The 54,239-nt window shown below is 72.0% G+C and carries 61 protein-coding genes (2 of these 61 only partly in view); 35 read left to right on the top strand and 26 right to left on the bottom strand.

The genetic code is table 11. The annotated features are described in order from the left end of the window. The 3 genes from FFG40_RS15385 to FFG40_RS15375 all read right to left on the bottom strand — a co-directional run. A protein-coding gene (locus FFG40_RS15385) for an acetamidase/formamidase family protein (protein WP_138803929.1) crosses the window boundary here: on the bottom strand, window positions 1-461 show its 5' portion. Its footprint begins 469 nt before the window's first position; only the first 461 of its 930 coding nucleotides appear in the window; it begins with the start codon at window positions 459-461; its stop codon lies off the left edge, out of view. After that, window positions 458-1,864, bottom strand: coding sequence for an APC family permease (locus FFG40_RS15380; protein ID WP_138803928.1), 1,407 nt, complete (start codon window positions 1,862-1,864; stop codon window positions 458-460). The genes FFG40_RS15385 and FFG40_RS15380 overlap by 4 nt, the downstream gene beginning before the upstream one ends. Before the next feature lie 164 nt (window positions 1,865-2,028). Continuing rightward, on the bottom strand, window positions 2,029-2,934 hold the full coding sequence (locus FFG40_RS15375; protein ID WP_260678888.1) for a proline iminopeptidase-family hydrolase: 906 nt from the start codon (window positions 2,932-2,934) through the stop codon (window positions 2,029-2,031). 86 nt (window positions 2,935-3,020) lie between these two features. Between FFG40_RS15375 and FFG40_RS15370 the strand changes: the two genes are divergently transcribed. After that, the gene (locus FFG40_RS15370) at window positions 3,021-3,752 is read left to right on the top strand and encodes a FadR/GntR family transcriptional regulator (protein ID WP_138803926.1); all 732 of its coding nucleotides are present in this window, start codon (window positions 3,021-3,023) and stop codon (window positions 3,750-3,752) included. Window positions 3,753-3,830: 78 nt separating this feature from the next. Here the strand turns inward: FFG40_RS15370 and FFG40_RS15365 are convergent, their stop codons facing one another. Beyond that, window positions 3,831-4,394 carry a VOC family protein gene (locus FFG40_RS15365; RefSeq protein WP_138803925.1) on the bottom strand — a complete coding sequence of 188 codons (564 nt, stop codon included), beginning with the start codon at window positions 4,392-4,394 and terminating at the stop codon, window positions 3,831-3,833. Window positions 4,395-4,634: 240 nt separating this feature from the next. Here FFG40_RS15365 and FFG40_RS15360 point away from each other — a divergent pair, with 240 nt between their 5' ends. The 6 genes from FFG40_RS15360 to FFG40_RS15335 all read left to right on the top strand — a co-directional run bounded on the left by FFG40_RS15360 (window position 4,635) and on the right by FFG40_RS15335 (window position 11,881). After that, window positions 4,635-6,200: an NCS1 family nucleobase:cation symporter-1 gene (locus FFG40_RS15360; protein ID WP_035808813.1), complete on the top strand. Its 1,566-nt coding sequence runs from the start codon at window positions 4,635-4,637 to the stop codon at window positions 6,198-6,200. Between the two features lie 160 nt (window positions 6,201-6,360). Next, window positions 6,361-7,125: an aspartate/glutamate racemase family protein gene (locus tag FFG40_RS15355; RefSeq protein ID WP_138803924.1), complete on the top strand. Its 765-nt coding sequence runs from the start codon at window positions 6,361-6,363 to the stop codon at window positions 7,123-7,125. Beyond that, window positions 7,122-8,498, top strand: coding sequence for an allantoinase AllB (allB, locus tag FFG40_RS15350; RefSeq protein WP_138803923.1), 1,377 nt, complete (start codon window positions 7,122-7,124; stop codon window positions 8,496-8,498). The genes FFG40_RS15355 and allB overlap by 4 nt, the downstream gene beginning before the upstream one ends. 43 nt (window positions 8,499-8,541) lie before the next feature. Beyond that, complete coding sequence (locus FFG40_RS15345; RefSeq protein ID WP_138803922.1) at window positions 8,542-9,795, top strand: alanine--glyoxylate aminotransferase family protein; 1,254 nt, start codon at window positions 8,542-8,544, stop codon at window positions 9,793-9,795. After that, window positions 9,792-11,051 carry an allantoate amidohydrolase gene (locus tag FFG40_RS15340; RefSeq protein ID WP_138803921.1) on the top strand — a complete coding sequence of 420 codons (1,260 nt, stop codon included), beginning with the start codon at window positions 9,792-9,794 and terminating at the stop codon, window positions 11,049-11,051. Before FFG40_RS15345 ends, FFG40_RS15340 begins: the two co-directional genes overlap by 4 nt. Beyond that, window positions 11,048-11,881, top strand: coding sequence for a MurR/RpiR family transcriptional regulator (locus tag FFG40_RS15335; protein ID WP_138803920.1), 834 nt, complete (start codon window positions 11,048-11,050; stop codon window positions 11,879-11,881). Before FFG40_RS15340 ends, FFG40_RS15335 begins: the two co-directional genes overlap by 4 nt. On the opposite strand, the gene FFG40_RS15330 is transcribed toward FFG40_RS15335, so the two are convergent. Together FFG40_RS15330 and FFG40_RS15325 are read right to left on the bottom strand one after the other, a co-directional pair. Continuing rightward, complete coding sequence (locus FFG40_RS15330) at window positions 11,848-12,357, bottom strand: SRPBCC family protein (RefSeq protein ID WP_138803919.1); 510 nt, start codon at window positions 12,355-12,357, stop codon at window positions 11,848-11,850. The two genes, FFG40_RS15335 and FFG40_RS15330, sit on opposite strands and share 34 nt — an antisense overlap. After that, entirely contained in the window at window positions 12,354-12,929 is a 576-nt protein-coding gene (locus FFG40_RS15325; RefSeq protein WP_138803918.1) for a GNAT family N-acetyltransferase, read from the bottom strand. The genes FFG40_RS15330 and FFG40_RS15325 overlap by 4 nt, the downstream gene beginning before the upstream one ends. Window positions 12,930-12,972: 43 nt before the next feature. Between FFG40_RS15325 and FFG40_RS15320 the strand changes: the two genes are divergently transcribed. The 3 genes from FFG40_RS15320 (at window position 12,973) to epsC (ending at window position 15,712) form a co-directional block, all read left to right on the top strand. Further along, window positions 12,973-14,010 (top strand): dipeptidase, encoded by a 1,038-nt coding sequence (locus FFG40_RS15320; RefSeq protein WP_027466261.1) that lies wholly within the window; start codon window positions 12,973-12,975, stop codon window positions 14,008-14,010. Between the two features lie 182 nt (window positions 14,011-14,192). Beyond that, window positions 14,193-15,131 (top strand): cysteine synthase A, encoded by a 939-nt coding sequence (cysK, locus tag FFG40_RS15315; protein WP_027466262.1) that lies wholly within the window; start codon window positions 14,193-14,195, stop codon window positions 15,129-15,131. Between the two features lie 20 nt (window positions 15,132-15,151). Continuing rightward, the gene (epsC, locus tag FFG40_RS15310; protein WP_138803917.1) at window positions 15,152-15,712 is read left to right on the top strand and encodes a serine O-acetyltransferase EpsC; all 561 of its coding nucleotides are present in this window, start codon (window positions 15,152-15,154) and stop codon (window positions 15,710-15,712) included. Between the two features lie 176 nt (window positions 15,713-15,888). Here epsC and FFG40_RS15305 read toward each other — a convergent pair whose 3' ends face one another. Next, window positions 15,889-16,188 (bottom strand): excalibur calcium-binding domain-containing protein, encoded by a 300-nt coding sequence (locus FFG40_RS15305; protein ID WP_214561282.1) that lies wholly within the window; start codon window positions 16,186-16,188, stop codon window positions 15,889-15,891. Window positions 16,189-16,329: 141 nt separating this feature from the next. Here FFG40_RS15305 and FFG40_RS15300 point away from each other — a divergent pair, with 141 nt between their 5' ends. Further along, a complete protein-coding gene (locus tag FFG40_RS15300; RefSeq protein WP_138803915.1) occupies window positions 16,330-16,713 on the top strand; it encodes an MmcQ/YjbR family DNA-binding protein in 384 nt (127 codons plus the stop codon). Window positions 16,714-16,747: 34 nt separating this feature from the next. Here the strand turns inward: FFG40_RS15300 and FFG40_RS15295 are convergent, their stop codons facing one another. After that, complete coding sequence (locus FFG40_RS15295) at window positions 16,748-17,377, bottom strand: MOSC domain-containing protein (protein WP_138803914.1); 630 nt, start codon at window positions 17,375-17,377, stop codon at window positions 16,748-16,750. A gap of 180 nt (window positions 17,378-17,557) precedes the next feature. On the opposite strand from FFG40_RS15295, the gene FFG40_RS15290 reads away from it, so the two are divergent. The 5 genes from FFG40_RS15290 to FFG40_RS15275 all read left to right on the top strand — a co-directional run bounded on the left by FFG40_RS15290 (window position 17,558) and on the right by FFG40_RS15275 (window position 20,184). Further along, complete coding sequence (locus FFG40_RS15290) at window positions 17,558-18,394, top strand: alpha/beta fold hydrolase (RefSeq protein ID WP_138803913.1); 837 nt, start codon at window positions 17,558-17,560, stop codon at window positions 18,392-18,394. Window positions 18,395-18,518: 124 nt separating this feature from the next. After that, on the top strand, window positions 18,519-18,668 hold the full coding sequence (locus FFG40_RS17210; RefSeq protein ID WP_155896873.1) for a hypothetical protein: 150 nt from the start codon (window positions 18,519-18,521) through the stop codon (window positions 18,666-18,668). Between the two features lie 9 nt (window positions 18,669-18,677). Next, the gene (locus FFG40_RS15285) at window positions 18,678-19,232 is read left to right on the top strand and encodes an RNA polymerase sigma factor (RefSeq protein ID WP_027466268.1); all 555 of its coding nucleotides are present in this window, start codon (window positions 18,678-18,680) and stop codon (window positions 19,230-19,232) included. Next, window positions 19,229-19,879 (top strand): hypothetical protein, encoded by a 651-nt coding sequence (locus tag FFG40_RS15280; RefSeq protein ID WP_138803912.1) that lies wholly within the window; start codon window positions 19,229-19,231, stop codon window positions 19,877-19,879. Before FFG40_RS15285 ends, FFG40_RS15280 begins: the two co-directional genes overlap by 4 nt. Next, window positions 19,876-20,184, top strand: a complete 309-nt coding sequence (locus FFG40_RS15275) for a hypothetical protein (RefSeq protein WP_138803911.1) — start codon at window positions 19,876-19,878, stop codon at window positions 20,182-20,184. Before FFG40_RS15280 ends, FFG40_RS15275 begins: the two co-directional genes overlap by 4 nt. Before the next feature lie 89 nt (window positions 20,185-20,273). Here the strand turns inward: FFG40_RS15275 and FFG40_RS15270 are convergent, their stop codons facing one another. The 7 genes from FFG40_RS15270 to FFG40_RS15240 all read right to left on the bottom strand — a co-directional run bounded on the left by FFG40_RS15270 (window position 20,274) and on the right by FFG40_RS15240 (window position 25,860). Then, a complete protein-coding gene (locus FFG40_RS15270) occupies window positions 20,274-21,146 on the bottom strand; it encodes a phospholipase (protein WP_138803910.1) in 873 nt (290 codons plus the stop codon). A gap of 298 nt (window positions 21,147-21,444) precedes the next feature. After that, window positions 21,445-21,900, bottom strand: coding sequence for a MarR family winged helix-turn-helix transcriptional regulator (locus tag FFG40_RS15265; protein WP_138803909.1), 456 nt, complete (start codon window positions 21,898-21,900; stop codon window positions 21,445-21,447). Between the two features lie 176 nt (window positions 21,901-22,076). Next, on the bottom strand, window positions 22,077-22,727 hold the full coding sequence (locus FFG40_RS15260) for a GntR family transcriptional regulator (protein WP_138803908.1): 651 nt from the start codon (window positions 22,725-22,727) through the stop codon (window positions 22,077-22,079). 167 nt (window positions 22,728-22,894) lie between these two features. Then, the gene (locus FFG40_RS15255; protein WP_138803907.1) at window positions 22,895-23,362 is read right to left on the bottom strand and encodes a DUF1810 domain-containing protein; all 468 of its coding nucleotides are present in this window, start codon (window positions 23,360-23,362) and stop codon (window positions 22,895-22,897) included. Next, window positions 23,359-24,150 (bottom strand): YqjF family protein, encoded by a 792-nt coding sequence (locus tag FFG40_RS15250; protein ID WP_185974210.1) that lies wholly within the window; start codon window positions 24,148-24,150, stop codon window positions 23,359-23,361. Before FFG40_RS15250 ends, FFG40_RS15255 begins: the two co-directional genes overlap by 4 nt. Then, the gene (locus tag FFG40_RS15245) at window positions 24,147-24,545 is read right to left on the bottom strand and encodes a hypothetical protein (protein ID WP_176709143.1); all 399 of its coding nucleotides are present in this window, start codon (window positions 24,543-24,545) and stop codon (window positions 24,147-24,149) included. Before FFG40_RS15245 ends, FFG40_RS15250 begins: the two co-directional genes overlap by 4 nt. A gap of 49 nt (window positions 24,546-24,594) precedes the next feature. Further along, window positions 24,595-25,860 (bottom strand): phosphopantothenate--cysteine ligase family flavoprotein, encoded by a 1,266-nt coding sequence (locus FFG40_RS15240; RefSeq protein WP_138804038.1) that lies wholly within the window; start codon window positions 25,858-25,860, stop codon window positions 24,595-24,597. A gap of 64 nt (window positions 25,861-25,924) precedes the next feature. Between FFG40_RS15240 and FFG40_RS15235 the strand changes: the two genes are divergently transcribed. Next, complete coding sequence (locus FFG40_RS15235; protein WP_185974209.1) at window positions 25,925-26,716, top strand: NRDE family protein; 792 nt, start codon at window positions 25,925-25,927, stop codon at window positions 26,714-26,716. A 109-nt stretch (window positions 26,717-26,825) separates the two neighbouring features. On the opposite strand, the gene FFG40_RS15230 is transcribed toward FFG40_RS15235, so the two are convergent. Beyond that, window positions 26,826-27,764 (bottom strand): SDR family oxidoreductase, encoded by a 939-nt coding sequence (locus tag FFG40_RS15230; RefSeq protein ID WP_138803904.1) that lies wholly within the window; start codon window positions 27,762-27,764, stop codon window positions 26,826-26,828. A gap of 145 nt (window positions 27,765-27,909) precedes the next feature. On the opposite strand from FFG40_RS15230, the gene FFG40_RS15225 reads away from it, so the two are divergent. From FFG40_RS15225 to FFG40_RS15215, 3 genes are all read left to right on the top strand, one after another. After that, the gene (locus FFG40_RS15225) at window positions 27,910-29,019 is read left to right on the top strand and encodes an LLM class flavin-dependent oxidoreductase (RefSeq protein ID WP_111233255.1); all 1,110 of its coding nucleotides are present in this window, start codon (window positions 27,910-27,912) and stop codon (window positions 29,017-29,019) included. Window positions 29,020-29,226: 207 nt separating this feature from the next. Next, window positions 29,227-29,889, top strand: a complete 663-nt coding sequence (locus FFG40_RS15220; RefSeq protein ID WP_138803903.1) for a hypothetical protein — start codon at window positions 29,227-29,229, stop codon at window positions 29,887-29,889. Window positions 29,890-30,173: 284 nt separating this feature from the next. Continuing rightward, entirely contained in the window at window positions 30,174-30,665 is a 492-nt protein-coding gene (locus tag FFG40_RS15215) for a pyridoxamine 5'-phosphate oxidase family protein (RefSeq protein ID WP_071247568.1), read from the top strand. A gap of 122 nt (window positions 30,666-30,787) precedes the next feature. Here the strand turns inward: FFG40_RS15215 and FFG40_RS15210 are convergent, their stop codons facing one another. Further along, window positions 30,788-32,035 carry a hypothetical protein gene (locus FFG40_RS15210; RefSeq protein WP_138803902.1) on the bottom strand — a complete coding sequence of 416 codons (1,248 nt, stop codon included), beginning with the start codon at window positions 32,033-32,035 and terminating at the stop codon, window positions 30,788-30,790. A 205-nt stretch (window positions 32,036-32,240) separates the two neighbouring features. Between FFG40_RS15210 and FFG40_RS15205 the strand changes: the two genes are divergently transcribed. Then, a complete protein-coding gene (locus FFG40_RS15205; protein WP_138803901.1) occupies window positions 32,241-33,650 on the top strand; it encodes an MFS transporter in 1,410 nt (469 codons plus the stop codon). A 133-nt stretch (window positions 33,651-33,783) separates the two neighbouring features. Beyond that, window positions 33,784-34,560 carry an endonuclease/exonuclease/phosphatase family protein gene (locus FFG40_RS15200; RefSeq protein WP_051596881.1) on the top strand — a complete coding sequence of 259 codons (777 nt, stop codon included), beginning with the start codon at window positions 33,784-33,786 and terminating at the stop codon, window positions 34,558-34,560. Between the two features lie 261 nt (window positions 34,561-34,821). On the opposite strand, the gene FFG40_RS15195 is transcribed toward FFG40_RS15200, so the two are convergent. From FFG40_RS15195 to FFG40_RS15185, 3 genes are read right to left on the bottom strand one after another with little or no spacing between them, the layout of a single operon-like run. Further along, the gene (locus tag FFG40_RS15195; protein ID WP_214529670.1) at window positions 34,822-35,496 is read right to left on the bottom strand and encodes a methionine ABC transporter permease; all 675 of its coding nucleotides are present in this window, start codon (window positions 35,494-35,496) and stop codon (window positions 34,822-34,824) included. After that, a complete protein-coding gene (locus FFG40_RS15190; RefSeq protein ID WP_138803900.1) occupies window positions 35,493-36,584 on the bottom strand; it encodes a methionine ABC transporter ATP-binding protein in 1,092 nt (363 codons plus the stop codon). Before FFG40_RS15190 ends, FFG40_RS15195 begins: the two co-directional genes overlap by 4 nt. Beyond that, window positions 36,584-37,534, bottom strand: a complete 951-nt coding sequence (locus tag FFG40_RS15185) for a MetQ/NlpA family ABC transporter substrate-binding protein (RefSeq protein ID WP_138803899.1) — start codon at window positions 37,532-37,534, stop codon at window positions 36,584-36,586. Before FFG40_RS15185 ends, FFG40_RS15190 begins: the two co-directional genes overlap by 1 nt. A gap of 181 nt (window positions 37,535-37,715) precedes the next feature. Between FFG40_RS15185 and FFG40_RS17205 the strand changes: the two genes are divergently transcribed. Continuing rightward, window positions 37,716-38,225: a 2'-5' RNA ligase family protein gene (locus FFG40_RS17205; protein WP_185974208.1), complete on the top strand. Its 510-nt coding sequence runs from the start codon at window positions 37,716-37,718 to the stop codon at window positions 38,223-38,225. A 116-nt stretch (window positions 38,226-38,341) separates the two neighbouring features. On the opposite strand, the gene FFG40_RS15175 is transcribed toward FFG40_RS17205, so the two are convergent. The 3 genes from FFG40_RS15175 to FFG40_RS15165 all read right to left on the bottom strand — a co-directional run bounded on the left by FFG40_RS15175 (window position 38,342) and on the right by FFG40_RS15165 (window position 41,626). After that, window positions 38,342-39,589 carry a D-arabinono-1,4-lactone oxidase gene (locus FFG40_RS15175; protein ID WP_138803897.1) on the bottom strand — a complete coding sequence of 416 codons (1,248 nt, stop codon included), beginning with the start codon at window positions 39,587-39,589 and terminating at the stop codon, window positions 38,342-38,344. A 106-nt stretch (window positions 39,590-39,695) separates the two neighbouring features. Further along, window positions 39,696-41,177 carry an MDR family MFS transporter gene (locus FFG40_RS15170; protein ID WP_138803896.1) on the bottom strand — a complete coding sequence of 494 codons (1,482 nt, stop codon included), beginning with the start codon at window positions 41,175-41,177 and terminating at the stop codon, window positions 39,696-39,698. A gap of 167 nt (window positions 41,178-41,344) precedes the next feature. Then, window positions 41,345-41,626, bottom strand: a complete 282-nt coding sequence (locus tag FFG40_RS15165) for an acylphosphatase (RefSeq protein WP_035808828.1) — start codon at window positions 41,624-41,626, stop codon at window positions 41,345-41,347. A 144-nt stretch (window positions 41,627-41,770) separates the two neighbouring features. Between FFG40_RS15165 and FFG40_RS15160 the strand changes: the two genes are divergently transcribed. The 7 genes from FFG40_RS15160 (at window position 41,771) to FFG40_RS15130 (ending at window position 48,435) form a co-directional block, all read left to right on the top strand. Continuing rightward, window positions 41,771-42,478, top strand: a complete 708-nt coding sequence (locus tag FFG40_RS15160) for an NrtR DNA-binding winged helix domain-containing protein (RefSeq protein WP_035808830.1) — start codon at window positions 41,771-41,773, stop codon at window positions 42,476-42,478. A gap of 8 nt (window positions 42,479-42,486) precedes the next feature. Beyond that, window positions 42,487-43,758 (top strand): quinolinate synthase NadA, encoded by a 1,272-nt coding sequence (nadA, locus tag FFG40_RS15155; protein ID WP_138803895.1) that lies wholly within the window; start codon window positions 42,487-42,489, stop codon window positions 43,756-43,758. Between the two features lie 32 nt (window positions 43,759-43,790). Then, window positions 43,791-45,539, top strand: a complete 1,749-nt coding sequence (locus FFG40_RS15150; protein WP_138803894.1) for an L-aspartate oxidase — start codon at window positions 43,791-43,793, stop codon at window positions 45,537-45,539. Further along, complete coding sequence (nadC, locus tag FFG40_RS15145; RefSeq protein ID WP_138803893.1) at window positions 45,536-46,438, top strand: carboxylating nicotinate-nucleotide diphosphorylase; 903 nt, start codon at window positions 45,536-45,538, stop codon at window positions 46,436-46,438. Before FFG40_RS15150 ends, nadC begins: the two co-directional genes overlap by 4 nt. Before the next feature lie 2 nt (window positions 46,439-46,440). Next, a complete protein-coding gene (locus FFG40_RS15140; protein WP_138803892.1) occupies window positions 46,441-47,580 on the top strand; it encodes a cysteine desulfurase family protein in 1,140 nt (379 codons plus the stop codon). A gap of 79 nt (window positions 47,581-47,659) precedes the next feature. After that, on the top strand, window positions 47,660-47,926 hold the full coding sequence (locus tag FFG40_RS15135) for a hypothetical protein (RefSeq protein ID WP_138803891.1): 267 nt from the start codon (window positions 47,660-47,662) through the stop codon (window positions 47,924-47,926). A gap of 218 nt (window positions 47,927-48,144) precedes the next feature. Further along, on the top strand, window positions 48,145-48,435 hold the full coding sequence (locus tag FFG40_RS15130; protein WP_138803890.1) for a hypothetical protein: 291 nt from the start codon (window positions 48,145-48,147) through the stop codon (window positions 48,433-48,435). Between the two features lie 41 nt (window positions 48,436-48,476). Here the strand turns inward: FFG40_RS15130 and FFG40_RS15125 are convergent, their stop codons facing one another. Then, a complete protein-coding gene (locus FFG40_RS15125; protein ID WP_071247521.1) occupies window positions 48,477-48,944 on the bottom strand; it encodes an MSMEG_6728 family protein in 468 nt (155 codons plus the stop codon). Window positions 48,945-49,032: 88 nt separating this feature from the next. Between FFG40_RS15125 and FFG40_RS15120 the strand changes: the two genes are divergently transcribed. Beyond that, on the top strand, window positions 49,033-49,629 hold the full coding sequence (locus tag FFG40_RS15120; RefSeq protein WP_027466300.1) for an NAD(P)H-dependent oxidoreductase: 597 nt from the start codon (window positions 49,033-49,035) through the stop codon (window positions 49,627-49,629). A gap of 187 nt (window positions 49,630-49,816) precedes the next feature. Here FFG40_RS15120 and aroQ read toward each other — a convergent pair whose 3' ends face one another. Next, a complete protein-coding gene (aroQ, locus tag FFG40_RS15115; protein WP_138803889.1) occupies window positions 49,817-50,260 on the bottom strand; it encodes a type II 3-dehydroquinate dehydratase in 444 nt (147 codons plus the stop codon). 142 nt (window positions 50,261-50,402) lie between these two features. Between aroQ and FFG40_RS15110 the strand changes: the two genes are divergently transcribed. Further along, complete coding sequence (locus FFG40_RS15110) at window positions 50,403-52,073, top strand: sodium:solute symporter family protein (RefSeq protein WP_071247518.1); 1,671 nt, start codon at window positions 50,403-50,405, stop codon at window positions 52,071-52,073. A gap of 22 nt (window positions 52,074-52,095) precedes the next feature. Next, entirely contained in the window at window positions 52,096-52,431 is a 336-nt protein-coding gene (locus tag FFG40_RS15105; protein ID WP_071247515.1) for a hypothetical protein, read from the top strand. Window positions 52,432-52,651: 220 nt separating this feature from the next. Here FFG40_RS15105 and FFG40_RS17410 read toward each other — a convergent pair whose 3' ends face one another. Beyond that, window positions 52,652-53,182 (bottom strand): DUF3800 domain-containing protein, encoded by a 531-nt coding sequence (locus FFG40_RS17410; RefSeq protein ID WP_185974207.1) that lies wholly within the window; start codon window positions 53,180-53,182, stop codon window positions 52,652-52,654. A 94-nt stretch (window positions 53,183-53,276) separates the two neighbouring features. Here FFG40_RS17410 and FFG40_RS15095 point away from each other — a divergent pair, with 94 nt between their 5' ends. Both FFG40_RS15095 and FFG40_RS15090 read left to right on the top strand, forming a co-directional pair. Then, a complete protein-coding gene (locus tag FFG40_RS15095) occupies window positions 53,277-53,693 on the top strand; it encodes a VOC family protein (RefSeq protein WP_138803887.1) in 417 nt (138 codons plus the stop codon). A gap of 37 nt (window positions 53,694-53,730) precedes the next feature. Continuing rightward, on the top strand, window positions 53,731-54,239 hold the 5' portion of the coding sequence (locus FFG40_RS15090) for a DNA-3-methyladenine glycosylase I (RefSeq protein ID WP_138803886.1). Its footprint extends 112 nt past the window's final position; 509 of the gene's 621 nt are visible here — the first part of the coding sequence; the start codon lies at window positions 53,731-53,733; its stop codon lies off the right edge, out of view.

Raw genomic sequence — 54,239 nt, 5'->3', positions numbered from 1 at the left:
TAGGCCGGCATGATCGTCGAGTTCTCGCCCTCGGCCGGGGCCGTCCCGATGCACCCGATCATCGGCCGGACGGGGAACCGGTGCCGGTCGGACACCTGCACCGAGCCGTCCGAGATCGGGCAGCGGCGGGCGAAGACCCGGTCGCCCATCACGTGCTGCAGGGCCCCGGAGCCGGGCAGCGACACCGACCAGCCGTGCGTGGTCAGCTCGATGGCGTGGATGGTCACCACGAGGGTGTCGCCGGGTTCCGCCCCCTCGACGAACACCGGGCCGGTCACCGGGTTGATCGGTGCCTGCAGCTGCGCCATGTCGTGGTGCTGGTCGAGTTCGGCGTAGACGGCGTCGGTGGTCTCGAAGCCGATGGTCTCGCCGGTGCCGGGGCGGACCCGCAGCACGGGCTCCCGGTCTGCGGAGAACCCGGGGCGGCCGAGGGTGTTCGGCAGGAAGTGGTCCGCGGTCATCGTGCGTCCTCCGTCGTCGGTTCTGCTTCGGAGCCGACCTCGGTGGAACGGCCGGTGCGTCGGTAGTACAGGAACACGGCCGCGCCGACGATCAGCCAGATGATCCCGCCGACCTTCGCCTCGACCGCGGCGTTGAGCAGGACGTACCCGATGATCAGGAACCCGATCAGCGGCACGACCAGGTGCAGCAGCCAGTTGCGCGACTTCCCCCTGATGACGTGGTGCACGAAGACGGACACGTGCAGGAGCATGAAGCCGAACAGCGCGCCGAAGTTCACGAGTGACGAGATCGTGTCGATCTGCCCGACGAAGAACAGCACCAGGATCGCGGAGAGCACCGAGACGACGATGATCGCGTTCTGCGGCACCTGGCGCCCGTTGAGCTTGTGCAGGAACGCGGGCAGCTGACGGTCGCGGCTCATCGAGAAGAGCAGGCGGCTCGTCGCGGCCTGTGCGGCCATGGCGTTCGCGATGCCGACGGCGAGCACGTTGACGGCGAAGAACGCGGTCGCCCAGCCGCTCGAGGAGGCCTGCTCGACGATGGTGAAGAAGGCGTTGCCGGCCTCGCTGTCCGAGAACGAGTCCCGCCCCGCGGCCAGGGCGGACGCGAGCCAGGTCTGCAGGATGAACAGGAACGCCACGATGACGAGCGCCAGGATCATCGCCGTGCCCGCTCCGCCACGACGGCCGGTGGACTCCTCCGACAGCGTCGAGATGCCGTCGAAGCCCAGGAAGCTCAGCACCGCGATCGACAGGGCCGAGGCGATGAGCGGCGCCGACACCTTGGCGGGGTCCCAGATCTGCTCGGTGCCGAACGACGCGTCGGGGATCGTGCCACCGGTCAGCGCGACGATCGCGATGACGACGAAGATCGCGACGAAGACGAGCTCGATGAGCAGGAAGATGCGGTTCGCGAGCTTGAGCGAGGACACCCCGGCCAGGTTGATGACGGTGTTGATCGCGACGAACACGAGCGCCCACAGCCAGCGGGGCGTGCCCGGGAAGATGCCGACCATGCTCTCGGCGGCGAACACGTAGAGCAGCGTCGGGACGAGCAGGTAGTCGAGCAGGATCGCCCAACCGGCGACGAACCCGGCGGTGGGGTGGATGCCGCGGCCGACGTACGAGAACACGCTGCCGGCGAGGGGGATCGACTTCGCCATCTGCGCATAGGCCAGGGCGGTGAAGATCATCGCGACGAGGCCGACGAGGTACACCAGCGGCACCATGCCGCTGGAGGCGTTGTAGACGGTCCCGAAGATCGCCCACGGGGCGATCGGGACCATGAAGACCAGGCCGTAGATGAGCAGGTCGGTGGTGGAGACGGAGCGCTTGAGCTCCTGCTTGTAGCCGTAGGCCTCGAGCTGCTGCTGTGCGGAGAGCTCACTGTGCTGCTGCGACATGTCGGGTTCCGTTTCGGGTGGAGGGACGGGTGCAGGGGGCGGTGCTGGGGGAAGGGGAGCGGGTGGTGTCGTCGGGAAAGCGGGTGCGGCCGTGGGGGTGGGGACTTCCGATCTGGAGGCGCGGGGCGGGCCTGTCCCGCGCCTCCAGACCGAAGGTGGCCGGGTCAGGCGTCGTCGTGCGCGGCCAGGAAGATCGCGACGACCCGGCGGAACTCCGCCGGCTGCTCCAGGTGCGAGCAGTGGCTCGCACCGGGGAAGACGTGCTGCCGGACGTCGGCGATCCGCTCGACGAACGGGGCCCACGTGGCGGGGGTGGCCTCGTCGTGCTCGCCGGCGACGACGAGCGTCGGCACGGCGATGCGGTCGAGCCGGTCGACGATGGTCCAGTCGCGCATCGTGCCGATGACGTGGAACTCGTTCGGGCCGTTCATCGTGTGGTAGACCGTCGGCTCGCGCTCCATCTGCTCCTCGGAGTCGACGAAGTCCGGATGGCTCGGGACCACGCGGCAGACGTGCCGCTCGTAGAAGACCTGCGTCGCCGCCAGGTACTCGGGGTCGTCGACGGTGCCGGCCGTCTCGTGCCGGGTCAGGGCGTCCTGCACGTCGGCGGGCAGCTGCGCGCGGAGCTCGGCGGCGCCGTCGACCCAGAGCTGCATCGACGCGGGCGAGTTGCAGATCGCCAGCGAGCGGAGGCCAGCGGGCTGCTGCACCGCGATCTCGGCGCCGAGCATGCCGCCCCACGACTGCCCGAGGACGTGGTGGTCGCCGAGCCCGAGGCGCTCGACCAGGGCGGCGTACTCGTCGACGAACAGCTGCGGCTGCCAGGTGTCGACCGGGGCGTCCGGGCGGTGGCTGCTCCGGCCGCAGCCGAACTGGTCGTGGTGGACGACGGTCCGGCCGGTCTCGTCGGCCAGGGCCGCGAGGTTCCGGAGGTAGTCGTGGGCCATGCCGGGCCCGCCGTGCAGGACGACGAGGGGCAGCGCGCCGGCGACCGGGGTGTCGGGCGTGGTGACCCGGTACCAGGTCTCGCCGTCGCGGAACGGCATCGTGGATTCGGTGATGCTGGACATGGGGGTCAGCATGGAGCGGAAAAAGGTCCCACGCAATACCTTTTCTGCTGCCTTAACGTGGTCGTAACACCGCGAAGGGGGTCCGTGTGTCCGATCGTGCGACCGAGACGCGCGTCGACGAGGTCGAGGACCGCCTCGTGACCGCCGTCGCCGTGGGCGAGTACCTGCCCGGCGCGAACCTGCCGCCGGAACGCGAACTCGCCGGCCTGCTCGGCGTCGCCCGGGTCACCGTGCGGGGCGCGATCGCCCGGCTCGTCGAACGGGGGCTGCTCGAGACCCGTCGAGGCCGGGGCGGTGGCACGTTCGTCCGCACCGAGTGGCCGGACAGCTCATCGGACGCCGTCGGGCGGGTGCTGCTCGCCCGGTGGGAGGCGATCCAGGACACCGCCGACGCCATCGCGCTGCTGCACGGGGCGCTCGCGACGGCCGCCGCGGAACGGGTGACCCCGGACGACGCCGCCCTGATCCGTGCACGGCTCGAGGGGTTCCGAGACGCCACCTCGGGTCTCGAGAAGCAGCAGGCCGACGCCGTGCTGCACCGGACGATCATCGACGCCGCGCGGAACGACGCCCTGCGGACGGCGCTCGCCGGGTTGGAGGCACAGATCTCCATCGCCGCTCCGGCGCACCTGTGGGGCACGGCCGAGGGCATGGCGGAGATGGAGACCCGCGCGCTCCACGAGCACGAGTCGCTGGTGGACGCGGTGTGTTCGGGGCGGGCGCCCGAGGCAGGCGTGATCGCCCGGCAGCACGTCGGGATCGACGTCGAACTGCTCGAACGGGCCGTGCGGCGGACGGGGCAGGTGCCCCGGCACTGAGGCGCGGTCCGTCGGTCGGTGCGGTGGTCGGTCGGTTGGCTGGTCGGTCGGTCGGTCGGTCGGTGCGGCGGTCGGTCGTCAGTGCACGGCGGGTGCCGGCACCGGGTAGACGTCGTCCGGCATCGGCCACGGCGCCCACTTCGGCCGCGGCGCGTACACCAGGTACGGCTGCGGCGTCGGGTAGCTGACGAGCTCGAGCGTCGACCCCCACGGCGTGCGGGTGTACACGAAGCGGTTGCCGGCCCCCGCCTCGTCACCACGCAGCTCGCGCGGGTCGGAGTTCCGGGTACCGCCGGCCGCCTCGACCCGGGCGAGCGTCTCGTCCAGGTCGTCGGCGTACATCGCCAGGTGCTGCCACCCCAGGTCGGACGGGTGTGCGGCGTTCCGCTGCTCGGGCCCCAGGTACTCGAACAGCTCGAGCCCCGGCCCCTCCGGCAGCGCGAGCATCCGCATGGCCCCCTGCGCCATGGTGCTCGGGATGCCGAGGTAGCCGTGCGCCTCGGAACTGCTGTTCGGCGTCTCGTCACGTCGCCGCATGTCGTACAGGACGACGGCGTCGAACGCCGCCTCGAAGAACTGCGTGGCTGCGTCGATGTCCGGCACCGTGACGCCCACGTGGTCGATCCTGATTCCCCTGCTCATGGTCGATTCGTACCACCGGCGGTCACCGTCCCTCGGCTCCGTGCGGCGTCCGTGCGGGGTCGGTGCCCATCGATGCGGCAAGCCGCAGCGCGGGCCTCCTGCCCGGTTCCGGAACGGTCGTTCCAGGACGGGGTGCGGGACACACGACCGTTACACGAGGGAAACGGCGGGGGCGAAGTCGCTCCGTAGCTTCGTGCTCAAGCACGCACCGCCCCGCTTCCCACTCCCTCGGAGGACGCCATGGCTACCGACATCGCGACACCAGTCGCCGCGCCCCACGCCCCCACCACGACCGCCGCTCCCGCCCCAGCGGGTGCCGGTGTCGTCAAGCCCGGGTACGACCCGGCGCTCACGAACGAGGACCTCGCCCCGCTGCGCGAGCAGCGCTGGACGAGCTACAACTTCTTCGCGTTCTGGATGTCCGACGTGCACTCCGTCGGCGGCTACGTCACCGCCGGGTCACTCTTCGCCCTCGGCATCGCGAGCTGGCAGGTGCTCATCGCCCTGGTGGTCGGCATCCTCATCGTGCAGGTCTTCGCCAACCTGGTCGCCAAGCCGTCGCAGCGCACCGGTGTGCCGTACCCGGTGATCAACCGCGCGGTGTTCGGGGTGCTCGGCGCGAACGTCCCCGCCATCATCCGCGGCCTCATCGCGATGGCCTGGTACGGCGTGCAGACCTTCCTCGCCGCCCAGTCGCTGAACATCATCTTCCTCAAGTTCATCCCGGCGTCGGCGGGGCTGCTCGACCACTCGTTCCTCGGGCTGTCGGCACTGGGGTGGATCTCGTACGCGATCCTGTGGGTGGCGCAGGGCGCGCTGTTCTGGATGGGCATGGAGGCCATCAAGCGGTTCATCGACTGGGCCGGACCGGCGGTCTACGTGGTGATGATCGCGCTCGCGGTCTACCTGGTCAGCCAGGCGGGCATCGGCAACATCTCGTTCACGCTGTCGGTCGGCGAGCCGCTGTCCTTCGGGGCATCGATCCCGGTGATGCTGTCGGCGGTCGCCCTGGTGGTCAGCTACTTCTCGGGCCCGATGCTGAACTTCGGGGACTTCTCGCGCTACGGCCGGTCGTTCCGCGCGGTCAAGCGCGGCAACTTCTGGGGGCTGCCGATCAACTTCCTGTTCTTCTCGGTCCTGACGGTGCTCTGCGCCAGTGCGACGGTGCCGGTGTTCGGCAAGCTCATCACCGACCCGATCGAGACCGTGCAGGCCATCGGTGCGCCGTTCGCGATCCTGCTCGGCGGCCTGACGTTCGTCACCGCGACCGTCGGCATCAACATCGTGGCGAACTTCATCAGCCCCGCGTTCGACTTCTCGAACGTGGCACCCCGGAAGATCTCGTGGCGGGCCGGTGGCATGATCGCCGCGGTCGGCTCGGTGCTCCTCACCCCGTGGAACTGGTACGGCAACGACCAGGCGATCCTGTACACGCTCGGGGTGCTCGGTGCGCTGATCGGCCCGCTGTTCGGCATCCTCATCGCGGGCTACTACATCGTCGGCAAGCAGCGCATCGCGATCGACGACATGTACTCCACGAGCCGCACCGCCCGGTACTGGTACCGCGGCGGGTTCAACCCGAACGCCATCTGGACCCTCGTGGTCACCGGCGCGGTCTCGGTCGCGAGCGCGGTCCTGCCCCCGGCACTGGGCGTGCTGCCGTGGCTGGCGAGCTACAGCTGGTTCATCGGGTGCGGCCTGGGTCTCGTCGTCTTCTGGGCGCTCGAGCGTGCCCGGCCGAGCATGCCCGTGCTCGACGCGGACGACCCGACGGTCGACGACGGCGCGGCCGTCGGTCGCGCCTGACCGCCGGCGTCGCAGCCCGTCCTCCACAGGGCGGGTCGCGGCGCTCGGTCGTCCACAGATCCGAGACACGGCCGGGAGGCCCGCCCCGCCCCCCGCCACGATGGTCACCACCCGGCGTCACCCGTTCCACGGCTCCACTCGCTCCACCGGAAGGACCCCGATGCGCATCCGCGTCGTCAACCCCAACACCACCGCGTCGATGACGCGGGCGATCGGCGTCGCCGCCCGTGCCGTCGCCGCTCCCGGCACGCTGATCGAACCGGTCGAGCCCACGATGGGGCCGGCCTCGATCGAGAGCCACTACGAAGAGGCCCTGGCCGTGCCCGGGTTGCTCGAGCAGATCGCCCGCGGCGAGCAGGACGGGGTGGACGCCTTCGTCGTGGCCTGCTTCGGGGACCCGGGGCTCGACGCCGCGCGGGAGCTCGCGACGGTGCCGGTGATCGGGATCGCCGAGGCCGGGTTCCACGCCGCCGCGATGCTCGGCCGCCGGTTCGGTGTCGTCACCACCCTGGCGCGCACGACCGGCCGCGCCCACGAGCTCGCCGAGCGTTACGGCTTCGCCCCGCTCGTCACGGAGATCCGGGCGTGCGAGGTCCCGGTGCTCGAGCTCGACGACCCCGAGTCCGGTGCCCGTGCGCTCGTGATCGATGAGTGCCGAGCGGTCATCGACGGGGGAGCCGACGCCGTCGTGCTCGGGTGCGCGGGCATGGCCGACTTCTGCGCCGAGGTCTCGCTGGCGATCGGGGCACCGGTCGTCGACGGTGTCGCGGCGGCCACGGTCCTGGCGGAGTCGCTCGTCCGGCTCGGGTTGTCCACGGGCAAGCGCGGCGAGTACGCCCTGCCGCCGGTGAAGGCGATGTCGGGGCTGCTGGCGGGCTTCGAACGCCACCCGGCACAGGTCGCGACGGCCGGGGCGGGCGCATGACGGGCCTTGCGGCGGGCGACACGGCGGACCTGGTCGTCCGCGCGCAGCGAGCCTGGGCCGACGGCGCCTTCCGCCCGGCCGCGGTCGTCGTCCACGACGGCCGCATCACCGGCGTCCTGCCCGTCGACGCGGTCGTCGACGCCGTGCAGGACCACACCGTGCCGGACGGGCAAGTGCTGCTCCCCGGACTCGTCGACACCCACGTGCACGTCAACGAGCCCGGCCGCACCGAGTGGGAGGGCTTCGCGTCCGCGACCCGGGCAGCTGCGATGGGCGGGGTCACCACGATCGTGGACATGCCGCTCAACTCGATCCCCGCGACGACCACGGTCGAGGCGCTCGCCGTCAAGCGTGCGAGTGCCGAGGGCCGGGTGGCGGTCGACGTCGGGTTCTGGGGTGGCGCGGTCCCCGCGAGTCTCGGGTCGCTCGACACCCTGCACGATGCCGGCGTCTTCGGGTTCAAGTGCTTCACGGCGCCGAGCGGTGTCGACGAGTTCCCGCACCTCGACCCCGAGCAGCTCCGAGCCGCGATCGCCGAGGTCGCCCGGATCGACGCCCTGCTGATCGTGCACGCCGAAGACCCGGAGCACCTCGTGCCGCACCGGGCGCTCGGTGGCCGGTACGCCGACTTCCTGGCCACCCGGCCCGTCGCAGCCGAACGGTCCGCGATCGCGCAGGTCATCGACGGCGCGCGGGCGACCGGTGCGCGGGTGCACGTGCTGCACCTGTCCGACGCGGGTGCGCTGCCGATGCTCCGTGCCGCGAAGGACGACGGCGTCCGGATCACGGTCGAGACCTGCCCGCACTACCTGTCGTTCGAGGCGGGCACGATCCCGGACGGTGCGACCGCCTACAAGTGCTGCCCACCGATCCGCGACGACGCCAACCGCGACGCGCTGTGGGCGGGCGTGCTCGACGGCACGATCGACCTCGTCGTGTCGGACCACTCGCCCTCCACCGCCGACCTGAAGACCGACGACTGGGGTCTGGCCTGGGGCGGGGTCGCCGGCCTGCAGGTCGGGTTCCGGGCGGTGTGGACCGAGGCCGAGCGCCGAGGGATCCCGCTCGAGGCGCTGCTGCCGCTGTTCACGACCGGTCCGGCCGCCCTGGTCGGGCTGCGCGACCGCGGGGTGATCGCTCCCGGTGCCCTGGCGCACTTCGCCGTGTTCGACCCGTCCGCCGAGTCCGTCGTCGACGTCGCCGGGCTCGAGCACCGCAACCCGGTGTCCGCGTTCGACGGGCTCCGCGTGCGCGGCAGCGTCACCGAGACCTGGCTCCGCGGCCGTCGCATCGCCACGGCGGACGGCGGTGTGGTCGGCGTCGAGGGGCAGCTGGCCGGACGGCCCGTGCTCGCGGCGGAAACACCCCTGTAACGATCGTTCCGGTATCGTCGGATCAGGAACGGAAGGAACCAGCATGCTCCCAGTGAACCCACCCGCCCGTCTCCTCATGGGGCCCGGTCCGATCGACGCCGACCCGCGCGTGCTCCGTGCGCTGTCGACGCCGCTCGTCGGCCAGTACGACCCGTGGATGACCGCCACGATGAACGAGACGCAGGCGCTCTACCGCCGCGTGTTCCGCACCCGCAACGACGCGACGCTCCTCGTGGACGGCACCTCGCGCGCGGGGATCGAAGCGGTGCTGGTGTCACTGCTCGCCCCGGGTGACCGCGTGCTCGTACCGGTGTTCGGCCGGTTCGGGCACCTGCTCGCCGAGATCGCCGGCCGTGCGGGTGCCGAGGTCCACACGATCGAGACCGACTGGGGCCAGGTCTTCACACCGTCCGCCATCGAGTCGGCGATCGCCCGCGTCCGTCCGAAAGTGCTGGCGGTCGTGCAGGGTGACACCTCGACCACGATGAACCAGCCGCTCGACGAGCTCGGGGCGATCTGCGAGCGGTACGGCGTCCTGCTCTACACCGACGCCACGGCGACGGTCGGCGGCAACCCGCTCGAGGTCGACGCCTGGGGGATCGACGCCGTCAGCGCCGGGCTGCAGAAGTGCCTCGGCGGCCCGTCCGGCAGCGCACCCGTCACGCTGTCGCCGGGGGCCGTGGCCGTGCTCGACGAGCGGCGGAGTGTCGAGGCCGGCATCCGCGAACCCGGTGACGACGTCGCCGACGAACCGATCCGGTCGAACTACCTCGACCTCGCGATGATCCTCGACTACTGGGGCCCCCGCCGCCTGAACCACCACACCGAGGCCGCTTCGATGCTCTACGCGGCCCACGAGTGCGCCCGCATCCTGCTCGAGGAAGGCCGCGACGCCGTCGTCGCCCGCCACGAGACCGCCGGTCGGGCGATGCTCGCCGGGGTGCAGGCACTCGGACTCCGGGTCTTCGGTGACGTCGCCCACAAGATGCACAACGTCGTCGCCGTCGAGATCCCGTCCGACGTCGTCGGCGACCAGGTCCGCGGCGCGATGCTCGACGACCACGGGATCGAGATCGGCACCTCGTTCGGGCCGCTGCACGGACGGGTCTGGCGCATCGGCACGATGGGCTACAACGCCCGGAAGGACACCGTCGTCACGACCCTGGCCGCGCTCGAGCACACCCTGCGTCGGGCCGGGCACGCGGTCCCGCACGGCGGCGGTGTCGATGCCGCACTCGACGTCTACCGCGACGACACCGCCGCGGTCGCTCCCGCCCGGGCCGAGGTGCTCGCGTGAGCGCCGTGCCCGTCCTGAACGCCACCGCCGTGGGCACCGCGGACGCCGAACTCGTCGCCCGCTGGTGCGACGAGCTCGCCGCCCTCAGCGCAGAACCCGGCCGCATCACCCGTGTCTACCTGTCACCCGAGCACGCCCGGGCGAACGCCCTCGTCGCGGGTTGGATGCAGGACGCCGGACTCTCCACCTGGCAGGACGCCGCCGGCAACCTGCACGGCCGGGCCGCGGGCGCGACGCCCGACGCGCCCGTGCTGCTGCTCGGCTCGCACCTGGACACCGTGGTGGACGCCGGCCGGTACGACGGCGTCGTCGGGGTGCTCATGGCCATCCGCACCGCCGCCCGGCTCACCGCCGACGGTCCGCTGCCCGTCGCGCTCGAGGTCATCGCGTTCTCCGACGAAGAGGGCACGCGCTTCGGCAAGGCCCTGCTCGGTTCGTCCGCCGTGGCCGGCGTCTGGGACGACGCCTGGTGGGACCTGGCCGACGGCGACGGCGTCACGCTCCGGCAGGCCTTCACCGACTTCGGCCTCGATCCGGACCGCGTCGGTGACGCCGCGGTCGACCCGGCCTCGGTGGTCGGCTACCTCGAAGCGCACATCGAGCAGGGGCCGCACCTCGAACAGGCCGGGCAGGCCCTCGGGGTCGTCACGAGCATCGCGAGTGCCCGCCGGTTCTCGGTCGAGGCCGTGGGAGAGGCCCGGCACGCCGGGGGCACCCCCTACGAGCGCCGGCACGACGCCCTGCTCGCCGCCGCCGAGGCTGCGCTCGCGGTGGAACGCATCTGCCGGGCCTCGCACCAGGTCGGCACCGTCGGCACGATGACCGTCGAACCCGGAGCCGTCAACGTCGTCCCCGGGCTCGCACGGTTCTCCGTCGACCTGCGCGGCGAGTTCGACGACGAGCGCGACGAGGTCTGGGACGAACTCACCAAGGCCTTCACGCTCATCGGTGAACGGCGCGGGGTGAGCGTCACCCCGACCGAGGTGCACCGTGCGCCCGCGGTGTTCTGCGCGCCCCGGCTGATGGACGCCGTCCGCGCCGGGATCGCGTCGACGGGCGAGACCGCGCCCATGGAGCTGTTCTCACGAGCCGGCCACGACGCGATGTCGCTCGGGCTCGTGACCGACGTGGCGATGCTGTTCCTCCGCAACCCCGACGGCATCAGCCACCACCCGGACGAGTTCGTGTCGACGCCGGACATCGCCCTCGGCCTCGACGCCCTGGCCGTCGCCGTCGACCGGGTGGCCCGCGCATGAGCACCGCCGGCCCCGACGTCCGCGCCCGGATCGACTCCGTCTGGGAACAGCTCTCGCCCGCCGAACGACGCGTCGCCGCCATGGTCCGCCACGACCCGGAACTCCTGCTCGTCGGCACCTCCGCCGAACTCGCGGCCGAGTCGGGCACCTCGAAGGCCACCGTCTCGCGACTCGTGCGGTCGCTGGGGTTCCAGGACGCCGCCGAGGTCCGGCAGAACCTGATGTCCGCACGGGGCTCGGGCCTGCCGTGGGTCGCCGAGGACGCTGCCCACGTCGACCAGCGCGCGGTCGAGGCGCGCAACATCGACGCGGCCTTCGCGTCCCTGGGTCGAGCGGACCGCCCGCGGCTGGCCCGTCGGATCGTCCGTGCCCGCCGTGTGCTCGTCCTCGGTGAGCGCGGCGCCTACCCGATCGCGCTGCAACTGCGGTCCCAGCTGGCGCAGGTGCGGTCCGACGTCCGGGTCGGTCCGTCGCCCGGGCAGCGGCTCGGGGAAGAGGTCGCCGACCTCGACCGGCACGACCTCGTGGTCCTGGTGACCGTGCGTCGGCACACCGCCGGGGTGGAGCGGATCGTCCGGCACTGCGTCGACTCCGGGGCCGACGTCATCGTCCTCGGCGACCCGACGGCCGCGGTCATCGCCGCCCCTGCGGCCACCGCGATCCTCTGCCCGGTCGACTCGCCGTCGGCGTTCGACTCGATGGCCGCGCTGTTCGCCGTCGTCGCCGCGATCACGAACGACGTCTACGACGCCTCGGGCCCGGGTGGCCGGGTGCGGGTCGACGCCGTCGCCGCCGCCTACGACGCGCTGGGGGAGCTCGCTGCGCCCTGATCGCCGTGGGATCCGGCGCGCTGCTCGGCACGCAGTTCGGCGGCGAGCGAGGCATTACGGTCGGCGATGAGCCGCGGCATGTACCGGGCCAGCGCGAGCACCTCGGCCAGGCGGCCCAGCGGGCCGAGCGGCGCGCGGAACGTGATGGTGTCGACCATGCGCGTGCCGCCGGCCGACGGCTCGAAGCGGTGCTCGTGGTGGAACCGGGCGAACGGCCCACGCACCTGTTCGTCGACGAACCGGTGAGGGGCCTCCAGGTCGGTGATCTCGCTCGTCATCCGCCAGACGATCCCGAAGTGCCGCGCGCGCCAGGTGACGGTCTCGCCCAGGCCGATCGTGCCGGCCGTCGTGCCGGCGACGGCGCGTTCGTCGGTCGCGGCCATCGATCGCTCGTGCGCGCCGATGTCGAGCGACAGCGCGAAGGCGCGCTCCGGCGGAACCGGCAGGTCCGTCACGACCCGGAACGAGACGGTCACGACGCCGGCCAGACCGTCGCGGCGGACCGATCGTCATCGTGCAGCGCGGCGGCGAGCAACTGGTCGTGCCGGCTGCCGCGGTGCAGCACACTCGACCGGGTACGTCCTTCGAACCGCAGACCGAGCCGTTGGGCGACCGCGGCCGACGCGGTGTTCGTGGCGATCGCGCGCCACTGGACCCGGAGGAGACCGAGTCCCTCGGGCTCTCCGGCGAAGGCCCAGTGCAGCACGCGCTCGGCGGCCTCGGTCATGATGCCGGAGCCGCGACCGTCCGGGTGCATGGCGTACCCGATCTCGGCGGCCCCGTCGGCGAAGGCGAACAGGCCGACCGTGCCGAGCAGCCGGAGGTCGTCCGCGCGCCGGATCCCGAACTCGTACCGGCTGTCCGCCGCCCAGCCGGCCGCGACGACGTCCGTGATCCAGTACCGTGCCTCAGCATGCCCGTACGGCACCGGCACCGGGGTGTACGCGATCACGTCCGGGTCGTTGGCGTAGGCCACCACGTCGTCGGCGTCGCCGAGCTCGGGGGCCGAGAGCACCAGTCGATCGGTGCGGAGTGTGACGGGCTGCACGGTTCGAGCCTAGCCACGATGGCTCGGGCGGTAGCGTCGGGGGATGACGTTCGACGCGCTCCCGTTCCCGGTCATCGACGGCCACAACGACCTGCCGTGGGAGCGCCGTGACAGCCACGACTCCGGCGTCGAGGGCATCGACACCGAGACCGACTCGCTGCACACCGACATCCCGAAGCTCCGCGCCGGCGGCGTCGTCGGACAGTTCTGGTCGGTGTTCGTGCCCGCGGACGACCCGGACCCCGTGACGACGACACTGCAGCAGGTCGACCTCGCACACCGGATCATCGAGCGCTACCCCGACGACCTCGCGCTCGCCCGCACCGCCGCCGAGGTCCGTGCCGCCGTCGACTCCGGCCGGATCGCGTCGCTGCTCGGCGCCGAGGGCGGGCACTCGATCGGCGACGACCTCGCGGTCCTCCGGACCCTCGCGCGGCTCGGCGTCCGCTACATGACGCTCACCCACAACGACGACACCCCCTGGGCCGACTCCGCGACCGGTGAGCGGGCGCACGGCGGCCTGACCGACCGCGGGCGGCAGATCGTCGCCGAGATGGAGCGGATCGGCATGCTCGTCGACCTGTCCCACACCGCCCCGGCCACCATGCGGGACACCCTCGACGTGGCGACCCGACCCGTCGTGTTCAGCCACTCGTCGACCGTCGCGATCGACGACCACCCGCGGAACGTGCCCGACGACGTGCTCGCACGGCTGGCCGACAACGGCGGCGTCGTGATGATCACCTTCGTGCCGAAGTTCGTGTCGCGAGCATGGGCGGACTGGGAGGAGTCGGGCATGTCCGGCGAGCCACCCCTGGTCACGGTGTCGGACGTCGCCGACCACGTCGAGCACGCCCGCGACGTCGCCGGTGTGGCGCACCTGGGCCTCGGCGGTGACTACGACGGCACCCCGGTGCTGCCGCCGGACCTGCGGGACGTGTCGCGGTACCCGGTGCTCGCGGCGGAACTCGTCCGGCGCGGCTGGGGCGAGTCGGACCTGCGTGCGCTGGCTGGCGGCAACGTGCTGCGGGTGCTGGAGGCGACCGACGAGCGGTTCGCCCGGACGGCGTTCGTGCGCTGACGCGGTGGGGCGCGGAGGCATGGCCCGAGGAAGCGGCAATTGGTCCACAGCGTGTGGACCGATTGCTGGGCGCGCACGCGCCGTCACGGACAGGACCGCCTGGGGTCCGGTCGCTAGGATCGGGCGCACACCGCGCCTCCAGGAAGAGCGATGCGCGACCCGAGCTGCGAAGGACGGACCGGATGAGCGGCACCATCTACGAGAACATCTCCCAGGCGTTCGGCAACACCCCCCTCGTCAAGCTGAACCGGCTGCCGAAGGCGGGCGGGGCCGAGGTGCTCGCGAAGCTCGAGTTCTACAACCCGGGCGCCAGCGTCAAGGACCGCCTCGGCGTCGCGATCATCGACGCGGCCGAGGCCTCGGGTGCGCTGCAGGCCGGCGGCACCATCGTCGAGGGCTCGTCCGGCAACACCGGCATCGCCCTCGCGCTCGTCGGTGCCGCTCGCGGGTACCGGGTCGTCATCACGATGCCCGAGACCATGAGCGTCGAGCGCCGAGCGGTGATCCGTGCGTACGGCGCCGAGATCGTCCTGACCCCCGGGCCCGAGGGCATGAAGGGTGCGGTCGCCAAGGCCGAGTCGATCGTCGCGGAGACCCCCGGCGCGATCCTCGCCCACCAGTTCGAGACGGCTGCGAACGCCGAGATCCACCGGAAGACCACGGCGGAGGAGATCCTCCGCGACACCGAGGAGCACGTCGACGTGTTCGTCGCGGGTGTCGGCACCGGCGGCACGATCACCGGTGTCGGGCAGGTGCTCAAGGAGCGCGTGCCCGGCGTGCAGATCGTCGCCGTCGAGCCGAAGGACTCGCCCCTGCTCACCGAGGGCAAGGCCGGTCCGCACAAGATCCAGGGCATCGGCGCGAACTTCGTGCCCGAGGTCCTCGACCAGAGCGTGATCGACGAGGTGTTCGACGTCGAGCTCGACGACGCGCTCCGGGTCGCCCGTGCCCTGGCGACGCAGGAGGGCATCCTGTCGGGCATCTCGTCCGGCGCGATCATCCACGCGGCGCTCGAGATCGCCGCACGCCCCGAGAACGCCGGCAAGCGGATCGTCGCCATCGTGTGCGACACCGGAGAGCGCTACCTGTCGACGGTGCTCTTCGAGGGGCTCACTGCGTGAGTCGTCCTCTTCGACGAGGCGTGCTGCGGACCATCCGGGAGGACCTGGCCGCAGCACGCCGCGGTGACCCCGCAGCCCGGGGCGACCTGGAGAACGCGATCGTCTACTCCGGCTTGCACGCCATCTGGACGTACCGGGTGACCCACCGTCTCTGGAACGCACAGGGGCTGCCCGGGTCCCGGTTCGCGGCCCGGCTGCTCGGGCAGGTCGCACGGTCGGTCACCGGCATCGAGATCCACCCCGGCGCGCGCATCGGCCGCCGGTTCTTCATCGACCACGGCATGGGTGTCGTCATCGGCGAGACCGCGGTCATCGGCGACGACGTGCTCGTGTTCCACGGTGTCACCCTGGGCGGACGCGGGGGCGACCACGGCCCGGGGGCCCGACGGCACCCGGTGGTGGGGGACCGCGTGGTGCTCGGCGCCGGGTCGTCGCTGATCGGGGCGATCACGATCGGTCCGGACTCCGTCGTCGGCGCCAACACCGTGGTGACGAAGGACGTCCCGGCGGGGTCGGTCGTCACCGGGGTCGCCGGGACTCCGCGCCCCCGGTCCGGGCACGAGGGCGTCCCGACGCTCTGAGCACGCCGGGCGCACGCCAGCCGCGGGCGCACGCCAGCCGCGGGCGCACGCCGGGCGCGGGCCGGGCGCGGGCCCGGGCACGCAAGACACCGGTGTTCGCGCATCGCACCGCGGTGTGCGGGTGTTCTGCACGCGAACACCGGTGTCTTGCCGGTGTCACCGAGCGCGAGCGAGCGTCAGCTCTTCTCGCAGGCGATGCCGTCCTTGTCGCGGTCGAGCTTGGCGTTCGCCTTGTACAGGGCGTCGTCCTTCTTCACCGTGCCCTTGAGCGCACGGGTCGTGGTCTTGCCGCCGGAGACGACCTTGTTCTTCGTGACGGACTTCTTGGCGATGCCGCCGGAGTACACCTTGTGCACCGCGGTGCAGTTGGCGTACGACTTCGGTGCCGCCTGCGCGGTCGAGGTCCCGCCGACGACGACGGTGGTCGCGAGGACGGCGGTGGCGGCGGCGATGCCGAGGGTACGGATGATGCGCACGGGTTCCCCCTGGAACTGGTGGTGATCGCGCGAGCGACCGCCGCGTCGGGTACGCGGCGTGGTGATCCTACGACGTGATCGACGCTCATGACCCGCCCCCGAACGGGGTGCGCTGTCGGCGGCCTGCGGCATCCTGGTCACATGGACGGCGAGCAGCTGCACGAGATCGCGAGCCGCACGGCCCTGGGGCTGCCGGCGGCACTCGAGACGCAGCCGTTCGGCGAGGGCTCGGTGGTCTACAAGGTCGTCGGCAAGATGTTCGTGATGGTGACCGAGGTGCGTGGGACCCCGATCGTGAACCTCAAGTGCGCGCCACCGCACGGGGCGGCGCTGGTGCGCGACCACGACGAGATCACGCCGGGGTGGCACATGAACAAGCGGCACTGGATCACGCTGACACCGGGCGACGGCATCGACGAGACCCTGGTCGAAGACCTCGTGGCGAACGCGTACGACCTGGTGGTCGCCGGGCTGCCCGTGGCGAAGCGTCCGATCGACCCCTCGCGCGGCGCGCTGCCGGGCTGAGTCCGGCTCGACGGGCTCGACGGGCTCGTCGGGATCAGACTCGCGCGGCGACCTTCGACAGGTCCTGGACGACCTTCGGTGCCAGGCGCTCGCCCGACTCGAGCACGGCCCGCGCACGATCGGGCGCCAGGTCGCCGAAGATCTCGCCGATGGTCACACCGTGTTCCGGCCGGTACGTCACTTCGATCGGGTCACCCGCGGCGACCGAACCGGACTTGACCACGCGGAAGTACGCCCCCGGTCGCCCTTCGTCGGCGAACCGCTTCACCCACCCGTCGATGCCCATGCGCCGGGCGAAGGTGCCGCAGGGCGTGCGGGGGACCGTCACCTCGAGCACGAGGGTGTCGCCGATCCGCCAGCGTTCCCCGGTCACGGCCCCGGTCACGTCGATGCCGCTGGTGCGGAGGTTCTCGCCGAACAGGCCGGGCGGGACCTCGCGCTCGAGCAGGTCGGCGAAGTACGCGGCGTCCTCGTCGGCGTAGGCGTACACGGCCTGGTCCACACCGCCGTGGTACTTGCGGTTCGCCTGCACGTCGGCGCGCAGGCCGAGCGGCCGGACCCGGACGCTCCCGGTGACCGGGCGCTTGTCGATGGCGGTGACGCCGATGATGCCGGAGTCCGGCAGCAGGCGGTCGACGCGGCAGACGGCGGTGACGAGCGACATGGAGCCAACTCTGGCGCACGCATGCCCGTGCACCAAGCCGCGCCCGAGCGAGAGCGACACATTGGTGCTGGCGGATGAGTCTCCCTCGGAACTACGGTGAACGAGTTCCGGCCTCCCGCCGACGTGGAGGCAGCGGCCAGCCCGCGTCACGAGTGGAACAGACAACCAGGGAGGCACGAGATGGCGTTCGTCACCACGAGCGATGGGGCAGAGATCTTCTACAAGGACTGGGGGCCGCGCGACGCGCAGCCGATCGTCTTCCACCACGGATGGCCCCTGTCGTCCGACGACTGGGACGCCCAGATGCTGTTCTTCCTGGGCAAGGGGTACCGGGTGATCGCGCACGACCGCCGTGGTCACGGGCGTTCGTCGCAGATCGGCACCGGTCACGACATGGACCACTACGCGAGCGACACGGATGCGCTCGTGCAGCACCTCGACCTGCGGGACGCGGTCCACATCGGGCACTCCACCGGTGGTGGACAGGTCGCACGGTACGTCGCGCAGTACGGCGAGCCGCAGGGACGGGTCGCCAAGGCCGTCCTGGTGTCGTCGGTGCCCCCGATCATGCTGCAGAGCGACACCAATCCCGAGGGCACGCCGATCTCGGTGCTCGACGGGTTCCGGAGCGCCCTCGCCGCGAACCGCGCCGAGTTCTTCCAGGCCGTCGCCGAGGGGCCGTTCTACGGGTTCAACCGCCCCGGCGTTGAGGTCTCGGCCCCGGTCGTCGCGAACTGGTGGCGGCAGGGGATGACGGGCAGCGCCCTGGCCCACTACGAGGGCATCAAGGCGTTCTCCGAGACGGACCAGACCGAGGACCTCAAGGCGATCTCCGTCCCGGTCCTGGTCACGCAGGGCGACGACGACCAGGTCGTGCCGTACAAGGCGGCCTCGCTCAAGCAGGCCGAGCTGCTCAGCAACGCCACGCTCAAGATCTACGAGGGGTACCCGCACGGGATGCTGACGACGCACGCCGACGTCATCAACCCCGACCTGCTCGCCTTCATCCAGCAGTAGGACGAGCCGACAAGCACGACGTCAGAGGCGCACACCGGAACCGTCCGGGTGCGCCCCTGACGTCGTGTGTGACGAAACGGGTGCGACGCACGTCCCATCGGTGACCACACCACGAGGAGCCGACGTGACCCGCACCGCTGCAGTCCCCAGGAACGCCCCCGCACACGTGCTCGCCCTGGCGCGTGTCCGCGCGCTCGCCGCCCGGCCGGCCGGACCCTTCAGGGTCGTGCCGGCACACCGGCGCACCCAGCCGTTCACCATCCACCACCAGTAGAAGGAACGCGTGCACCACCAGTCCCTCGCCGAGCTCGACGACGCGGTCCTCGCCGGCCGGTCGTCCGATGGCGACGTCCGGGCCTTCGAGGTCCTGATCCGTCGCCACACTCCGCTGCTCCGCGCCTACGCCCGTCGGACCCTCGGTTCCACCGACGAACTCGACGACGTCGTGCAGGAGACCTTCATCACCGCGTGGGACCGCCTCGACTCCCTCGAGGACCTCGCGCGCGTGAAGTCGTGGTTGATGCGCATTCTCAGCCGGAAGTGCCTCGACCGGATCCGCGCGCGGCGCGTCCACGACGACGTCACCGAGCTCGAGGTCGCCGCGCCGGCCGACGACGCACCCGACCGGGTCGCCGAAGCGCGCTCCCGCGAGGACGCGGTGGAACGCGCGCTGGCCGAACTGCCCGAAGCCCAACGACGGTGCTGGATCATGAAGGAGGTGCTCGAGTACCGGTACGACGAGATCGCCGCCGAACTCGACCTGCCACCCTCGACGGTCCGGGGACTGCTGTCCCGAGCGAGGAAGAACATGATCCGACTCATGGAGGGATGGCGATGACCGACCACGACGGCATCCGGCCGGACCTGCCCGACAGCCCCGAAGCACTCGACGCCCTCGAACCCGGTGACCTGGACGGCCACTCGATCGATGAACTCGCCGACTACCTCGACGCCGGCATGCAGCCGGCGGACCCGAGCATCGACGACTCGCCCGCCTGCCAGAACGCCCTGGCCGCGATCATCCGGGTCCGCCACGCGTCGCTCCGCTCGCTCGAGGCGGCCGCACGCGACGAGGCTCCGGCCGACGAGTCCTGGATCAGCGGCGTCCTGGCGAACATCTCGATCGAGTCCCGCTCCGGTCGTGACGTCCCGCTCCGCCCCCTGTCCGAGACCGAGCGCCCCGTGATGACCGAGGGGGCCATCCGTTCCCTCATCCGCCGCACCGGTGACGAGGTCCCCGGTGTCCTGGTGGCCCGCTGCCACCTCGACGGCGACGTCACCGAACTCGCGTCCCCGATCCGGGTGGTCGTCGAGATCGCGATCGCGTCCGGTCCCTCGATCCCCGCGACCGCTGAGCTGGTCCGCACCGCCGTGGCCGGCGCCCTGGCCGAGCAGACCGACCTGCTCGTCGAGGCGGTCGACGTCGTCGTCCGCGACCTGCTGCCGGACCCCGAGCCCGGCACCGACCCCGAGGAGGCCCGATGAGCACCACCGACGAGACCCTCGCCGCGATCGAGGCCGCCGTCCTCGAGGTCCCGGGCGTCACCGACCTGTACCGCTCCCGCCCGACGGTCGCGAGCGCCGTGCAGGCGGTCCGCAGCATCGCCACGAGCACCGGACCGCTCCGGGTCGTCGTCGACGACGGCGCCCTGCGTGTCGTCATCGGCACCGACGGCTTCCGCCCGGCTCCCGAGGTCGCACGCGCCGTCCACGACGTCGCCCTGGCGACCGCGGCGGCGCACGGCCTGGCGCTCAGTCGCGTCGACGTGCGCGTCGCGCGGGTGGGCTGACCGCGACCAGAAAACGCAACGGGAGGCCCGTGGCGGATCCGCCACGGGCCTCCCGTCCGTCTGCTGGTCGCCTTCGCGACCCGCGCCGATCAGTAGAAGTTGTTCGCCTGCGAGTGCCCCCACGCCGCGCACGGGGTGCCGTACGCCGAGCTGATGTACTGCAGGCCCCACGTGATCTGGGTGGTCGCGTTGGTGCGCCAGTCCGCGGCGATCGTGGCCATCTTCGAGCCGGGGAGCGCCTGCGGGATGCCGGTCGCGCCGCCGTTCGCGTTGACGGCCTGGTAGTTCCAGCCGGACTCCTTGGTCCACAGGTTGTCCAGGCACTGGAACTGGTCGGCGCCCCAGCCGTACTTCGACGACGCGAGCGAGGTCGCCGTGGCCTTGGCGCCGGCGACGGTGTTGCCGGCGGCGAGCTTCCGGGCGGCCTCCGCTGCCTCGGCGGCAGCCTTCCGATCGGCTGCGGCCTTCGCTGCGGCCGCGGCCTTCGCGTCGACGTCCCGCTTGTCCTGCGTGGCGCTCGCCTGCGCGACGTCGGTGGCTGACGCGACCGTCGTCGAGATCCGGTTCGTCAGCGCAGCGCCGGACAGGTCCGGGTAGTCGCTCAGGGCGTCGACACGCTGTTCGAGCGCCGAGGTGTCGACCTTGTCGTTCGCGGTCTGCATGACGGTCTTCGCCGTGGTGATCGTGGCGGCGGCCTGGGCGCGGTCGAGCGCGGTGCCGCGCAGGGCGGGCTCCGCGGTCGCCGAGGCGCTCGCGGTGCCGGTCGGCATGCCGAGGGCCTCGCCGATGGCGGGCTGCGTGCCGACGGTCAGGGCGCCACCGGCGACGGCGAGGACCGCCGCGCCGCCGGCGATCAGCGTCGCGCGGTGCCGCAGGGCCCGGCGCATCCGGCGGGTGGGGGTGTTCAGGGCTTCACGTCGGGTCGAGGCCGTCGTGGTGGGGAGCTCAGGGGTGTGTCGCATCGGTTCCGCAGGTCGGCGGCTCGGTGGGGGAGGGACTCCCGCTCGCGCGACCGAGGTCGTACGGGCACGCCGGAGGCTTGCGGTGTCGGTGACACCGTCGGCGACGACGAGGAGTCCTCGAGCCGGTGAGGACCGGACGGTGGTGTGGGGCCCGTCCGTCCGCCGGACGCAGCCGTGGGGTGGCCGCGGTCAGGCGGAGCCGACACCATGACCGGTCAGACTGGGCAGCGCGTCCAGGAACGCTGGCAGAAAGGTCCGTCCACCGCTTGGTAACGGTTCGGTAACGGTCGTGTGGGGCTTAAAAGGTGTGAGGTTCCTGGGCGTGCTCGCCCTGGGCGACACGCTCGAGCGCGGCCAGGGCGCCGGCGATCGCCTGGACGTCCGACTCGTCGAGCTCGGCGATGAGCCCGGCGACGATCCCGGTGCGGTTCGCGCGGGCCTGCTCGACCGCCTCGATGCCCTCCGGTGTGGCCGTCACCATGAACGCCCGGCCGTCGCGCGGGTCGGCCTCGCGCTGGATGAATCCGCGCTGCTCGAGCTCGGTCAGGATGCGGGTCATCGTGGGCTTCGTGACCACCTCGATCCGCGACAGGTCGCCGGGGCGCAGGGGTCCGTGCCGTTGGATCGACGCGAGCGCCGACACGATGCCGTACCCGAGCGAGGCCGAGTCGGTACGGGCCCGGCGGTTGATCCGACCGACCGCGGCGGCCAGGCGTGCGGCGACCTCGGTACGGTCCGTCGGGCGGGGGTTCATGTGCTGCTCCGGGTGCCTGGTTCAGGTGGTCGCCAGCGATGCTATCGGTCCGCGCGGCCCCGGGACTGGGAGCGTCTCGCGCGTGCCCGGGCAGCCGACCGGGAGGCCCGTGGAGCGTCGACCGCCCGCCTCGCGTCGGCGAGACGGGCGGTTCCTGTACGCGCGTACAGGTGGACTCAGTGCTTCTCGCCCGGCAGCTGGTGGATCGCCTCGGTCGCGAGCTCGGCCGCGACGTTGTCGCCGGACTCGGTCGCTGCCCGCAGGCGCCGGAAGTCCTCGGTCATCCGGTCCCAGTCGACCAGCACGTCGAGGTTCGGCAGGCGCAGCCGGAACGCGAGGCCGTCCATCGTGTCGCGGCAGACGCGCTGCAGGTTCTCGTTGCCGCACTCGGCGACGTACAGGGAAAAGACGTCGAGCGCGTCGTGGTTGACGGCGGCGACCTCGTGGGCCTCGAGCTCGGTGATCGTCTTGTCGAGCTGCGCGAGGATCTTCTTCCGGGCAGCCGACCCCAGGCGCGGGACCGCGAGTCGGACGACGCCGCCGAACAGCACGCCGAGGGTCTGCATCGCCTCGACGACCTCGGTCGGGTCCGGCGTGGTGACGCGGGTGTAACGGTTCGGGGCCATCTCGATCAGGCCGGCGCGGGACAGCTGGCTGAGGGCCTCGCGGATCGGCGTGCGGGAGACACCGAGCCAGGAGATGAGCTCGTCGTCGTTCAGGCGTTCGCCGGGCAGGAGGGTGCCCTCCATGATCGCGTCGTGGATCTTGTGGCGGACGGTGTCACGGAGCAGCTGGTGCTCGGTCGGGGCGCTGCGGGGGACCGGCATGCCTTCTCCTTCGGGGGCGGTGGCGTCGGGGCGCCGGGCGAACGGGCACGGTCGGCATCGCACGTGCTCGCATCACCGTACCTGATATGACAACGGCGTTCCGATCGGCTCAGGGCGTGTCAGTGTGGACGTTCAGATGCCGGTCACGTGCGTGTGCGTCGCGTGCGTCACTCCTGTTCCGAGTGCTCTCCGAGCAAGCGGAGCGTGGCCGGGTCCTCGGCGCCGTCGTACCAGCGGTCGAGCACGGCGACGAACGGCCTCGGGTCGGCCGCGATCCGGGCGAAGAGCGTCATCGACGACCGGAGCTTCACCGCGTCGATGCCCCCGAGCAGGGCGTCGGCGGAGTGGGCGGGGGCGTGGTGTGCGACGTCGGTCGCCGCGAGCAGACGGGGCCCGAGCACCGGGTGTGCCAGGTAGGCGCGGGCTTCGTCCGTCCCGGTGATCGCGTAGCGCACGGCCGTGGCGCTCCGCCCCAGGCCGGCCAGCTGCGGGAACACGAACCACATCCAGTGCGACGACTTCCGGCCCCGACGGAGCTCGTCGAGCGCGACGTCGTGGACACCCTGCTGGGCCCGGACGAAGCGGTCGAGGTCGAACGGATCGTCGGCCTGTGCGTCGGAGCGTGCGTCCGTCACCGGACGACCCCGCCCCAGCCGTACCGGACGGTCGTGCCGTCGACCACGAGCAGGGAGTCCGGCGACCGGTCGAACAACCCCGGCATGCCGACGGCGTCGGGCAGGTCACCCTCGAGCCGGTCGAGCGTGGCCGAACGGGTGGTGAGCACCGGGTGCTGTCGCTGCCAGAACAGGGTCTGCGCCAGGTACCGCGCGTGGATGCCGGCGCGGGTGGTGAGCTCGGCGGCCAGCGGGGTGTCGACGACCTCGCCGGCGGTCACCCGGACCGAGGCCGCGTGCTTCGGCCGCGCCGCGCCGGTCGGGCGTTCCTGCCGGAGCGACCGCGCCCACCGCACCGGGTGCAGTGCGCGGGTCGGGTGCCGGACGGATCGGTGCGCCACAGCGTCACCGCGGCGACGGGAACGTGCGTGCGCGAACGTGTACGGCACCCCGAGCAGCGCGTGCGCGGCCACGATGGCGGGCACGTTCGCGGTGTCGACCGTGCGGTAGGTCACCCCGCGCCGGCCCTGGTCGTCCACCGTGAGCACCTCGATCGTGACCTCGGTCATGGTGCCGAGCCGCCCGGCAGACGGGAACGGCGGCACCCGGGTCTCCCGGAACACGTACGCCGACAGCCCCACCCAGGCGCTGCCGTCGACCACGTCCGGACGGGTCCCGCGGGGGACGAGCCGCTGCAGCGACACCGGGTCGTGCCGCCAGTGCGCGAACACGATGTCCTCCCACGCGTGCTGGGTGACCGGGCGGTGCAGCAACGGCACCGCCGCGCGCGTCCACGACGGCTGGGTCACGGCTTCGGTGCGTGCCGACCGACGCGCACGCCCCACAGCACCAACGGCGCCTGCAGCGGGAGCCGCAGCACCGAGACCAGACGCATCGCCCGGCTCGAGCGGGGGTGGTCGAGCAGGTCGTTCGCCATCTTCACGTTGGCCGGGAACACCGCCGCGAACAGCGCCGCGGCGGCCCACCCCGAGGCGCGGCGGGTCGCGGGGAACGCGAGCCCGGCGGCGATGCCGAGCTCGGCCACGCCGGAGGCCAGCGTGGTCAGCCGCGGGGGCAGCGCGTCCGGCACGATCCGGTCGAAGTGGGTCGGGCGCAGGAAGTGCATGGTGCCCGCTGCACCGAGGGCCACCGCCAGGATGGTGGCCGTGCGGTTGGCACGTCGGATCCGCTCACGTCGTCGCATGCGCCCCATCGTGCTCGCCGGTCCTCGGAACCACGTCAGTGCCGCTGCTTCACGTCAGTGCGGTCGCGACGAGGTCGAGGACCGCCGTCGCCACCTCGGCCTTCGTGCCGGAGGTCTCGCGGACCACCTCGCCACCGGGCACCAGGACCTCGATCGCGTTCTCCTCGCGCTCGAAGCCGGCCGACCAGCCGACGTGGTTCACGACGAGCAGGTCCGCGGGCTTCCGGCTGATCTTGGCGCGCCCGAGCTCGATCCGCGCATCGCGGTCGGGTTCAGTCTCGGCGGCGAACCCGACGACGATCTGCCCCGTCCGCCGTGCCGCCACGAGGTCGGCGAGCACGTCCGGGTTCCGCACCAGCTCGAGCGTCATCCGCTCGCCCTGGGCGTCCTTCTTGAGCTTCTCGCTGAGCACCTCGGCTGGACGGTAGTCGGCGACGGCGGCGGTCATCACGACGACGTCGGCTTCGGCGGCGGCGGTGTGCACGGCCTCGGCGAGCTCGAGCGCGGACCCGACGGGCACCACGGTCGCGTCCAGGCCGGCGGTCAGCGAGCCCTCGACGTTCGCGGCGACGAGGGTCACGGACGCCCCACGACGGACGGCGTCGGCGGCGATCGCGATGCCCTGGCGGCCGCTCGAGCGGTTGCCGACGAACCGCACCGGGTCGAAGGGCTCGCGGGTACCGCCCGCGCTGACGACGACGCGGACGCCGGCCAGGTCGCCCTGTTCGCCACGGGCTCCGGTGCCCGCCCCCGTGCCGTCCGTGCCCCGTCGGCCGGCCGGTGCGGCGTGCTGGTCGAGCACGGCGAGCGCGGCGGCGACGATGTCCTCGGGCTCCGCCATCCGACCGATGCCCGCGTCGTCGCCGGTGAGTGCGCCGACGACCGGTCCGACCAGGTGGACGCCGCGGTCACGCAGAGTCGCGACGTTCGCACGGGTCGCGGGGTGCTCCCACATCTGCGGGTGCATCGCGGGGGCGACCACCACGGGTGCCTCGGTCGCGAGCAGCGTCGTGCCGAGCAGGTCGCTCGCCAGGCCGTGCGCCATCCGGGCCAGCGAGTCCGCGGTGGCGGGGGCGATGACGACCAGGTCCGCCCGGCGACCGAGCGCGACGTGGCGCACCTCGGCGACGTCGTCCCACACGCTCGTGGTGACGGGGTTGCGGCTGAGGGCCTCGAGCGTCGGCAGCCCGACGAAGCGCAGGGCGCCCTCGGTCGGGACGACGTGCACGTCGTGGCCGCGCTTGACCAGGTCGCGGACGACCCCGACGGCCTTGTAGGCGGCGATGCCCCCGGTGATCCCCACGATGACGGTCAGGCCGCGCTCTGCTGCTGCGTTCACCTGGCTCACGCTACCGGGGCCACGTGCGAGGATCGACGGCATGTGCACCGTCGTCGTCCGCGTCGACCCCGGGTCCGCGTGGCCCGTCACCGTGCTCGCCCTGCGGGACGAGTCGCCCGAGCGTCCGTGGGACCCGCCCGCTGCCTGGTGGCCGGACCGCGACCCGGACCTCAGGGGTGTCCGTGACCGCTCCGCCGGTGGTGCGTGGCTCGCCGCGTCCGACCGAGCCGGCCTGGCCGTGGTGCTCAACCGCGCCGAACCCGTGACGAGCGTCGACGGCACCTGGACGACGCGCGGCGTGGTGCCGGTGGACGCCGTCGCCGACGACCTGCTGCCCGGTCACGACGGCACACTGCCGACCACGCGGGCCTTCAACCTGGTGCGCGCCACGGCCGAGGGCGCCTCGGTGCTGACCTGGGACGGCGAACAAGTCCGCACCACCGACCTCGGCCCCGGCGTCCACATGGTCACGCACGGTGCGGCCGACGACCCCGCGGCGCCGCGCATCGGTCGGTGGCTCGAGGCCTTCCGTGCCGTCGACGCCCCTGTCGGCCCGCCGGTGCTCGGCCCGTTCGACGAACTCCGCACCGTGGACTCCGGTTGCGACGCCGGGGACGGCTGGGGCGGCTGGTTCGGCGTGCTGGCGGAGTCCGCAGCGCTGCCGAGTGACCACCCCGACGCGATCCTCCGCGACGTGCACGAGGCCGAGGGGCACATGACCACCCTGTCGATCGTCGCCGCGGCGATCGCGCCGGGCCGCACCGTCCTGCGGCACGCCCGCCTGACCGAGCCCGGTCGGCTGGACGGGTCGGCGGAGCTGCACCGCGCCTGACGCTGGCGGCGTGCCGGACCCGCCCCGGGCCTCCCGGCTGCGCCCCTCGCACCGTGCGACGGACGCGGCCAGCGCGGCCAGCGCGACCAGCGCGACCCCGCGGTCGCGGCTAGAGCGGCGGACGCGTCCCGGTGAGGTCCTCGGCGACGGCCCAGAGTGAGCGGGCGAGGTCGGCGCTCCGCGCGGATCCGGGGATCGACACGGTGGTGGTCGGGCCGGTCATGCCGAACGGACCCGAGGGGCCGTAGTACGCGCCGCCCACGGCGTTCGGCCCGACCGCCGCGTACAGCAGCGGCTCGGTGCCCTGCTCGACGGCCTGGGTGAACGGCAGGGCGCGGTTGCTCGACCGCACCGGCTTCGACCGACCGAGCGAGCGCCCCGCGGCCTGCAGGTTCGTCCGGGTGTAGCCGGGGTGGGCGGCGGTGCTGACCAGGGGCACGTCGGCCTCGACCGTCAAGCGGTGCAGGTGCAGCGCGAGCAGCAGGTCGGCGAGCTTCGACTGCGCGTAGGCGCGCCAGCCGTTGTAGCCGCGCTCCCACTGCAGGTCGGCGAAACGGATCCGACCGGGGATCGCGGCGAGGCTCGACATCGTGACGACCCGGGGCGCCTGGGTCAAGGGACCGTCGGCGAGGGGTGTCCGCGCACGCAGCAGCGAGGGCAGCAGGAGGTTCGTCAGGGCGAACGGGCCGAGGAAGTTCGTGCCGAACTGCAGCTCGAAGCCGTCGACGGTCTCGAAGCGCTCCGGCGGCGCCATCACGCCGGCGTTGTTGACCAGGACGTCGATCGGACGTTCCTCGTCGACGATGCCGCTGGCGAAGCGGCGGACGCTCGCCAGGTCGGCGAGGTCGAGTTCGCGGACCTCCACGTCGGCTGCGGGGTGGGCGGCGCGGATGCCGGCGGCGGCGGTCTCGCCCTTCTCGGTGCTGCGGACGGCGAGCACGACGCTGGCGCCGGCTCCGGCGAGGCGCAGGGCGGCCTCCTGTCCGGTGCCGCTGTTGGACCCGGTGACGACGATGCGGCGTCCGGTCTGGTCGGGGAGGTTCGGCATGCGGGTGACCGTACTCGTCCGGGCTGGCCGAGCCCGGCCGCGCGCGGCCCGGGCCCAGTCCCGGTCCGGCCGCTGACCCCGTGCGCGCACGCCGCCGCCGTGCTATGTTGATGCAAACGCATGGAAGTGCGACCAGGAGGACACCATGAGCAACGCATTCGGCACCGACCGTCCCTCGGACGTCCCGCCGCCCGCACCCGACCGGATCGGACCGCTGCAGCTCGGCCTCGACACCTTCGGCGACGTCACCGAGCGCGCCGACGGCAGCCTGCAGTCCGACGCGCAGAGCATCCGCGACGTCGTCGACCAGGCCGTCCTCGCCGACCAGGTCGGCGTCGACTTCATCGGCGTCGGGGAGCACCACCGAGCCGACTTCGTCGTGAGCGCCCCCGAGGTCGTCCTCGCCGCGATCGCGGCCAGCACCGAGCGCATCCGGATGGGATCAGCGGTCACGGTGCTGTCCTCCGACGACCCCGTCCGCGTGTACGAGCGCTTCGCCACCGTCGACGCGCTGTCGAACGGCCGCGCCGAGGTCATCCTGGGTCGTGGCTCCTTCACCGAGTCGTTCCCGCTGTTCGGCTACGAGCTGAGCGACTACGAGGTCCTCTTCGAGGAGAAGCTCCAGCTCTGGGCGGCCCTGCGCGGCGGCGACGCCGTCACCTGGTCCGGTACGAAGCGTGCGGGCCTGGTCGACCAGGACGTCTTCCCGAAGCTCGAGCACGGAGCCATCCCGACGTGGATCGGCGTCGGCGGCTCCCCGCAGTCGGTCATCCGTGCCGCGTCGTACGGCCTGCCGCTGTTCCTCGCCATCATCGGCGGGCAGCCGGCCCAGTTCGCCCCGTTCTCGCGCCTGTACCGCCAGGCCCTCGCGCAGCTCGACCTGCCGCAGCAGCCCATCGCGATGCACTCGCCCGGCTTCGTCGCCGCCACCGACGAAGAGGCCGCCGAGCGCTACTGGCCCTACCACAAGGCCGTCACCGACCAGCTCGGCCGGGAGCGCGGCTGGCCGCCCCTCGACGTCGCCGGGTACCGCGCGAGCCTGTCGGCCGGCGGTTCGCTCTACGTCGGCTCCCCGGAGACCGTCGCCCGCAAGGTCGCACGCAACATGCGGATCCTCGGCGCCTCGCGCTTCGACATGCGGTACGCCACGGGGCGCCTGCCGCACGCCGACATGATGCGGTCGATCGAGCTCTACGGCACCGAGGTCGCACCCCGCGTGCGCGAGCTGCTGGCGCAGCCCGTCCCCGTCGCCTGACGGACCCGGGCCCGTCCGGGTCTGGTCCGGTCCTGTCCGCAAAACACCGGTGTTCGCGCTCGACACCACCCTTCGCGGGTGTTCGGAGCGTGGACACCGGTGTCTTGCGTGCAGGTTCCGGCGGGCAGAGGGCGCGCGGGCAACGGCCGGGAGGCCCGGGTCGGCCGCCGAGATCGGCTCACGGGGGCCGCGGGTACGGTCCAGGGCATGTCGTCACGCTCCGACCACGCCTCCGGTCCCGCTGCTGGTCGCGCCTCCGACTCCGTCGTCGAACGCCGGTTCCGCGGCCGGATCATGGGCGTCGGCACCACCTCGGGCGTCCGGATCGTCGTCGGCATGTGGGACCGCTCGCCGTTCGGCCCGTTCACGGACGTGTTCCTCGAACTCCCCGACGGCACCAGCGTGCTGCTCGCACCCGACGAGATCGTCGCCGCGTACGTCTCCGGCACCTACCGCTTCGACACCGTCTCGGTCGTCGACGTCCGCGCCCGCCGCACCGCCGGCGGCCTCGAGCTGTCCGCCGGGGCACTGCAGGCCTCGATCGACGTCGGCGGCATCTCGCCGCTCGGCCGGATCCTGCGCATCGTCCCGAAGCCGATCGCCCGCGACCCGCGCTGGCTCGCGGCGATCGACCCCGTGGCACGGCTGCTCGCGCCGGGGTCCGGCACGGCGGGATCGGCGGGCAACGGTCGGCGCGAGTACTACGGCGTGACCGGGGCGCACGACGTCACCGGCGTGCGGGGGACCTGGGCGGGGGAGCCGCTCGGGGACCTGGCGCCGCTCGACCCGCCCGTGGCGTTCGGCTTCGCCTCGATGCCGAAGATCCCGCAGGTCGTCGACGTCGAGACCACCATCCGCGAACCCGCCTGAGCCCGGCCGGCCCCTGCCCCACTTCGTGAGCAGGAACGGTCGGTTCGCCGGTGCGGAGGCGACATCGTGTGCTCACGATCCCGACGTCGTGGACGGCGCGGGCGCCGGAAGGGGGCGGCGAGGCGGAGGTGCGCCGGGCCTCCAGGCCGACCTCGACCGGACCACCTCGACGCGCGGGGCTGACGCGTCCAGCGCCGGAGGGGCACACTGGTCGGAACGGTACGGCCCCGTGCACCGACGGTCGCACGTCGAGCGGAGCGGGGCGCATGACGCAAAGGAGCACCATGACCGACACACAGACGGACCAGCGCGCCGCCATCTCGGACATCGTCCACGGCGCCCACACGGCACTGCTCACCACGGTGAGCGAGGACGGGAACCTGCACGCCAGGCCCCTCGCGGTGCAGGACAAGACGTTCCACGGGACCCTGCGGTTCCTGGTGCAGGACGGCAGCGAGAAGGTCGAGGACATCGCGCGGAACCCGCACGTCAACGTCTCGATCGAGTCGCAGGGCGGGTACCTGTCCATCGCCGGGACCGCGACCGTGACCCAGGACGACTCGGTCGTCGACGAGCTGTGGTCGCCGTTCGCCGAGGCCTGGTTCCCGGAGGGCCGCCAGGACCCGTCGATCCGGCTGCTGACGGTCGAGGGCGTCTCGGTCGAGTACTGGACCCAGGACACCGGTCCGGTCGGCAGCCTGGTGCAGATGTTCAAGGCGGCGCTCGGCAAGCAGAGTCAGCCGGACACCGGCGACCACGGCACGATCGAGCTCTGAGACGCGACGCACAACGCGCGACGCACAACGCCGTCGTCCTGTCCGGACGGCGGCGTCGTGTCGTGTCGGGGCGCGGGGCGCGGTGTCGTGCCCGGTGCATGCTCGGGCCGCGCGTCAGCCGCTCACGGAGGGCCGAGCAGCCACAGCACCGCGACCAGCACCGGCTGCCCGGCCAACGCGCCCGTCACGAGGGTCCACCGCATCCAGGGCTTCGCGACCAGCTCGGGTGACCCGAACAGCGGCGCGAGCGGCATGAGCAGCCGCGGGGTCGAGGCCATCGGCAGCGACACCGCGAAGATGTACAGCGCGTACGCGGCCGAGTACAGCACCGTCGTGGGCCCGAGCCGCAGCGTCGACCGGCGCAGCAACCAGATCGGGTAGGTGACGAGCAGGAACACCACGATGAGGATCCCGCCCACGCCGAGCCAGCGGCCCGCGATCAGGAACCACGGCGTCAGCGGCACGAAGTCCACCCGGCCGATGAAGTTCACCCACCAGGACATCTCGGTCTCCAGGTAGGCGTTCGGCGTCCCGGTGACGTGCGAGGCGATCACCGGCCAGGCGAGCCCGGCGAGGACCATGGTCAGCCCCGCGGCGACGACCCGGACCTGCTCGCGGAGCGGGAAGCCCTCGAACACCCGGCCGGTCTCGCGCCGTGCACGGACCCACCGCACGAGTGCGACGACACCGAGCACGAGCGGGATCGCCAGGGCGCCCGGGCGGGTGAACGCCGCGGCGACGCCGAGTGCCGTCAGGAGCCCGTAGCGCCGACGCTCCAGGGCGAGCAGCGCTCCGAACGACAGCGCGAGGAACATGCTCTCCGCGTACCCGACCTGCAGCAGGAACGAGAGCGGACCGCAGCTGAAGAAGAAGACCGCCCACATCGCCGCGGCGTGCCCGGCACGGTCCCGCACCAGGCGGTGCAGCAGGTAGGTGGCGAGCAGTCCGGCGACGATCGCGACGAGCGGGGCGCCGAGTTCGAACGGCACCCCGGTCGAGGCGGTCAGCGCCCGGATCGTGAAGGGGAACGCCGGCAGGAAGGCCCAGGCGTTCTGCGCGACGTTGCCGGCGGCATCGAGCGGCAGCGCGTCGGGGTACCCGTGCAGCGAGATCTGCTCGTAGTACTGCCCGTCCCACGCCACCAGGAAGGCGCCGAACCCGTGCTCGTTGCCCCAGATCGCGTTGCCCGGGAGCGCACGATCGATGAGCGGGTAGGCGAGCGCGAGCCACAGGGTCGACAGGACCCGGCCGCCCGTCCAGACGAGCAGGACCGCCGCCCACGCCGGCAGGGAGGCCACGGTGTCCAGGACACGTCGTCGGCCGCTGGCCACGCCCGCGGCGACCACGCCGGCGCTGTCGGTGCGGCTCACGCGCGAGGTCCTCGGCGTTCGAGTGGTCGGGTCGGCACCCGGCCAGGGTAGTCGGCCCGAGCATGAGGATCGCCCGGAACCGTGCCTGGAGGCCCGTCCCGCGTCGTGCGGGCTGCTGCGCGTCCGTCCCCCGGCCGGTGCCGCGCCCGGTGGGTGGGGCCGTCCGTGACGGTGCGGACGTCCGCGGGCATAGTCTCGGTGGGCGATGACGACGACGGCGACGACACCCAGACGACGGACGGGCAGCACGGCGGTCGCCGTGCTGGTGGCCGGGACCTTCTTCATGGAGCTCCTGGACGGCACGATCCTGGCGACCGCCGCCCCGGCCATGGGGCGTGACCTCGGGGTCGACTCCGCCGCGGTGGGCGTCGCGATCACCGCGTACCTCGTGACCCTCGCGGTGTTCATCCCGGTGTCCGGCTGGCTCACCGACCGGATCGGCTCCCGGACGGTCTTCGCCGGTGCCATCGCGCTGTTCACGATCGCGTCGGCCCTGTGCGCGCTGTCCACCGGGCTGGTCGAGCTGACGCTGTGGCGCATCCTGCAGGGCCTCGGTGGGGCGCTCATGGTGCCCGTCGGCCGGCTCGTCGTGCTCCGGAGCGCCGGGCGCGAACAACTCGTCACCGCCATCGCCATCCTGACCTGGCCGGCCCTCGCCGCACCGATCATCGCGCCGTTCATCGGCGGCGTGCTCGTCGAGACGCTGACGTGGCACTGGATCTTCCTCATCAACATCCCGCTCGGCGTCATCGCCTTCGTCGCCGCCCTGGTGCTCGTGCCGCAGGAGCGTGCGGCGCAGCGCGTGCCGTTCGACTGGTTCGGGTCGCTGCTCGCCTGCGTCGGGCTCGGCTCGCTCGTGGTGATGGCCTCGCTGCTCGCGCTGGAGGTCGTGCCGGTCACCGCGGTCGTCGTCTCCGGGGCCCTCGGTGCGGTGTGCTGCTGGCTGGCGATCCGGCACTTCCGCCGGGCTCCGCACCCGATCATGGGGCTCGACGCGTTCCGACTCGAGACCTTCCGGGTGTCGCACGCCGGTGGCAGCCTGTTCCGCCTGGCGGTGTCCGCGGTGCCGTTCGTGCTCCCGCTGCTGTTCCAGGACGCCTGGGGCTGGAGCGCCGTGCTCGCCGGGTCCGCCGTGCTCTGGGTGTTCGTCGGCAACCTCGGCATCAAGCCGATGACGACCCCGTTCCTCCGCTGGTTCGGCTACCGCCCGGTGATCATCGTGTCGTCGGCGGTCGCCGCGCTGACCGTGGTCGCGATGGCGTTCATGACCGAGGACACACCGTTCTGGCTGCTCGCCGTGCTGCTCGTCGTCAGCGGTGCAGCCCGCTCCGTGGGCTTCACGGCGTACAACACCATCGCCTTCGCCGACGTCGAGCAGGCGGACATGACCCCCGCGAACACGCTGTCGTCGACGCTGCAGCAGACCGCCGCGGGCTTCGGTGTCGCCGTCGCCGCCGTGGTCATCCGCGCGGCCTCCGGCCTGGGCGGCGACGGACCGTACACGGCCGCGTTCTGGGTCATCGCCGCCCTGCTCGTCGTCGCCTGCGTCGAGGGCATCCTGATGAGTCGCACAGCGGGCGACACCGTCCGCCCGGTCCGCCGTGTCCGCGCCTGATCCCGCCGCTGTCCGTTTCCGTCACGGTCACACGGACGAAACCCGGCAGGCGTTACAGTCTCAGCAACCGTCCGCGGTACCCGAGTACGGTGACCGCGGCAGGGTGACCGGAACACCCGGACAGGAAGGCAGCATGGCCGCGCCAGAGCAGCAGAGCACGATCGCATCAGAGCAGACCGTGCAGCCCACGCAGCTCCGTGTCGTCAGTTACAACCTCCGCGAGCACACCGCGAACAGCGAGCTCGCCGCACTGGCCGAGGCCTCCGAAGCCGACGTCCTGTGCGTGCAGGAGTGCGACAGCAACGACCTCGCACCGTCGATCGGCGGCCTCTCGCTCGCCGCGTCGACCCGCACCAACCGACTCGGGCTCGCGATCTACAAGCGTGACGACCGCTTCGAGGTGCAGGACTTCAGCATCCACTCCCTGCAGAAGTCGCTGCACGACCGGGTCCTCGCACCCGCGCACGAGCGGCTCATCGCGATGCACCTGCGTGACACCGAGGCCGACGCCGAGGTCGTCGTCGCCTCGTTCCACGCCTCACCGCTCACCGCGACGAACTCCCTGCGCCGCAAGCAGATCGAGGCGGCGCACCAGTTCCTGCGCGAGCTGGCGAAGGACGTCCCCGCGGTCATGGTCGGTGACTTCAACTACCCGTGGTTCCAGACGAACCTGCGGCGCAAGATCGAGCAGCACGGCTTCGCCCTGTCGCTGTCCGACCAGCCGACGTACCTGCGCTACCGCAAGTTCACCGGCCACTTCGACTTCGCCACGAGCGTCGGCCTGCACATCGCCGGCGTCGAGACCCTGCCGGCCGGCATCTCCGACCACCGCCCGATCCTGGTGCGTGCCCACTACGAGCACCCCGGCGAGACCGGCGCCGTCACCACCGTCGAGGCTCCCGCCGCCTGACCCGGTGCTGCTGCGCGCCGCTCGTGCCGAGGTCGCTCGACTCGCCGCGGGTGTGCCGCCGAGTGGTCGGGAACTGTCGGTTGCGGGGGCGTCGGGCGACGGTTCGTGCGACCTCGGCGGCGGTGAGCGGGGAGTCGTGACCGCTCGGCGCACGACGCTGGGCGCGTCCGTCGGAGCGGCGACGCACCGGAGGCCCGGCGCCGGTCTCGTGGACCGGCACCGGGCCTCCAGGGCGTTGCACCGGCGCCCCGCGAGCCCGCGTCAGCGACGCAGCGTCGCGCGTGCCAAGCGGTTGCCGATGAACTGGCCGAGCTGCACGATGACGACGATCGCCGCCACCGAGACGTAGACCACCCACCAGTCGTAGCGCTGCGAGCCGTAGGTGATCGCGTACTCGCCGAGTCCGCCGCCACCGATCAGCGCGCCCTGCGCGGTCATGTCGACGATGCCGATGTAGATGAACGTGTACCCGAGGATCAGGGGGCCGAGGCCCTCGGGGATGAGCACCGTCAGCAGGATCGACACGGGGTGTGCACCGGAGGCCCGAGCCGCCTCGACGACGCCCGGGTCGACGGACAGCAGGTTCTGCTCGACGATCCGGGACACCGCGAAGGCCGCGGCCAACGAGATCGCGAAGGTCACTGCGGGGACACCGATCGTGGTCTGCACGACGACCCGTGACAGCGGCGCGATCGCGGCGAGGAAGATCACGAACGGGATCGGGCGGATCAGGTTCACGAACACGTTGAGCACCGTGTACGCGGTGCGGTTGCCGAGGACGTTGCCCGGACGGGTCGCGTACAGCAGCAGGCCGAGCGCGAGGCCGATGACCCCGGCGATGACCAGCGAGACGAGCGACATCACGATGGTGTCGCGGATGGCGGCGAGGAAGACGTCGAACGTGTCGATCACGCTCTGGAAGGAGTTGTTGTTCACGCGGCGGCCTCCTCGTCGGTCGTGACGCCGTCGGCGCGGAGTGCGGCGATCGCGGCGTCGATGGCGCCGGGCGCACCCGACCCGCCAGGACCGCCTGGCCCACCTGGTCGACCGGACCCGCCGCTGGCGTCGCTCAGTTCGTAGGTGAGCGACCCGATCCGGCGCTCCCGGATCTCGCCGACCCCGCCGTAGACGAGCTCGGCGGTGACCCCGGCGGCGCGGAACGCGGCGTCGATGCGGTTCTGCAGCCCGGCCTCGTCGGTGATCTGCACCGTGACGAGCCGACCCGGGTGGCGGTCCCGCAGGCGTCGGAGCGTCTCGGGGGAGGGTCGGTCGTGCAGCGCGGTGCGGACGAAGCGCTGCGCGGCGCCGGTCTTCGGCGTCGAGAACACGTCGTAGACGTCCCCGACCTCGACGACCCGCCCCTGCTCCATCACGGCGACCCGGTCGGCGATCTGCCGGACGGCGTCCATCTCGTGCGTGATGACGATGATGGTGACGCCGAGCTCCCGGTTGACGCGGCGGAGCAGCGCGAGCACCTCGGACGTGGTCTCCGGGTCGAGGGCGCTGGTCGCCTCGTCGGCGAGCAGCAGGTCGGGCGACGCGGCGAGGGCGCGGGCGATGCCGACGCGCTGCTTCTGGCCGCCGGACAGCTGCTCCGGGTAGGCGTGGGCGCGCTCGAGCAGGCCGACGAAGTCGAGCAGCTCGGCGACGCGACGGTCCCGCTCGGCCTTCGGCACGCCGGCGACCTTGAGCGGGTACGCGACGTTGCCGGCGATCGTGCGGGACCGGAACAGGTTGAACTGCTGGAAGATCATCCCGATGTTGCGACGCGCCAGACGGCGGTCCCGCTCGGGGATCGCCGTCAGTTCACGGCCCGCGACGGTCACCGTGCCGGAGCTCGGCAGTTCCAGCGCGTTGACCAGGCGGACCAGGGTGGACTTGCCGGCACCGGAGTATCCGATGACGCCGAGGACCTCTCCCTGGTGCACGTCCAGGGAGACGTCCTCGACGGCCACCACGGTCTCGCCGGTGTCGGCGCGGCGGTAGTGCTTCGAGACGCCGCGGAGTTCGACGAGGACCGGCACTACTGCTTGGCCGCCTTCGCGTCCTGCTCGACCTGGGCGAGCTCGTCCTGCAGCTTCGCGGCGCTCTCGTCGCGGGCGACGGCCTCGGGCAGGTCCTTCGCGAAGGCCTTCTGCACGGCGTCGTCCTGGAACAGCTCCGCCAGGTCGAGGTAGGTCTTGTTGCCCTTGTCCTCGTCGCGGACGGCGAACACGTTCACGTACGGGGCGGCGCTGGCGCTCGAGGGGTCGTCCTGGTAGATCGCGTCCGAGATCGGCAGGCCGGCGGCGGTGGCGAAGTTGTTGTTCACGACGGCGGCGGCGACGGAGCCCTGCTGCAGCGCGTTCGCGGTCTGCGAGGCGTCGAGGGGCTGGACGTCGACCTTCTTCGTCTCGATGTCGTCCGCGGTGGAGAACGCCGAGCCGCCGTCCTTGAGCGTGATCAGGTCCGCCGCCTGCAGGATCAGGAGCGCACGCGCCTGGTTGATCGAGTCGTTCGGGATCGCGACCTTCGCGTTCGCGGGCAGCTCGGACGGCTTGTCGTACTTCGTCGCGTAGAGCGGCAGCGGGTACACGGCGGTCGAACCGATCGGCTGCAGGTCGTCGTTCGAGGTGACGTTGTAGTCCGCCAGGTACTGGATGTGCTGGAACTGGTTGATGTCCAGCTGGCCGTCCTTCAGGGCGGGGTTCGGCAGCGAGTAGTCCGAGAAGTTCGTCAGCTTGACCGTGACGTTGAGCTTGTCCTTCGCGAGCTTCGTGTACGTGCTCCAGTAGCCGAGCGACTTGTCCGCGACACCGATCGTGACGGTCTTCGGGGCGGCGTCACCGGCGGCACCGGCGTCGTTGCTCCCGGAGCGGACGGCTCCGACGATGACGGCGACGACGATCGCCACGACGACGATCGCGGCGGCGACGATCCAGCCGATCGGGCGCTTGCCCTTCGGCTTCTCGGGCAGTGCGGGGGCTGCGGACATGCTGGTGCTCCTCGTGGGCCGTGCGTGTGGGGGCGCCGCGGTGGTCCGCGGCGTGGAGACGAGTGTGACGTGCGGTCCACCCCCGGGGCGAGTTCCGTTCCGCTGTGTTACATCGCCGCCAGGGCGCGGCCCGCTGAACCGTCACGGGGCACCTCGCGGTCCGGGTTGGTTGACTCGGACCGTGCGCAGCATCGAACTCGTCCTCGGTCCGGAGTCGGACGCCGCCGTGCGGTCCGCCTGGCAGGCCCTGATCGACGCCGACCTGCCGAGCCTCGGCCGGCACCCGTCGCCGTCGAACGCTCCGCACGTCACCCTGGCCGCCGGGGACACGCTGCCCGTGCCGGCGGGGTTCCGCACGTCGGTCCCGACCTCGATCCGGCTCGGTGGGCTGCTGCTCTTCCCCGCGGGTTCCGGTCGGTCGGTCCTCGTGCGCGCGGTGGTCGTCGACGCGGCGCTCACGACCTTCCACGCCGAGGTGCACGCGGTCGCTCCCGGCGGCGTCGAGACGTCGCTGCCCGGGCACTGGTCGCCGCACGTCACGCTGGCCCGCCGGGTGCGTGACGAGGACCTGCCGCGCGCCGTCGCTGCGCTGCGCGCCGTGCCGCTGCCGGAGACGCTCGACGTCGGCGGCGTCCGGCACTGGGACGGCGAGACGCGGACGATCACGCCGCTCGCGTTCACGACCGACTAGCGGGGCACGCATCGGGTGCGTTCCCGCCTCTGGAACCAGGTTCCGGACACAGCACCGCGCGATCCCGTGGTGCCGTGTCCGGAACCTGGTTCCGGGGCACGGCCTGGAGGCCCGGCTCAGGTCCCGAGCACCCGCTCGCCGAACGCGGATGCGAACGTCCGCTCCGGGTCGGCCCGGGCGACGAGGTCGCGGAAGTCCGCCAGCCGCGGGTACAGCCCGGCGACCGCCGCCTGGTCGAGCGAGCTCATCTTGCCCCAGTGCGGTCGGCCGTCGAAGGCTGCGAGCCGGGACTCCAGGTCGGGCAGGAGCGCGGCGACCTCGGCCGGGTGCTTCTTCCAGGTGAACGCGATGCAGAGGACGTCCTCGCCCTGGGTCGGGCTGAGCCAGAGCTCGTCCGCCGCCATCGTCCGGAGTTCGCAGACGTGCAGGTGCGGCTGGATCCGGTCGGCGAGCCCCCGGAGCGCGTCGAGGGCGGCCGCCGCGTGCCGGAGCGGGACGAAGTGCTCGCTCTGCACCTCGGACCCGTGGCTCGGGACGGACCCGATCGGGAAGTGCGGCAGCCGGTCCCACCACGGGCCGACCGAGCCGTCGCGCGCGGTCCGGCGGTCGTCGCCGGGGGTGCCGGGCAGGCGGCGTGCGCCGGCCAGCGCGTCGGGCACCGGCACGTCCTCGGCGCCGTCGGGCACGCGCGACTTGACCAGGACCTCGGTGATCGCGTCGCCGAACACCGTGTAGGCGCACACCGAGTACGCGGCGGCGTGCACCTCGGCGACGTTCGCCGTGAAGGTGTCCCAGGGGATCGCGCCGTAGACGTCCTGACGCATCCGGTAGGCAGGTTCCACGTCGAGGGTCACACGGGTCACGATGCCGAGCAGTCCGAGGTGCAGCACGGCACCGTCGAACGCGGGGTCCGTCCGGTCGATCGTCCGGGCGGAGCCGTCCGGGCCGAGCACCTCGAACGCGCGCACCGCGGTGGCGAGCGACCCGAGCGTCGTGCCGGAGCCGTGGGTGCCCGTCGCGACCGCACCGCCGACCGAGATGTGCGGCAGGGACCCCGTGTTGTGCAGGGCGAACCCGGCACGGTCGATGTCGGCCGCGACGTCGCCGTAGCGGGTGCCTGCCCCGATCGTGACGGTGCGGTGCTCGGCGTCGACGACCAGGTCGGTGGGGATGCCGGTCAGGTCGAGCAGGGTGCCCGCGGTGTCGGCGACGTCGTTGAACGAGTGCCGGGTGCCGAGGCCGTGCACCCGGTCGGCGTCGGCCACGACCTGGGCGGCCTCGTCGATCGACGACGGGCGGACGACCCGTTCGGCCGTGTACGTGACCGTGCCGGACCAGTTGAGCTCGCTCGTCGTCGACCGCATGGCGCCCACCCTGCCACGCGGGCCCGAGACGGGAGCAGGCCGGGCGCCGGTCCCGTCACGGGTTCGGCGTCCGGCCCGGCTCGTCGGTCAGTGCGAGGCTCGTCGGTCAGTGCACGGGCAAGGGCGTCGGCGCGCCTTCGGGCACCTCGGGCCGGCGGACGAACACCGACGCCAGGATGCCGAACAGCGAGATGATCGCGCCGACCATGAAGGCGGTACCGACGCCCGACGCGGTGGCCACCTGGACCCCACGGGCACCGGAGCCCTCGACGGCGGTGGCCGCACCGATCGTCAGCAGCGTGACGAACAGGGCCGTACCCGCCGCACCGGCGAGCTGCTGCGCCGTGCCGAGCACCGCGCTGCCGTGCGAGTACAGCTTCGGGGGCAGCCCGCCGAGCGCCGCGGTGAACAGCGGCGTGAAGGTGAGGGCCAGGCCGATGCTCAGCACCACGTGCGCACCGAGGACGAACCACACGCTGGTGTCGACACCGACGGTGGAGAGCGCCCAGAGCACGGCGCTGACGATGATCGATCCGGGGATGAGCAGCACGCGCGGGCCACGGCGGTCGTAGATGCGACCGACGATGGGGGAGAGCAGGCCCATCAGCAGACCACCGGGGAGCAGCAACAGGCCGACCTGCAGGACCTCGAGGCCGAGGACGCGCTCCAGGTAGATCGGCAGCAGGATGAGCGTGCCGAACATCGCCATGAAGCTCAGGCCCATCGCGACGATCGGCACCGTGAAGCCACGGGTGCGGAAGGTGCGCAGGTCGAGCAGGGCGCTGTCGGTGCGCTGCAGGCGCGTCTGCCGGACGATGAACACCGCGAGGGCGACGGCACCGACGACCAGGGCGGTCACCGGGACGAGCGGACCGGTCGCGCCGGCTTCGCCGATGCTGGACAGGCCGTAGACGATGCCGCCGAACGCGAAGGCGGAGAGCACGACCGAGAGGACGTCGATCGGCGCCTTGCGCGGCGTCGAGACGTTCTGCACCTTGACCATGCCGAGGATGAGCGCCGCGATCGCGATGGGCAGCACGAAGCCGAACAGCCAGCGCCACGAGAACGCGTTGAGGATCAGGCCGGAGATCGTCGGGCCGATGGCCGGAGCGACCGAGATGACGATCGAGATGTTGCCCATGATGCGGCCACGGTGTGCGGGGTCGACGAGGGTCAGGACCGTCGTCATCAGCAGCGGCATCATGATCGCGGTGCCGCTGGCCTGCACGATGCGGCCGACGAGCAGGACGGTGAAGCCCGGCGCGAGGAGGGCGATCAGCGTGCCGACCGAGAACAGGCCCATCGCCCAGACGAACACCGGTCGGGTGTTGAAGCGCTGCAGCAGGAACCCGGTGATCGGGATGACGACCGCCATGGTGAGCAGGAAGCCGGTGGTCAGCCACTGGCCGGTCGCGGCGCTGATGTCCAGGTCGTCCATGAGCCGGGGCAGGGCCACGCCCATGATGGTCTCGTTGAGGATGACGACGAACGCGGAGACGAGCAGCAGCCCGATCACGAGTCGGGTCTCGGCAGCGGACGGCTGCGAGACGCTTCCCGTGCGGGGGGCGGAATCGACGGCCTGGGTCATGCGGGTGCTCCTGGTGGGTCACGACGGGTGGAACGGGTGTGGCGCACGACGCGCAGACAGGCCAACTCCCTGAGTGGATGCGATTATTCCGCTTCGATCCGACATCCGCAGGTGAACGATCGGTGCCGAGTACGCCGAGCGCCGGCACCGCTCCCACGCACGTCCGCTCAGTGCAGGATCGCGAACCCGTCGGCGTCCCCGTGCGGCACGACCGACCGCAGGGTGACGTCGGTCACGGTCGCCGACGGCGGCCCGGTGCGCAGGCACTCGACCAACGAGTCGACGGCGACCGAGGGTCCCTCTGCCTCGACCTCCACCGTGCCGTCCCAGAGGTTCCTCGCGTAGCCGACGAGGTCGAGCCCGTCGGCCTTCCGAGCGGTCCAGTACCGGAAGCCGACCCCCTGGACCGTCCCCGACACCACGGCATGCACCCTCGTCACCGTCGTCATGTCCTCCACGCTAACCGCGGCGGCCTGCCGGCAGTTTTCGGCCCCGTGACGATCTGTTTCCGGCTCGTGACGAGCGCACCGCGTCGGCAGTGATAGTGTCATCCCAACCCGAACACTTCGAGTCAGATTGACATTATCTCCACCATGGACGAAGCAGGCATCCGCGTCGCGGTCTCCACCGTGATCGTCGCGCTGCGCCCGCACCCCGACACCGGGGCCCCGGCGCTGTGGATGCCGCTCGTCCGTCGCGTCGCCGAACCGTTCGAGGGTTCCTGGGCGCTCCCCGGCGGCTGGGTCGGCGACGACGAGGGCCTCGAGGACTCCGCGGCCGCCCGACTGCGCGAGACGACGAACGTCCAGCCGCGGTACCTCGAGCAGCTGTACGCGTTCGGTGACGTCGGACGCTCCCCGAGCCGCGTGGTGTCGATCGTGTACTGGGCGCTCGTGCACCCGGACGAGGCGAACGTCGTGCCCGACGACTGGAACGTCCGGTGGTTCCTGGCCGACGAGCACCCGCCGCTCGCTTTCGACCACGACCGCATCGTCGAGTACGCCCTGTGGCGGCTGCGCAACAAGATGTCGTACTCGCGGATCGCGCAGGCGTTCCTCGGCGACCGCTTCACCCTCGCCGAACTCCGGGGCGTGTACGAGGCGGTGCTCGGCCGAGCACTCGACCCCGCGAACTTCCGTCGGCAGGTCGAGAAGACCGACGCGGTCCTGCCGACCGACGAGACCACGAGCGGGGGCCGGCACCGTCCGGCCCGGCTGTACCGCTCGAACCCCGACCTGGCCTACGCGGACAACGGCCCGCTGCAGACCGGGGCCGATCAGCACCAGCAGCGGAACCGATAGGAAACCCCGTGTCCATCGCCACGACGATCGAACTCATCTCCAACGGCAGGGCCGCCGGCAGCACCTGCACGCCCGACCTCGCCGTGCCGACGTGGGACTTCGACTCCCGCCCCGGGTACGGTCCGGGGTCGTCGATGTCCGACGTCATCCCGACGAGTGCCCCGCGCCAGGGTGTCCTGCCCGACGAGTACAAGACGGCCCCGACCGACGAGCTCCACGAGCGCATCGAGCGGGCGAAGGCCACCCTCGGCGACCGGGTCGTCGTCCTCGGGCACTTCTACCAGCGCGACGAGGTCGTCCGGCACGCGGACTTCCTCGGCGACTCGTTCCAGCTCGCGAACGCCGCCCTGACGAAGCCCGACGCCGAGGCGATCGTGTTCTGCGGGGTGCACTTCATGGCCGAGACGGCCGACATCCTGGCGCGCGACGACCAGCGCGTGATCCTGCCGAACCTGGCCGCCGGCTGCTCGATGGCCGACATGGCCGACATCGACAGCGTCGAGGCGGCGTGGGCGGAGCTGACGGCGGTGTACGGCACCGAGCCCGACGCCGACGGCCGCGTCCCCGTGATCCCGGTCACCTACATGAACTCCGCCGCCGACCTCAAGGCCTTCTGCGGTCGGAACGGTGGCATCGTCTGCACCTCGTCGAACGCCGCGACGGTGCTCGAGTGGGCCTTCGAGCGCGGGCAGCGCGTCCTGTTCTTCCCCGATCAGCACCTCGGCCGCAACACCGCGAAGGCGATGGGCATCAGCACCGACCTGATGCCGATGTGGAACCCCCGGAAGCCCGGTGGGGGCAACACCGCCGCGGACCTGCTCGAGGCGAAGGTCATCCTCTGGCACGGCTTCTGCTCGGTGCACCGCCGCTTCACCGTCGACCAGATCGACCAGGCTCGCCGCGAGCACCCGGGCGTGCAGGTCATCGTGCACCCGGAGTGCCCGATGGCCGTAGTCGACGCCGCCGACCACGCCGGCAGCACCGACCTGATCCGGAAGACCGTCGCCGCGGCCACCGAGCCGACCACCTTCGCGATCGGCACCGAGATCAACATGGTGAACCGGCTCGCCGCCGAGTACCCGCAGCACACGATCTTCTGCCTCGACCCGGTCGTCTGCCCCTGCTCGACGATGTACCGGATCCACCCGGGCTACCTCGCCTGGGTGCTCGAGGCACTCGTCCGCGGCGAGGTCCTCAACGAGATCGTCGTCCCCGCCGACGTGCAGGCCGACGCCAAGGTGGCGCTCGAGCGCATGCTCGCCGCCAAGCCGCGCGGCTGAGACGCGGACCCGACCGAACGAGGGAGACCACCGTGCACGTCGTCATCGTCGGCTCCGGCATCGCCGGCCTGACCGCAGCGATCCGCGCCAGTGCCCTGCACGACGTCACCCTCGTGACGAAGGGGGCGCTCGCCGACAGCGCCACCGCGTACGCCCAGGGCGGCATCGCGGTGGCGCTGGGCGCCGACGACTCCGCGGCGCTGCACCAGGCCGACACCCACGTCGCCGCGGCGGGCAGCGCCGACGCCCGGGCCGTCGAGGTCCTGTGCACCGACGGCCCGGCCCGCGTCCGCGACCTGCTCGCCCTCGGGGTGCCCTTCGACCGGTCGTCGGACCCGGCGACCCTCGACCGGTACGGCGACGACCTCGCGCGCGGGCGTGAAGCCGCGCACGGCCGGTGGCGCGTCGTGCACGCCGACGGTGACGCGACCGGAGCCGCCATCGAACGCACCCTCATCGCGGCGCTGCACCGCCGACACGTCACGATCCTGGAGCGCACGAGCCTGACCGACCTGGTCGTCCGCGGCGGCGTGGTCGTCGGCGTCGACGTCCTCGACCTGCTCGGGGAACCCCGCCGGCTCGACGCGGACGCCGTCGTCATCGCGTCCGGGGGAGCCGGACACCTGTACCGCGAGACGACGAACCCCCTGGTCGCGACCGGTGACGGGGTCGCCGCCGCCTGGCGCGCCGGCGCTGTCCTCGCCGACCTGGAGTTCGTCCAGTTCCACCCGACGCGGCTGGCCGTCCCCGGCGGCGGCCTGGTGTCCGAAGCCGTCCGTGGTGAGGGCGCCGTCCTCCGCGACGCCGCCGGGCACCGCTTCATGACGGACGTGCACCCGGACGCCGAGCTCGCCCCGCGTGACGTCGTCGCCCGGGGGATCGCCGCCGCGGTGCGCGACCAGGGCGGCGCACCCGTGCTCCTCGACGCCACCGGCCTCGACGCCGGGTTCCTGATCGCGCGCTTCCCCGGACTCACCCGGGCCACCCGCGCCGCAGGGTTCGACTGGACCCGCGAAGGCGTCCCCGTCGCACCGGCCGCGCACTACTCGATGGGCGGCATCGCGACCGACGCCGAGGGCCGCACGAGCCTGCCCGGACTGCTCGCCGTCGGCGAAGCGGCCTGCACCGGGGTCCACGGCGCCAACCGGCTCGCCTCGAACTCCCTGCTCGAGGGACTCGTCTTCGCGGTCCGCGCAGCGGACGCGGTCGCCGCACCGCGACCCGGTCTGCTCCGCCTGCGCGGGGATGCCGGCCTCCACGTGACCAGCGTGCCCCGAGCGGCCGACGCGATCCGCGCCTCTCCCCACCTGCTCGGCCGTCACGCCGCTCCGCAGGCTCCGCAGCGCGCCGGAACCGGCAGGCGTGGGCCCAGTCCGACCCTGCCTGGAGGCGCGACCCGCCTCGACGACGACGGTGCTGTCCGACAGGCGGTCCAGTCCGTCATGACGGACCGCGTCGGGCTGCTCCGTGACGCCGTCGGGCTGGCCAGCGCACGCCGCGACCTCGACACGCTGACGGCGCCGACCGGCGGCGGCGTGCGCGAGCACGAGGACCGTGCGCTCCTCGACCTGGCCCGACTCGTCGCGCTCGCCGCCGAGGCCCGCACCGAGTCCCGCGGGGCGCACGCCCGCACCGACCACCCCGACACCGACCCCACCGCCCCGGCCTCGTACGCCTGGGTCGCCGACCACACCGACGCACACCCCGACGCACACCCCGACGAGCACACGGACGAACGCGCCGACGGCTCCGCAGCCGTCCCGCAGGAGGTACCCGCATGACCACCGACCCCGGCTCCATCCCGCCGCACGCGCTCCGTCGCGTGATCGAGACCGCGCTCGAGGAGGACGCGCCCTGGGGCGACGTCACCAGCGAGACGCTGATCCCCGCGGAGGCGACCGCGACCGCGACCCTCGGCGCGCGCGAGCCGGGCGTGCTGAGCGGCGGGGCGGTGTTCGTCGCCGTGATGCACGCCGTCGACCCGTCGATCCAGGCCGTGGTGCACGTCGCCGACGGCACGCACTTCGCGGCGGGCGACGTCCTCGCGACCGTGACCGGGTCGGCGCGGGCCGTGCTGCGGGCCGAACGGGTCGCCCTCAACCTGGTCCAGCGGATGTCGGGCATCGCGACGACCACCGCGGCCCACGTCGCGGCCGCCGCGGGCACCGCTGCGCGGATCGTCGACACCCGGAAGACGACGCCGGGCCTCCGAGCACTCGAGCGGTACGCCGTCCGGTGCGGTGGCGGACACAACCACCGCACCTCGCTCTCCGACGCCGTGCTCGCCAAGGACAACCACCTGGCGGTGCTCCTGGCCGGCGGGATCGGCATCGGCGACGCGATCGCCCGGGCCCGCCAGCGGCTCGGGCACACCGTGCACGTGGAGGTCGAGGTGGACCGCATCGACCAGATCGAACCCGTCGTCGCTGCGGGGGTCGACACGATCATGCTCGACAACTTCACCCCGGACGAACTCGTGACCGGGGTCGGCATCGTCGCCGGACGGGCGCTCGTCGAGGCCTCGGGAGGCGTGTCGCTCGACACCGTCGCGGCGATCGCGGCCACCGGCGTCGACGTCATCTCGGTCGGGGCGCTGACCCACTCGGCGCGGGCGCTCGACCTCGGGCTCGACATCGACGTCACGGTGCCCGAGCACGTCGCGGTGCCCGTGCGGGACTAGTCGTGTTCTACCTGGACCGCGCCGCCACCACCCCGGTGCGCCGCGAGGTGCTCGAGGCGATGTGGCCCTACCTGACGGGGGTGTTCGGCAACCCCTCGTCGACGCACGGCGTCGGGGACGAGGCCGCGCGGGGACTCACCGCCGCACGGGCCGCCGTCGCCGGGGTGCTCGGGTGCCGGCCCGCCGAGGTCGTCTTCACCACCGGCGGCACCGAGGGGGCGAACACCGCGATCAAGGGGATCGCCCTCGCCATGCCCCGCGGCCGGCACGTCGTCACGAGCGCCATCGAGCACGAGGCGGTGTTGGAGAGCTGCGCGTACCTCGCCCGCTTCCACGACTTCGACGTCACCGTGCTGCCCGTCGGGCCGGACGGCCGTGTGGACCCGGCGGTGCTGCGCGCGGCACTCCGCGCGGACACCACGCTCGTCTCGATCGCCCACGCCGACAACGAGATCGGCACCGTGCAGGACGTGCCGGCGCTCGCAGCGGTGGCGCACGAGGTCGGGGCACGGTTCCACACCGACGCCGTGCAGTCCGCGCCCTGGCTGCCGATTGGTCTCGGGCCCCTGGGCGTCGACGCGCTGTCGTTGTCGGGGCACAAGCTCGGCGCCCCGAAGGGCACCGGCGTGCTCGCCGTGCGCTCCGGCGTCCCGCTCGAGCCGCTGCTGCACGGCGGGGGACAGGAGCGGGGGCGGCGGTCCGGCACCGAGGACGTGGCCGGTGCCGTGGCGGTGGCGACCGCCCTCGGGCTGGCGGCGGAGACGGTGTGGTCAGGGGAGGGTACGGCGACCACCGTGCGCGACGCGGTGCTCGACGGCGTGCTCGCCGCGGTCCCCGGCGGGTTCGTCACCGGGTCGCGGGAGCACCGGCTGCCCGGACACGCGTCGTTCTGCTTCCCAGGCGTCAACGGCGAGACCGTCCTGCTCGAGCTCGAGCAGCGCGACGTGGTGTCGTCGTCGGGCAGTGCCTGTGCCGCGGGCAGCACCGAGGCCTCCCACGTGCTCACCGCGCTCGGGATCCCCGAGGACGTGGCGCGCACCGCGCTCCGCCTGACGTTCGACGCGGCCCTGACGGCCGACGACGTTCCGGTCGTCGTCGGGGCCGTGGCCGACGCCGTGGCGACCGTCCGTGCCCTCGGCTGAGGTGTACTAGACGTTCTACTCCATCTCTGGGTACGTGTCCCCCCTTCTGCGGACAACCGATCTGCGTCAGAGTGTCGTCATGGCAAACGCGATGATGACCCGGACACGACGGGACGACCGCTTCCGAGCGGTGCAGCTCCTGCCGGCGCCGGCCACCCTCGTCGCGCTCGCCCTGGCAGCGCAGCACGACCTCGGCACGGCCCCGCTCGGGATCATCGCCGTGGTCGGAGCGCTCGCGACCGCCGGGAGTGCCCTGCTCCCGATGGTCCGGCCAGCCGCCGCCCACCGGTTGATGCCCGCACCGACCGAGACGGACCGGTACCGAGAGGACACCGAACACCCTTGAGGTCCACCACCGTGCGGTTCCCCTGAACCGAGCCGCGCGGTGGACCCAGACCGGATGTCGACCCCCTGATCGACGTCCGGCGCGGGGCGCGACGTTCCCCCTGTCGTCGTGTCCCGCCGTACACCGCGATCCCGCCGTGGGTCGACGTCCGCACCCCTGAGCGGCGTCGGTTCCCCTGCAGCCCACGGCGGGGTCCGGTTCCCCGGTAGCGTCGTCGCATGCCCTCGTACCGCGTGACCCTGGCGATCGGCGCCCTCGCGCCCGGCACGGCACCGGACGCCGTCCTGCCCGCCGCTGCCGCCCTGGTGCGCGAACACGCCGTGGTCGAGGCCGAGGACGTCCGGCTGCTCCGTGGCGTCCCGTGCGCGGTCGTGCGCTTCGAGACCGAGGACGACCGTGTGGCCGCGGCCGTCCGCGACGCCGCCGTCGACGGGCTGCGGGACGTGGTGGAGATCCGCTCCGACGTCGTCACCCGGCGCGAGGGCGGTCGCTGGATCCCGGTCGCCTGACGGCCTGGCGGTCGCCCGACGGCCTGGCGGTCGCCCGACGGTCAGACAGTGTGCGTCGCTGGTTCGGGGGTCCCCGGCCAGACGTAGTCCAGGTCGTCCGGCACGTCGGGGAACAGCTCCCGGTAGTGCTCCGGCGCCTTCTGCACGAGCTTCGACCGGTGCGAGACGTGCAGGGCTTCGTCGTCGTTCCACGGCGGGATCGGCACGTCGCCGCGCTCGTACGCCGCCAGGTCCTCCGGCACGCGGCCCAGGTCGAGCAGGGTCTTCTCGAGACAGGTGTCGGCGTACCCGCGCTCGGCCCAGACGCGGCACGTGGCCTCCTGGTACGCCATCAGCGCCGGACGGTAGCCGCGCCACATCGCCGTCACCGGGTGGTGCTGCCAGCCGTAGTCCGGGAGCGTCAGGGCACGCATCACCTGCAGGGTCTCGACCCGCTGCTTGCCGAGCCGCCGGTCGTCGAGGACCTCGGCGGATGCCCGGAAGTCGGCGTACGGCAGGAAGGTCTGCATGGCGCGGACGCTACCCCGACCGACTGGCACCCGACACATGTCGTCACGAACGTGCCGCCCGCCCCGGCAGCGTGTGAGCATCGACCGCATGAGCGGAGAACTGGTCGTCGGCGTCAGTGGCAGCCCATCGGACCCGTCGCGGACCTCGACCCTGGTCGCGGCGACGGTGGCCCGGTTGGCCGAGGAGATCGACGGCGCCCGGACCGAGACGATCGAGATCGGCCCGCTGCTGGCCGACCTCGGAGCGGCCTCGGGTCGCGAGACGATGTCCGACCGCACCCGCCGGGCCCTCGAGACGGTGGAGGCCGCGGACGTGCTCGTCGTCGGCAGTCCGGCCTTCCGGGCGGCCTACTCCGGTGCCTTCAAGCTGTTCTTCGACTGGGTCGGCCAGTACGACCTCGTCGACACCCCGGTGCTCCTGACCGCCACCGGTGGCAGCGACCGGCACGCCCTGCTCGTCGAGCACCAGATGCGTCCGCTGTTCGGGTTCTTCCAGTCCACGACCCTGCCGCTCGGGGTGTTCGGGAACGAGCGGGACTTCACCAAGCGCGAGGGTGGCTACGACATCGCGAGCGTCGACCTCGAGCTCCGCATCGACCAGGCCGTGCGCCGGGCCGTGCCGCTCATCCGCGGCGGCTTCGCCACCGCCGGCCTGACCGACGTGCGGCGCCCCGCCGAGTTCTGATCCGCGTGCGCGCGCCCGGTGCTTCCGGGCGTACCTGGTGCTTCCGGGCGTACCGGGTCGGAACTTCTCGTCAGGTACGCCCGGAATCACCAGGCATCGCGCGTGCCATGGGAAGGAACAGGCGCGACCCAGCGTGACCGGATGGCGGACTGGAGGCCCGTGGCGACGCCGCCACGGGCCTCCCGTCTCAGCCGAGCAGGGACGCGACGTGCGCGACCGCCAGGCGGTAGCCGTCGGCACCCGCGCCGGCGATGACCGCCGTCGCGGCGGTGGCGACGTGGTCGACGTGGCGGAACGGCTCGCGCTTCCACGTGTTCGACAGGTGCACCTCGACGACGGGGACCCACAGGGCCTCCACCGCGTCGTGCAGCGCGACCGAGGTGTGCGCGTAGGCGGCGGGGTTGATGACGACCGCGGCGAAGTCGTCGAGCGCCTCGTGCAGCCACTCGACCAGCTCGCCCTCGCGGTTCGTCTGGCGGAAGTCGGCCTCCAGCCCGTTCACGGCCGCCTCGGTGTGCACGATCGCCTCGATCTCGGCGAGCGTCACGGTGCCGTACTGCTCCGGGTCGCGGCGCCCGAGGATGTCGAGGTTCGGGCCGTTGAGGACGAGGATGCGCGACGCGTCGGTCATGGGCCGAGCGTAGCGAACCGGGGGAGCGCTGCGCGGCTCGGACGATGCATGCGCTGGCTATGTGAACGGTCACAAATCGGTGTAACGTCTCCGTCCGGGTCGGCAGAGTTGTCGACTGCAACACACTGACGTGGAGATGTGAATGGTTCTCGCTGCAGCGAACGAAGGGATCCGGCTCGACTTGGGCTGGGTCGACTACCTGATGATCATCGTGTACTTCGCGGTCGTCATCGGGATCGGGTTCACCGCCCGCAAGCAGGTCCGGACGAGCATGGACTTCTTCCTGTCCGGCCGCTCGATGCCGGCGTGGATCACGGGCCTGGCGTTCGTGTCCGCGAACCTCGGCGCCACCGAGATCCTCGGCATGGCGGCCAACGGTGCCCAGATCGGCATGGCCACCCTGCACTACTACCTCGTCGGCGCCGTGCCCGCGATGGTGTTCCTCGGACTCGTGATGATGCCGTTCTACTACGGCTCGAAGGTGCGTTCCGTGCCGGAGTTCATGCTGCGCCGTTTCGGCAAGGCACCGCACCTGGTGAACGCGATCGCGTTCGCGGTGTCGAACGTGCTCATCGCGGGCATCAACCTCTACGCGATGGCCATCGTCATCGAGGCCATGCTCGGCTGGCCGGAGTGGCTGGCGATCATCGTCTCCGCCGGCTTCGTGCTCGTCTACATCACCCTCGGCGGGCTCTCGAGCGCGATCTACAACGAGGTCATGCAGTTCTTCGTGATCATCGCGGGGCTCATCCCGCTGACGATCGTCGGTCTGCACCGCGTCGGCGGCTGGGACGGCCTGTCGAAGGCCATCACCGAGACCCAGGGCGTGCAGCACCTGCAGGCCTGGGCCGGCACCGGCTTCGGCGACGTCACCAACCCGATCGGCGCCAACTGGCTCGCCATCGTGCTCGGCCTGGGCTTCGTGCTCGGGTTCGGCTACTGGACCACGAACTTCACCGAGGTGCAGCGAGCGTTCTCGGCGAAGAACATGTCCGCGGCCCGCCGCACCCCGCTCATCGCCGCGATCCCGAAGCTCTTCATCCCGGCCATCGTCGTGATCCCCGGCCTCATCGCAGCGGCCGTGGTGGGCAACCAGTTCGCCGACGGCACGCTGACCTACAACGACGCGATCCCGAAGCTCATCCAGATGTACCTGCCGACCGGTGTGCTCGGCATCGCGGTGACCGGCCTGCTGGCGTCCTTCATGGCCGGCATGGCGGCGAACGTCTCGTCGTTCAACACCGTCTTCACCTACGACATCTGGCAGCGCTACATCCGCCCGAACATGCCCGACCTGCACTACCTGAAGACCGGACGTTGGGTCACCGTCGTCGGCGTCGTGGTCGGCATCGCGACCGCGTTCATCGCGGCCCAGGCGTCGAACATCATGACGTACATGCAGACGCTGTTCTCGTTCTTCAACGCACCGCTGTTCGCCGTGTTCATCCTCGGCCTGCTGTGGAAGCGCATGACGACGCAGGGTGCGCTCTGGGGCTACGTCCTCGGCATCGTGACCCCGACGATCACCTGGATCGCCTACCTGGTCAACCCGGACCTGTTCGCCACCGCCACCGCGGAGACCCTGTACGGCGCGATCATCTCGTTCGTCACCGTGCTGATCGTCGGCTTCGTCGTCTCGATGCTCACCAAGCCGAAGGACGAGAAGGAGCTCGGGGGGCTCGTCTACGGCGTGGGCAAGATCGACCTGCACGGCGACTCGGTCGCGACGGACACCGCCTGGTACCGCTCGCCCGCCCTGCTCGGCACCGTCGCGCTCGTGCTGTGCGTCGTCCTGTACCTCCCGTTCCTCTGATCCGCGAAGGAGACCACTTCTCATGAGTGACACCACCACCCCCGGCGCGATGACCGAGGAGCAGAAGGCAGCCCTCGTCCGCTCCACCCGCCGACTCGACCTGCGCCGCATCCTCGGCGGCCTGTTCGTGCTCTACGGCGTGATCACGACCATCGTCGGGATCGTGCACTGGAACACCGACCCCGAGAAGACCGGCGGGATCCACATCAACCTGTGGGTCGGGATCTCGCTGCTCATCGGCGGCGGCCTGTTCTTCCTCTGGGACCGCCTGAACCCGGTGCCCGCCGAGGACATCATCGGCCAGGCCGAGGCCGAGTCGCACCAGCGTGCCGCGGGCGAGGGACGCGAGCTGGCCTGAGGCCGCTCGGGTCGGGCGTCCCCGGCCTGACACGGAACGACGAAGTCGCTGTCGGACGACAGCGACTTCGTCGTTTCCGGCCGCGGCGGCCGCGCCTTGACCGGAGCCGAGCACGGCGGGTAGCATTGATATGTCGATCGGGTGCTGCTCGGTCGAAAGTGATCCTCGGATGTCCTGCAGCCAGCGCGGGCCCGAGGATTTGCGCTTTCGGGGGCGTGCGTCAGGAAACCAGGATCGGGCTCGTCAGTCCCTGGTCCCCGGCGAGGCCGGCAACATGAGCCCCGCAGGCGATGTCGGCCAACGCGAGGAGTGGCTCTTCGGACGGGTTGAGGTGCTCGAACCGCACTCCATGACCGACTCCACGATCGCGGAGCGCATCGAACATCGCCCGGTCATCCTTGTCCCGGGCGGGTCCGCGCGTCTCGAGGACCACGTGGCCGACGTTCCGCAGCTCGAGTTCGTGCACGAGGCGTTCGATACACCGTCTTCGCCGACGTTCCGTCCGTGCCACGGCGCCGTCGTACCGGACCACGATGACGGTCACCGCACGCCGGAGGAGATCGAGCCACGAGATGCGCTGAGCTGGCAGCGCCTCGTACGAGTGCAGCTTCCGCATGCGCCGAGGGGGCGCCCGTCGAACCGCCTCGCGAGCTTCTTCCTCGCCGTTGATCCGCATGATCACCGCGGCGAGGACGTACGCGGTGTGGTCCCGCCCACCACCCGGTTCTGACTCGTCCACGAAGGCCCGCATCACGCCAGCATATTGTGTACCGGTTGGTTCCCCCACGAAACGGTTGCGCGCTGCTCCAGGTGGGTCCAGGTTGAGCGTGACGAAAGGAACCGCCATGGACACGATGGTCTTCATCAACCTGCCCGTCACGGACCTCGAGCGCTCGAAGGCGTTCTACGAGTCGCTCGGGTACTCGATCAACCCGGCCTTCAGCGACGACACCGCGGCGTGCGTGGTGGTGTCCGAGTCGATTTACGTGATGATCCTGACGACGGCGAAGTTCGCCGAGTTCACCGACAAGACGATCGCCGACGCCGACACGATCGAGGTCATCAACTCGCTCAGCGCCCCGTCGAAGGAGGACGTCCACCGCGTCGTCGACGCCGCGGTCGCTGCCGGTGGCACCGAGGACCGGCCGGAGATGGACCTCGGCTTCATGTACCAGCGGAGCTTCACCGACCCGGATGGACACCGCTGGGAGTACGTGTGGATGGACGAGCAGGCGACGCAGGACGGCCCACCCACCGAGTGAGCCGGGCGCTGTCGGCGGCGCCCGCCAGGATGGACGCATGAGCAACGAGCCCGTCGACGCCCCGCCCGTGCCTGACCTCGTCACCGGCGACGACGGCCTCGCCCGGCCGGTCTGGGCGTCGTCGGACGAGCTCCTGCGCGAGTACTACGACACGGAGTGGGGCATGCCCGTCCGCGACGAACGCGGGGTGTTCGAGCGGCTCTCGCTCGAGGCGTTCCAGTCCGGTCTGTCGTGGCGCACGATCCTCGCGAAACGACCGGCGTTCCGTACCGCCTTCGCCGACTTCGACGCCGACACCGTCGCGGCCTTCGGCGAGGACGACGTCGCACGGCTGATGGCCGACGCCGGGATCGTCCGGAACCGCGCGAAGATCCTCGCGACGATCACCAACGCGAACGCCACGATCGCCCTGCGGCAGGACGGTGGGCTCGCCGACTTCGTGTGGTCGTTCCGGCCCACGACCACGCCCGAGCCACGGTCCGCCGCCGAGGTCCCGACGAAGTCGGACGAATCCCTCGCCCTGTCGAAGGCACTGCGGAAGCGCGG

Source organism: Curtobacterium sp. KBS0715, from assembly GCF_005938005.2.
Classification (GTDB): domain Bacteria; phylum Actinomycetota; class Actinomycetes; order Actinomycetales; family Microbacteriaceae; genus Curtobacterium; species Curtobacterium flaccumfaciens.
Note: the sequence above shows the minus strand (reverse complement) of the source record. Positions and strands in the feature narration are given on the sequence as shown.

Excerpts from the sequence above, each read along its gene's own strand:
- FFG40_RS15380 (WP_138803928.1), bottom strand. The coding sequence starts at position 1,864 with ATGTCGCAGCAGCACAGTGAGCTCTCCGCACAGCAGCAGCTCGAGGCC.
- FFG40_RS15375 (WP_260678888.1), bottom strand. The coding sequence starts at position 2,934 with ATGTCCAGCATCACCGAATCCACGATGCCGTTCCGCGACGGCGAGACC.
- FFG40_RS15365 (WP_138803925.1), bottom strand. The coding sequence starts at position 4,394 with ATGAGCAGGGGAATCAGGATCGACCACGTGGGCGTCACGGTGCCGGAC.
- FFG40_RS15360 (WP_035808813.1), top strand. The coding sequence starts at position 4,635 with ATGGCTACCGACATCGCGACACCAGTCGCCGCGCCCCACGCCCCCACC.
- FFG40_RS15355 (WP_138803924.1), top strand. The coding sequence starts at position 6,361 with ATGCGCATCCGCGTCGTCAACCCCAACACCACCGCGTCGATGACGCGG.
- allB (WP_138803923.1), top strand. The coding sequence starts at position 7,122 with ATGACGGGCCTTGCGGCGGGCGACACGGCGGACCTGGTCGTCCGCGCG.
- FFG40_RS15345 (WP_138803922.1), top strand. The coding sequence starts at position 8,542 with ATGCTCCCAGTGAACCCACCCGCCCGTCTCCTCATGGGGCCCGGTCCG.
- FFG40_RS15335 (WP_138803920.1), top strand. The coding sequence starts at position 11,048 with ATGAGCACCGCCGGCCCCGACGTCCGCGCCCGGATCGACTCCGTCTGG.
- FFG40_RS15320 (WP_027466261.1), top strand. The coding sequence starts at position 12,973 with ATGACGTTCGACGCGCTCCCGTTCCCGGTCATCGACGGCCACAACGAC.
- cysK (WP_027466262.1), top strand. The coding sequence starts at position 14,193 with ATGAGCGGCACCATCTACGAGAACATCTCCCAGGCGTTCGGCAACACC.
- FFG40_RS15300 (WP_138803915.1), top strand. The coding sequence starts at position 16,330 with ATGGACGGCGAGCAGCTGCACGAGATCGCGAGCCGCACGGCCCTGGGG.
- FFG40_RS15295 (WP_138803914.1), bottom strand. The coding sequence starts at position 17,377 with ATGTCGCTCGTCACCGCCGTCTGCCGCGTCGACCGCCTGCTGCCGGAC.
- FFG40_RS15290 (WP_138803913.1), top strand. The coding sequence starts at position 17,558 with ATGGCGTTCGTCACCACGAGCGATGGGGCAGAGATCTTCTACAAGGAC.
- FFG40_RS15280 (WP_138803912.1), top strand. The coding sequence starts at position 19,229 with ATGACCGACCACGACGGCATCCGGCCGGACCTGCCCGACAGCCCCGAA.
- FFG40_RS15275 (WP_138803911.1), top strand. The coding sequence starts at position 19,876 with ATGAGCACCACCGACGAGACCCTCGCCGCGATCGAGGCCGCCGTCCTC.
- FFG40_RS15270 (WP_138803910.1), bottom strand. The coding sequence starts at position 21,146 with ATGCGACACACCCCTGAGCTCCCCACCACGACGGCCTCGACCCGACGT.
- FFG40_RS15265 (WP_138803909.1), bottom strand. The coding sequence starts at position 21,900 with ATGAACCCCCGCCCGACGGACCGTACCGAGGTCGCCGCACGCCTGGCC.
- FFG40_RS15260 (WP_138803908.1), bottom strand. The coding sequence starts at position 22,727 with ATGCCGGTCCCCCGCAGCGCCCCGACCGAGCACCAGCTGCTCCGTGAC.
- FFG40_RS15245 (WP_176709143.1), bottom strand. The coding sequence starts at position 24,545 with ATGCGACGACGTGAGCGGATCCGACGTGCCAACCGCACGGCCACCATC.
- FFG40_RS15235 (WP_185974209.1), top strand. The coding sequence starts at position 25,925 with ATGTGCACCGTCGTCGTCCGCGTCGACCCCGGGTCCGCGTGGCCCGTC.
- FFG40_RS15230 (WP_138803904.1), bottom strand. The coding sequence starts at position 27,764 with ATGCCGAACCTCCCCGACCAGACCGGACGCCGCATCGTCGTCACCGGG.
- FFG40_RS15225 (WP_111233255.1), top strand. The coding sequence starts at position 27,910 with ATGAGCAACGCATTCGGCACCGACCGTCCCTCGGACGTCCCGCCGCCC.
- FFG40_RS15220 (WP_138803903.1), top strand. The coding sequence starts at position 29,227 with ATGTCGTCACGCTCCGACCACGCCTCCGGTCCCGCTGCTGGTCGCGCC.
- FFG40_RS15215 (WP_071247568.1), top strand. The coding sequence starts at position 30,174 with ATGACCGACACACAGACGGACCAGCGCGCCGCCATCTCGGACATCGTC.
- FFG40_RS15205 (WP_138803901.1), top strand. The coding sequence starts at position 32,241 with ATGACGACGACGGCGACGACACCCAGACGACGGACGGGCAGCACGGCG.
- FFG40_RS15200 (WP_051596881.1), top strand. The coding sequence starts at position 33,784 with ATGGCCGCGCCAGAGCAGCAGAGCACGATCGCATCAGAGCAGACCGTG.
- FFG40_RS15185 (WP_138803899.1), bottom strand. The coding sequence starts at position 37,534 with ATGTCCGCAGCCCCCGCACTGCCCGAGAAGCCGAAGGGCAAGCGCCCG.
- FFG40_RS15175 (WP_138803897.1), bottom strand. The coding sequence starts at position 39,589 with ATGCGGTCGACGACGAGCGAGCTCAACTGGTCCGGCACGGTCACGTAC.
- FFG40_RS15170 (WP_138803896.1), bottom strand. The coding sequence starts at position 41,177 with ATGACCCAGGCCGTCGATTCCGCCCCCCGCACGGGAAGCGTCTCGCAG.
- FFG40_RS15165 (WP_035808828.1), bottom strand. The coding sequence starts at position 41,626 with ATGACGACGGTGACGAGGGTGCATGCCGTGGTGTCGGGGACGGTCCAG.
- FFG40_RS15160 (WP_035808830.1), top strand. The coding sequence starts at position 41,771 with ATGGACGAAGCAGGCATCCGCGTCGCGGTCTCCACCGTGATCGTCGCG.
- nadC (WP_138803893.1), top strand. The coding sequence starts at position 45,536 with ATGACCACCGACCCCGGCTCCATCCCGCCGCACGCGCTCCGTCGCGTG.
- FFG40_RS15135 (WP_138803891.1), top strand. The coding sequence starts at position 47,660 with ATGGCAAACGCGATGATGACCCGGACACGACGGGACGACCGCTTCCGA.
- FFG40_RS15130 (WP_138803890.1), top strand. The coding sequence starts at position 48,145 with ATGCCCTCGTACCGCGTGACCCTGGCGATCGGCGCCCTCGCGCCCGGC.
- FFG40_RS15125 (WP_071247521.1), bottom strand. The coding sequence starts at position 48,944 with ATGCAGACCTTCCTGCCGTACGCCGACTTCCGGGCATCCGCCGAGGTC.
- FFG40_RS15120 (WP_027466300.1), top strand. The coding sequence starts at position 49,033 with ATGAGCGGAGAACTGGTCGTCGGCGTCAGTGGCAGCCCATCGGACCCG.
- aroQ (WP_138803889.1), bottom strand. The coding sequence starts at position 50,260 with ATGACCGACGCGTCGCGCATCCTCGTCCTCAACGGCCCGAACCTCGAC.
- FFG40_RS15110 (WP_071247518.1), top strand. The coding sequence starts at position 50,403 with ATGGTTCTCGCTGCAGCGAACGAAGGGATCCGGCTCGACTTGGGCTGG.
- FFG40_RS15105 (WP_071247515.1), top strand. The coding sequence starts at position 52,096 with ATGAGTGACACCACCACCCCCGGCGCGATGACCGAGGAGCAGAAGGCA.
- FFG40_RS17410 (WP_185974207.1), bottom strand. The coding sequence starts at position 53,182 with ATGCGGGCCTTCGTGGACGAGTCAGAACCGGGTGGTGGGCGGGACCAC.
- FFG40_RS15095 (WP_138803887.1), top strand. The coding sequence starts at position 53,277 with ATGGACACGATGGTCTTCATCAACCTGCCCGTCACGGACCTCGAGCGC.